The sequence below is a fragment of the Microbacterium sp. ZW T6_19 genome (assembly GCF_044987465.1).
Taxonomy (GTDB): Bacteria; Actinomycetota; Actinomycetes; order Actinomycetales; family Microbacteriaceae; genus Microbacterium; species Microbacterium natoriense_A.
In genome coordinates, this window is sequence record NZ_JBJDRH010000002.1 from 166,586 (window position 1) to 222,578 (window position 55,993).

At 68.0% G+C, this 55,993-nt stretch carries 54 protein-coding genes and 1 tRNA gene (2 of these 55 cut by a window edge); 45 read left to right on the top strand and 10 right to left on the bottom strand.

Features of this window, described 5'->3' with window-relative positions; genetic code table 11:
* The 3 genes in view from efp to ACI3KT_RS03250 are tightly spaced (at most 57 nt apart) and all read left to right on the top strand, a layout consistent with a single transcriptional unit that may run on beyond the window.
* Window positions 1-475, top strand: partial view of an elongation factor P gene (gene efp / locus ACI3KT_RS03240; protein ID WP_292911173.1) — the 3' portion only. The gene continues 86 nt to the left of window position 1, outside the view; the window shows 475 of its 561 coding nt (coding positions 87-561); its start codon lies beyond the left edge, outside the window; the stop codon is at window positions 473-475.
* Between the two features lie 3 nt (window positions 476-478).
* Window positions 479-889 (top strand): transcription antitermination factor NusB, encoded by a 411-nt coding sequence (gene nusB / locus ACI3KT_RS03245; RefSeq protein WP_292911171.1) that lies wholly within the window; start codon window positions 479-481, stop codon window positions 887-889.
* A gap of 57 nt (window positions 890-946) precedes the next feature.
* A complete protein-coding gene (locus tag ACI3KT_RS03250; RefSeq protein ID WP_404902549.1) occupies window positions 947-4,240 on the top strand; it encodes an SNF2-related protein in 3,294 nt (1,097 codons plus the stop codon).
* Here ACI3KT_RS03250 and ACI3KT_RS03255 read toward each other — a convergent pair.
* Window positions 4,237-5,154: a DUF4349 domain-containing protein gene (locus ACI3KT_RS03255; RefSeq protein WP_404902551.1), complete on the bottom strand. Its 918-nt coding sequence runs from the start codon at window positions 5,152-5,154 to the stop codon at window positions 4,237-4,239. The genes ACI3KT_RS03250 and ACI3KT_RS03255 overlap by 4 nt on opposite strands.
* 162 nt (window positions 5,155-5,316) lie before the next feature.
* Between ACI3KT_RS03255 and ACI3KT_RS03260 the strand changes: the two genes are divergently transcribed.
* From ACI3KT_RS03260 to ACI3KT_RS03405, 30 genes are all read left to right on the top strand, one after another.
* Complete coding sequence (locus ACI3KT_RS03260) at window positions 5,317-6,903, top strand: Rieske 2Fe-2S domain-containing protein (RefSeq protein ID WP_292911165.1); 1,587 nt, start codon at window positions 5,317-5,319, stop codon at window positions 6,901-6,903.
* An 82-nt stretch (window positions 6,904-6,985) separates the two neighbouring features.
* Window positions 6,986-7,516, top strand: a complete 531-nt coding sequence (pyrR, locus tag ACI3KT_RS03265; RefSeq protein ID WP_292911163.1) for a bifunctional pyr operon transcriptional regulator/uracil phosphoribosyltransferase PyrR — start codon at window positions 6,986-6,988, stop codon at window positions 7,514-7,516.
* Window positions 7,513-8,478, top strand: coding sequence for an aspartate carbamoyltransferase catalytic subunit (locus ACI3KT_RS03270; RefSeq protein ID WP_404902553.1), 966 nt, complete (start codon window positions 7,513-7,515; stop codon window positions 8,476-8,478). The genes pyrR and ACI3KT_RS03270 overlap by 4 nt, the downstream gene beginning before the upstream one ends.
* Window positions 8,475-9,803, top strand: coding sequence for a dihydroorotase (locus ACI3KT_RS03275; protein ID WP_404902555.1), 1,329 nt, complete (start codon window positions 8,475-8,477; stop codon window positions 9,801-9,803). Before ACI3KT_RS03270 ends, ACI3KT_RS03275 begins: the two co-directional genes overlap by 4 nt.
* Window positions 9,800-10,309 (top strand): hypothetical protein, encoded by a 510-nt coding sequence (locus ACI3KT_RS03280; RefSeq protein ID WP_404902557.1) that lies wholly within the window; start codon window positions 9,800-9,802, stop codon window positions 10,307-10,309. The genes ACI3KT_RS03275 and ACI3KT_RS03280 overlap by 4 nt, the downstream gene beginning before the upstream one ends.
* The gene (gene carA, locus ACI3KT_RS03285) at window positions 10,306-11,445 is read left to right on the top strand and encodes a glutamine-hydrolyzing carbamoyl-phosphate synthase small subunit (protein WP_307296942.1); all 1,140 of its coding nucleotides are present in this window, start codon (window positions 10,306-10,308) and stop codon (window positions 11,443-11,445) included. Before ACI3KT_RS03280 ends, carA begins: the two co-directional genes overlap by 4 nt.
* Window positions 11,445-14,738, top strand: coding sequence for a carbamoyl-phosphate synthase large subunit (gene carB, locus ACI3KT_RS03290; protein WP_404902559.1), 3,294 nt, complete (start codon window positions 11,445-11,447; stop codon window positions 14,736-14,738). Before carA ends, carB begins: the two co-directional genes overlap by 1 nt.
* Window positions 14,735-15,577 carry an orotidine-5'-phosphate decarboxylase gene (gene pyrF, locus ACI3KT_RS03295; RefSeq protein WP_404902561.1) on the top strand — a complete coding sequence of 281 codons (843 nt, stop codon included), beginning with the start codon at window positions 14,735-14,737 and terminating at the stop codon, window positions 15,575-15,577. Before carB ends, pyrF begins: the two co-directional genes overlap by 4 nt.
* Window positions 15,570-16,478 carry a guanylate kinase gene (gmk, locus tag ACI3KT_RS03300; protein ID WP_404902563.1) on the top strand — a complete coding sequence of 303 codons (909 nt, stop codon included), beginning with the start codon at window positions 15,570-15,572 and terminating at the stop codon, window positions 16,476-16,478. The genes pyrF and gmk overlap by 8 nt, the downstream gene beginning before the upstream one ends.
* Before the next feature lie 110 nt (window positions 16,479-16,588).
* Window positions 16,589-16,846, top strand: a complete 258-nt coding sequence (gene rpoZ / locus ACI3KT_RS03305) for a DNA-directed RNA polymerase subunit omega (RefSeq protein WP_045258544.1) — start codon at window positions 16,589-16,591, stop codon at window positions 16,844-16,846.
* 85 nt (window positions 16,847-16,931) lie between these two features.
* Window positions 16,932-18,125 (top strand): methionine adenosyltransferase, encoded by a 1,194-nt coding sequence (metK, locus tag ACI3KT_RS03310; RefSeq protein WP_292909798.1) that lies wholly within the window; start codon window positions 16,932-16,934, stop codon window positions 18,123-18,125.
* On the top strand, window positions 18,125-20,083 hold the full coding sequence (locus ACI3KT_RS03315) for a primosomal protein N' (RefSeq protein WP_404902564.1): 1,959 nt from the start codon (window positions 18,125-18,127) through the stop codon (window positions 20,081-20,083). Before metK ends, ACI3KT_RS03315 begins: the two co-directional genes overlap by 1 nt.
* 20 nt (window positions 20,084-20,103) lie before the next feature.
* Window positions 20,104-21,021: a methionyl-tRNA formyltransferase gene (fmt, locus tag ACI3KT_RS03320; protein WP_404902566.1), complete on the top strand. Its 918-nt coding sequence runs from the start codon at window positions 20,104-20,106 to the stop codon at window positions 21,019-21,021.
* Window positions 21,018-22,457: an RsmB/NOP family class I SAM-dependent RNA methyltransferase gene (locus ACI3KT_RS03325; RefSeq protein ID WP_404902568.1), complete on the top strand. Its 1,440-nt coding sequence runs from the start codon at window positions 21,018-21,020 to the stop codon at window positions 22,455-22,457. The genes fmt and ACI3KT_RS03325 overlap by 4 nt, the downstream gene beginning before the upstream one ends.
* 4 nt (window positions 22,458-22,461) lie before the next feature.
* Window positions 22,462-23,154, top strand: a complete 693-nt coding sequence (gene rpe / locus ACI3KT_RS03330) for a ribulose-phosphate 3-epimerase (RefSeq protein ID WP_404902570.1) — start codon at window positions 22,462-22,464, stop codon at window positions 23,152-23,154.
* Complete coding sequence (locus tag ACI3KT_RS03335; RefSeq protein WP_307296920.1) at window positions 23,151-23,414, top strand: phosphoribosyl-ATP diphosphatase; 264 nt, start codon at window positions 23,151-23,153, stop codon at window positions 23,412-23,414. Before rpe ends, ACI3KT_RS03335 begins: the two co-directional genes overlap by 4 nt.
* Before the next feature lie 38 nt (window positions 23,415-23,452).
* Complete coding sequence (gene hisG / locus ACI3KT_RS03340; RefSeq protein WP_292909810.1) at window positions 23,453-24,292, top strand: ATP phosphoribosyltransferase; 840 nt, start codon at window positions 23,453-23,455, stop codon at window positions 24,290-24,292.
* Entirely contained in the window at window positions 24,292-25,053 is a 762-nt protein-coding gene (gene hisF / locus ACI3KT_RS03345; RefSeq protein ID WP_404902572.1) for an imidazole glycerol phosphate synthase subunit HisF, read from the top strand. The genes hisG and hisF overlap by 1 nt, the downstream gene beginning before the upstream one ends.
* Window positions 25,050-25,403: a phosphoribosyl-AMP cyclohydrolase gene (gene hisI, locus ACI3KT_RS03350; RefSeq protein ID WP_292909814.1), complete on the top strand. Its 354-nt coding sequence runs from the start codon at window positions 25,050-25,052 to the stop codon at window positions 25,401-25,403. Before hisF ends, hisI begins: the two co-directional genes overlap by 4 nt.
* Entirely contained in the window at window positions 25,403-25,993 is a 591-nt protein-coding gene (locus ACI3KT_RS03355; RefSeq protein WP_404902573.1) for a Trp biosynthesis-associated membrane protein, read from the top strand. Before hisI ends, ACI3KT_RS03355 begins: the two co-directional genes overlap by 1 nt.
* Window positions 25,994-26,042: 49 nt before the next feature.
* Window positions 26,043-26,273, top strand: a complete 231-nt coding sequence (locus ACI3KT_RS03360; RefSeq protein WP_292909818.1) for a DUF6704 family protein — start codon at window positions 26,043-26,045, stop codon at window positions 26,271-26,273.
* Window positions 26,273-27,049 carry an indole-3-glycerol phosphate synthase TrpC gene (trpC, locus tag ACI3KT_RS03365; RefSeq protein WP_292909820.1) on the top strand — a complete coding sequence of 259 codons (777 nt, stop codon included), beginning with the start codon at window positions 26,273-26,275 and terminating at the stop codon, window positions 27,047-27,049. The genes ACI3KT_RS03360 and trpC overlap by 1 nt, the downstream gene beginning before the upstream one ends.
* Window positions 27,046-28,254, top strand: coding sequence for a tryptophan synthase subunit beta (gene trpB, locus ACI3KT_RS03370; RefSeq protein ID WP_292909822.1), 1,209 nt, complete (start codon window positions 27,046-27,048; stop codon window positions 28,252-28,254). Before trpC ends, trpB begins: the two co-directional genes overlap by 4 nt.
* Window positions 28,251-29,078 (top strand): tryptophan synthase subunit alpha, encoded by an 828-nt coding sequence (trpA, locus tag ACI3KT_RS03375; protein WP_292909824.1) that lies wholly within the window; start codon window positions 28,251-28,253, stop codon window positions 29,076-29,078. Before trpB ends, trpA begins: the two co-directional genes overlap by 4 nt.
* A gap of 10 nt (window positions 29,079-29,088) precedes the next feature.
* A complete protein-coding gene (gene lgt / locus ACI3KT_RS03380) occupies window positions 29,089-30,117 on the top strand; it encodes a prolipoprotein diacylglyceryl transferase (protein ID WP_307296901.1) in 1,029 nt (342 codons plus the stop codon).
* A 137-nt stretch (window positions 30,118-30,254) separates the two neighbouring features.
* Window positions 30,255-34,778, top strand: coding sequence for a glutamate synthase large subunit (gltB, locus tag ACI3KT_RS03385; protein ID WP_292909876.1), 4,524 nt, complete (start codon window positions 30,255-30,257; stop codon window positions 34,776-34,778).
* Window positions 34,771-36,237 (top strand): glutamate synthase subunit beta, encoded by a 1,467-nt coding sequence (locus ACI3KT_RS03390; protein ID WP_292909828.1) that lies wholly within the window; start codon window positions 34,771-34,773, stop codon window positions 36,235-36,237. Before gltB ends, ACI3KT_RS03390 begins: the two co-directional genes overlap by 8 nt.
* Before the next feature lie 54 nt (window positions 36,238-36,291).
* On the top strand, window positions 36,292-37,740 hold the full coding sequence (pyk, locus tag ACI3KT_RS03395) for a pyruvate kinase (RefSeq protein WP_292909830.1): 1,449 nt from the start codon (window positions 36,292-36,294) through the stop codon (window positions 37,738-37,740).
* Between the two features lie 68 nt (window positions 37,741-37,808).
* Window positions 37,809-38,573, top strand: coding sequence for an alpha/beta fold hydrolase (locus ACI3KT_RS03400; RefSeq protein WP_404902575.1), 765 nt, complete (start codon window positions 37,809-37,811; stop codon window positions 38,571-38,573).
* Complete coding sequence (locus ACI3KT_RS03405; protein WP_404902576.1) at window positions 38,570-39,232, top strand: esterase/lipase family protein; 663 nt, start codon at window positions 38,570-38,572, stop codon at window positions 39,230-39,232. The genes ACI3KT_RS03400 and ACI3KT_RS03405 overlap by 4 nt, the downstream gene beginning before the upstream one ends.
* 31 nt (window positions 39,233-39,263) lie before the next feature.
* On the opposite strand, the gene ACI3KT_RS03410 is transcribed toward ACI3KT_RS03405, so the two are convergent.
* Window positions 39,264-39,349, bottom strand: a tRNA-Leu gene (locus ACI3KT_RS03410).
* Between the two features lie 100 nt (window positions 39,350-39,449).
* Here ACI3KT_RS03410 and ACI3KT_RS03415 point away from each other — a divergent pair.
* From ACI3KT_RS03415 to ACI3KT_RS03425, 3 genes are all read left to right on the top strand, one after another.
* Window positions 39,450-40,064, top strand: coding sequence for an ANTAR domain-containing response regulator (locus ACI3KT_RS03415; protein ID WP_045258564.1), 615 nt, complete (start codon window positions 39,450-39,452; stop codon window positions 40,062-40,064).
* Window positions 40,065-40,067: 3 nt separating this feature from the next.
* Entirely contained in the window at window positions 40,068-40,634 is a 567-nt protein-coding gene (locus tag ACI3KT_RS03420) for a GNAT family N-acetyltransferase (RefSeq protein WP_404902578.1), read from the top strand.
* 180 nt (window positions 40,635-40,814) lie between these two features.
* On the top strand, window positions 40,815-41,090 hold the full coding sequence (locus tag ACI3KT_RS03425) for a hypothetical protein (protein WP_404902580.1): 276 nt from the start codon (window positions 40,815-40,817) through the stop codon (window positions 41,088-41,090).
* Between the two features lie 50 nt (window positions 41,091-41,140).
* Here ACI3KT_RS03425 and ACI3KT_RS03430 read toward each other — a convergent pair whose 3' ends face one another.
* A complete protein-coding gene (locus ACI3KT_RS03430; protein ID WP_404902582.1) occupies window positions 41,141-41,560 on the bottom strand; it encodes a hotdog fold thioesterase in 420 nt (139 codons plus the stop codon).
* 45 nt (window positions 41,561-41,605) lie between these two features.
* On the opposite strand from ACI3KT_RS03430, the gene polA reads away from it, so the two are divergent.
* The 6 genes from polA to ACI3KT_RS03460 are packed head-to-tail and all read left to right on the top strand — an operon-like array spanning window position 41,606 to window position 49,971.
* Window positions 41,606-44,239 (top strand): DNA polymerase I, encoded by a 2,634-nt coding sequence (polA, locus tag ACI3KT_RS03435; RefSeq protein ID WP_404902584.1) that lies wholly within the window; start codon window positions 41,606-41,608, stop codon window positions 44,237-44,239.
* Between the two features lie 58 nt (window positions 44,240-44,297).
* Window positions 44,298-45,974, top strand: coding sequence for a DUF885 domain-containing protein (locus ACI3KT_RS03440; RefSeq protein WP_404902586.1), 1,677 nt, complete (start codon window positions 44,298-44,300; stop codon window positions 45,972-45,974).
* Between the two features lie 53 nt (window positions 45,975-46,027).
* Window positions 46,028-47,056, top strand: a complete 1,029-nt coding sequence (locus ACI3KT_RS03445) for an LLM class flavin-dependent oxidoreductase (protein WP_404902587.1) — start codon at window positions 46,028-46,030, stop codon at window positions 47,054-47,056.
* 35 nt (window positions 47,057-47,091) lie between these two features.
* Window positions 47,092-48,444, top strand: a complete 1,353-nt coding sequence (locus ACI3KT_RS03450; RefSeq protein WP_404902589.1) for an MFS transporter — start codon at window positions 47,092-47,094, stop codon at window positions 48,442-48,444.
* Between the two features lie 28 nt (window positions 48,445-48,472).
* Window positions 48,473-49,225: an SGNH/GDSL hydrolase family protein gene (locus tag ACI3KT_RS03455; RefSeq protein WP_292909878.1), complete on the top strand. Its 753-nt coding sequence runs from the start codon at window positions 48,473-48,475 to the stop codon at window positions 49,223-49,225.
* Window positions 49,222-49,971: a formylglycine-generating enzyme family protein gene (locus ACI3KT_RS03460; protein ID WP_404902590.1), complete on the top strand. Its 750-nt coding sequence runs from the start codon at window positions 49,222-49,224 to the stop codon at window positions 49,969-49,971. The genes ACI3KT_RS03455 and ACI3KT_RS03460 overlap by 4 nt, the downstream gene beginning before the upstream one ends.
* Window positions 49,972-49,975: 4 nt before the next feature.
* On the opposite strand, the gene ACI3KT_RS03465 is transcribed toward ACI3KT_RS03460, so the two are convergent.
* A complete protein-coding gene (locus ACI3KT_RS03465; protein WP_404902592.1) occupies window positions 49,976-50,395 on the bottom strand; it encodes a GNAT family N-acetyltransferase in 420 nt (139 codons plus the stop codon).
* A 35-nt stretch (window positions 50,396-50,430) separates the two neighbouring features.
* Window positions 50,431-51,756 carry a nitrate/nitrite transporter gene (locus ACI3KT_RS03470; RefSeq protein ID WP_404902593.1) on the bottom strand — a complete coding sequence of 442 codons (1,326 nt, stop codon included), beginning with the start codon at window positions 51,754-51,756 and terminating at the stop codon, window positions 50,431-50,433.
* An 81-nt stretch (window positions 51,757-51,837) separates the two neighbouring features.
* Here ACI3KT_RS03470 and ACI3KT_RS03475 point away from each other — a divergent pair, with 81 nt between their 5' ends.
* Window positions 51,838-52,311: a GNAT family N-acetyltransferase gene (locus ACI3KT_RS03475; protein WP_404902595.1), complete on the top strand. Its 474-nt coding sequence runs from the start codon at window positions 51,838-51,840 to the stop codon at window positions 52,309-52,311.
* Here the strand turns inward: ACI3KT_RS03475 and ACI3KT_RS03480 are convergent.
* From ACI3KT_RS03480 to ACI3KT_RS03490, 3 genes are read right to left on the bottom strand one after another with little or no spacing between them, the layout of a single operon-like run.
* Window positions 52,295-52,834: a GNAT family N-acetyltransferase gene (locus ACI3KT_RS03480; RefSeq protein ID WP_404902597.1), complete on the bottom strand. Its 540-nt coding sequence runs from the start codon at window positions 52,832-52,834 to the stop codon at window positions 52,295-52,297. The two genes, ACI3KT_RS03475 and ACI3KT_RS03480, sit on opposite strands and share 17 nt — an antisense overlap.
* Window positions 52,835-52,868: 34 nt before the next feature.
* Window positions 52,869-53,150 carry a DUF1905 domain-containing protein gene (locus ACI3KT_RS03485; protein ID WP_404902599.1) on the bottom strand — a complete coding sequence of 94 codons (282 nt, stop codon included), beginning with the start codon at window positions 53,148-53,150 and terminating at the stop codon, window positions 52,869-52,871.
* A 21-nt stretch (window positions 53,151-53,171) separates the two neighbouring features.
* The gene (locus tag ACI3KT_RS03490) at window positions 53,172-53,552 is read right to left on the bottom strand and encodes a DUF1761 family protein (protein ID WP_404902601.1); all 381 of its coding nucleotides are present in this window, start codon (window positions 53,550-53,552) and stop codon (window positions 53,172-53,174) included.
* A 77-nt stretch (window positions 53,553-53,629) separates the two neighbouring features.
* Here ACI3KT_RS03490 and ACI3KT_RS03495 point away from each other — a divergent pair, with 77 nt between their 5' ends.
* Both ACI3KT_RS03495 and ACI3KT_RS03500 read left to right on the top strand, forming a co-directional pair.
* Window positions 53,630-54,247: a TetR/AcrR family transcriptional regulator gene (locus tag ACI3KT_RS03495; protein WP_404902603.1), complete on the top strand. Its 618-nt coding sequence runs from the start codon at window positions 53,630-53,632 to the stop codon at window positions 54,245-54,247.
* A 115-nt stretch (window positions 54,248-54,362) separates the two neighbouring features.
* Complete coding sequence (locus tag ACI3KT_RS03500; protein ID WP_404902605.1) at window positions 54,363-54,902, top strand: GNAT family N-acetyltransferase; 540 nt, start codon at window positions 54,363-54,365, stop codon at window positions 54,900-54,902.
* Window positions 54,903-54,964: 62 nt separating this feature from the next.
* On the opposite strand, the gene ACI3KT_RS03505 is transcribed toward ACI3KT_RS03500, so the two are convergent.
* Together ACI3KT_RS03505 and ACI3KT_RS03510 are read right to left on the bottom strand one after the other, a co-directional pair.
* Entirely contained in the window at window positions 54,965-55,351 is a 387-nt protein-coding gene (locus ACI3KT_RS03505) for a GNAT family N-acetyltransferase (RefSeq protein ID WP_404902607.1), read from the bottom strand.
* A gap of 133 nt (window positions 55,352-55,484) precedes the next feature.
* A protein-coding gene (locus tag ACI3KT_RS03510; RefSeq protein WP_404902608.1) for a nitroreductase family protein crosses the window boundary here: on the bottom strand, window positions 55,485-55,993 show its 3' portion. 64 nt of this gene lie beyond the right edge of the window; 509 of the gene's 573 nt are visible here — the last part of the coding sequence; its start codon lies off the right edge, out of view; its stop codon occupies window positions 55,485-55,487.

Sequence of the window (55,993 nt, forward strand, 5' to 3'; positions counted from 1 at the left end):
GCCCGGCAAGGGCGGCGCATTCGTGCGGACCAAGCTGAAGAACGTCGTGTCTGGCAAGGTCGTCGACCGCACCTACAACGCGGGCGCGAAGATCGAGATCGAGAGTGTCGACCGCCGCGACTTCACCTACCTGTACGCAGACGGCGACGGCTTCGTGTTCATGGACAGCTCGGACTACGACCAGCTCACGGTGGGAGCCGCCACCGTCGGCGACGCGAAGAACTTCCTGCTCGAGAACCAGCAGGTCACGATCGCGCTGAACAACGGCAACCCGCTGTACATCGACCTGCCGGCATCCGTCATCCTCGAGGTGACCTACACCGAGCCCGGCCTGCAGGGCGACCGCTCTTCAGCCGGAACCAAGCCTGCGACCGTCGAGACCGGATACGAGATGCAGGTTCCCCTGTTCGTGGAGACCGGGACGAAGATCAAGGTCGACACTCGCACCGGCGAGTACCTCGGTCGCGAGAAGTAAGGCGTGGGCGCTCGGACGAAGGCGCGCAAGCGCGCACTCGACATCCTCTTCTCCGCCGATGTTCGCGGCGACGATGTGTCGGTGACCCTGGCGGCCGAGGCGAAGCGGGCGGCCAGCGAGCCCGCCCGCGAGGCCTCCTGGCTGTACGCGCGCGAGGTCGTCGACGGGATCATCGACCACCGCGACGAAGTGGATGAGCAGATCACGACGCACAGCCGCGATTGGAAGCTCGAGCGGATGCCTGCCGTCGATCGCGCCCTGCTGCGCATCGGAGTGTGGGAGATCCTCTACAACGACGAGGTCCCGACCGCTGTCGCGATCGATGAGGCGGTCGAGCTCGCCAAGGAGTTCTCGACCGACGATTCCGGAGCCTTCGTGCACGGCGTGCTGGCCCGCGTGGCACGCGCCGTCTGATCATCCCTCGTTCGGCACCGCTCCGATGATGTCGGATGCAGCGGGAAGGATATCGTCATGCCCGCGCCACATGTAGATCTTCGTGATCTGATGCAGATCACCGACGCGGGCGGGTATACGCGCGGACTCGCGTACTTCCGCGAAGGCAATGTGCTCGATCTCATCTGGCATGAGGATCGGCAGGAGCTCGAGGCGTACGTCAAGGGCAGCGCGGGAGCGCAGTACCTGAGCGAGGTCACGTTCATCTCGTCGAGCGGCAAGAGACGAGTGCGTTCGACTCGGTGCACGTGCCCGGTGGGATCGGCGTGCAAGCACGTGGTCGCCGCTCTGCTCGCCTCGAACGTGCACGAGTACAACCAGCAGGCCGGGGTGGCCTCCACGGCGCACACGTCCGAGCCCGCGCTTCCGGCCCCCGCACCCGCGGCACCCTCATGGCGTGCTCTCACCGGGCCGACATCCGCCGAGCATTTCCAGCCGCTCGGCCTCGGAGTCGAGCTCCGCCATCGAGAGCCGAGGGGCGACAATCACTGGGCCCCTCGCGCGGTGCGGCCCGCCACCCCGCGCGACCTCGCGAAGCCGACCGGCGATCTGCAGCTCGCGATCCGTCCGCTGATGCGCAGCCAGCAGACCGGAGCCTGGATCCAGGGGCACGCCGGGTGGGACACGGTGCGGCGGGATGCGGCGAGGTTCGGCCGTGCGCAGAGCCGATGGTTCGGCGACCTGCTGAGCATCTCGCGCGATTCGCTGCTCTCGGGCAATGCCGGCGAGTGGCTCGTGCTCGACCAGATCGAATCGACCCTGCTGTGGGCGCATCTCCGAGCGGGCGCGGCTCTCGGCATCCCTCTGATCAGCGCGCACAAGAGCGCCTCGGTGCGGCTGGCAGACGCGGCGGAGATCACGGCGTCCATCATCCGCGACGACGACGGCGCTCTGTCGATCTCGGCGGAGATCACGATCGACGGTCAGGACGTGTCAGCGGCGGAGGTTCATCCGGTCGGGCACAGCGGCGTCTACGCGGCGACCCTGCGCGGGAGCACGATGGAGATCGCCCTCGTCGAGCATGCCCTGTCGGCGCCCGTGCACACCCTGCTCTCGGCGCGACAGGCGATCGCTGTGCCCGCTGCCGATGAGAAGGCCTTCGTGGCCGATGCCTATCCGCTGCTCGCGAGGAGCGTGCTGGTGCGCACTCGCGGCCCGGTCGAGCTTCCCGACGTCCCCGCACCCCGGCCGCAGCTCACGGTCGCCTTCGAACGCGGAGACGTGGTCAGCTACGCCTTCCGGTGGAGCTACCGGGGCTTCGGGACCGTCCCCTTCGAATGGACGGGAGCCGCAGTACGCGACGCGGATGCGGAAGCGGCGAAGCGTGCGGAGCTCGAGGCGGTCTGGCAGGATCACAGCACCACACGGTTCCGAGCATCCGGATCGTTCCACGACATCGACGCCGCTGCGTTCGTCGCGCACGTCGTCCCCGCCTTCGAGGCGGTGGGCGTGGTCGTCGAGACCACCGGGACGCGCAAGGAGTATCGCGAGCTCACCGGCGACCCGGAGGTCAAGGTCTCCACCCTCGAGTCCACCGACGCCGACTGGTTCGACCTCGGCATCATCGTCACGATCGACGGTCGCAACATCCCCTTCGGCCCCCTGTTCACGGCGCTGAGCAAGGGCAAGAAGAAGCTGCTGCTCGTCGACGGCAGCTACTTCTCGCTCGCGCATCCGGCTCTCGACCGTCTCCGTGAGCTGATCGACGAGGCAGGCGAGCTCGACGAGTGGGAGACCGGCCCGCGCATCAGCCGCTACCAGACAGATCTCTGGGAGGAGTTCGAAGACCTCGCCGACGAGTCGGAATCGGCGGTGAGCTGGCGCTCGATGGCAGACGGGCTGCGCCAGGCGACGGGTGTTCCGCCGACCACGCTGCCACGAGGACTGCACGCGGACCTGCGGCCGTATCAGAAGACCGGCTTCGACTGGCTCGCGTTCCTGTGGCGGCATCGGCTCGGCGGCATCCTCGCTGACGACATGGGTCTCGGCAAGACGCTGCAGCTGCTCAGCTTCGTGCAGCACACGCGTGAGGCGGGGGAGAAGCGGCCGTTCCTCGTGCTGGCGCCGACCTCGGTGCTCAGCACTTGGCGCTCGGAATCGGCCCGGTTCACGCCCGGCCTGCGGGTCGTGCTCGTCGAGAGCACCAGCGGCAAGAGGTCCGGGCGACTCGCGGATGCCGCGGCATCCGCCGACATCGTGGTGAGCTCGTACACCGTGGCGCGTCTCGACGAGAAGGAGTTCGGAACGGTCGAGTGGGCGGGGCTCATCCTCGACGAGGCGCAGTTCGTCAAGAACCCGAAGACGAAGCTGCATCGGGCGATCTCCACGTTCCGCGCCGACGTGACCTATGCCGTCACCGGCACGCCGATGGAGAACAGCCTCTCCGAGCTGTGGTCGCTCCTGAAGCTCGCCGCCCCCGGACTGTTCCCCTCGGCCAGGAAGTTCCGCGATCGCTACATCCAGCCCATCGAGAAGGGCAAGGTCCCCGAGAACGAGGAGGGCGGCGAGTACCGCCAGCGTCGGCTGTCGCAGCTGCGTCGCCGCATCCGCCCCCTCATGCTCAGGCGCACCAAAGAACTCGTGGCCGCCGACCTGCCGCCCAAGCAGGAGCAGCTGCTCGAGGTGGAGCTGAGCCCCGCGCACCGCGCCCTCTACGACGTCGTCCTGCAGCGGGAGCGGCAGAAGGTTCTCGGTCTCATCGACGATCTCGACAAGAACCGGTTCATCGTGTTCCGCTCGCTCACGCTGCTGCGCATGCTGAGCCTGGCGCCCGGCCTCATCGACGAGAACGATGCGGAGATCGGCTCGAGCAAGCTCGACACGCTGCTCGAACGCGTGATGGAGCTGCAGGCGGAGGGGCACAGGGCGCTGGTGTTCAGCCAATTCACGTCGTTCCTCGATCTCGCTGCAGCGCGACTCGACGAGGCCGGCATCCCGTACGCGCATCTCGACGGCTCGACCCGTCGCCGCCAGGACGTCATCGACGGCTTCAAGGCGGGCGAGCAGCCGGTGTTCCTCATCAGTCTCAAGGCCGGAGGGTTCGGTCTGACCCTCACCGAGGCCGACTACGTCTTCCTGCTTGACCCGTGGTGGAATCCTGCCGCAGAAGCTCAGGCGATCGACCGGACGCATCGCATCGGCCAGACCAGCCAGGTGTTCGTCTACCGCATGATCTCGGCCGGCACGATCGAGGAGAAGGTGCTCGAGCTGCAGCAGCGCAAGGCGCGCTTGTTCACGGCGGTGATGGATGACGACGAACTGTTCGCCCAGTCCCTGACTGCTGAAGACATCCGCGGCTTGTTCGAGGACTAGCGCGGCCCCGTGACCTGCTCCGGCGCCGGCATCTGCTCCGGCGCCGGGAAGAGGGCGGCGTCGAGCACCGGCTGCGGCGGCTGCGGCCGCATGGACTGACGCCTGCGGGCGCGGATCGTCAGCAGCGTGGCGCCGACCGCGATCGCCGCGAACAGCACGAGCCAAGGAAGAGCCACGCCGAGGGCGATCAGCACCGCGCTCCAGAAGGCGACGAAGCCGTTCCAGCCGACGAGCAGCGCCTCGCCGAAGTCGTCCGGCGCCGTCTTGACCGGCACGTACTCCGACATGAGGCTCAGCGTGATCGTGGACATGGCGACCTGGTCATCGAGCGCGCGGGCCTGTGCCTCCAGACCCTCCAGCTCGGTCTGCCGTTCGGCGATCGCCGATTCCAGCTCGATGAGGTCGGAGGTCGCCGAGGCCGTTCCCAGCCATTCGTTGTAGCGCGCGATCGATGCCCGGAGCGTCGTGATCCGGGCATCGAGGTCCCGCTGCGTGCCGCCCACCTCTGCGGAGTCCAACGTGGTCTCCTTCACGGTGCCGAGACTTGCGAGCTCGCTGCGCACGTCTTCGAGGGCGTCGGCGGGGATGCGCAGGGTGATGTCGGCGGATGCCTGGCTGCCGTCTTCGGCTGCATGCTCCGTGCGCGCGCTCACGCGGCCGCCGGCATCCGTCACGATCACCGTCGCCGCACCCGCGGCGTCGATCGGATCCTCTGCGACGATCGAGATGCGCCCGGTGATCACGACCGCGGTATCCGGCTCGCCGGGATCGGCCTCGGCGGGGACGTCCTGCGCCGGGGCCTGCCCGGCGTTCTGGACCGAACCGCCGCCGGACGATGCCGCGCAGCCGGCGAGGCCGAAGGCGCCGAGCGAGACGAGGACGAGTACTGCGAGGACCCTCCGTGTCATGTTCATGCGGGCAGGCTATGGGGCGAAGTCCGCATGGACGCCGTGAGATCGGTCACGAACCGGTCAGGGTTGCGTAACGACTGCGCAACGAGGTTAGTCACGGCCCGTCTCCGGTGGTGCCCAGGAGGCCGCCGGTAGACTCGATGGGTCCACTTCGAGAGGAATGCAATGCGGATCACGGGACTCGGCCACGCGGGAATGTTCATCGAGACGGTCGGTGGCAACATCATCTGCGACCCCGTGCTCGGCCCCTCCTTCTTCGGCTCCTGGTTCCCGTTCCCCGACAATCGGGGTCTCGACTGGGAGAGGTTCGGACGCGAGGCCGACTTCCTCTACATCTCGCACCGGCACCGCGATCACTTCGACCCGCGACTGCTCGAGCAGTACATCCGCAAGGACATCGAGGTTCTGCTTCCGGAGTACCCGACCGACGATCTCGAGAAGGACATCCGTGCTCTCGGGTACACGAACATCACCTACGCCCCGGCTGGTGAGATCATCCAGCGCGGCGAGCTGAAGCTCATGATCACGCCGCTGCGCGCGCCCAGCGACGGGCCGATCGGCGACTCGTCGCTGAGCGTCGACGACGGCACCGGTTCCGTGCTGAACCAGAACGACTCGCACCCGCTCGATCTCGACCGGCTCATGCACTTCGGCAAGCCCGACGCGTACTTCACTCAGGTGTCCGGAGCCATCTGGTGGCCGATGGTCTACGACCTGCCGCTCGACGCCAAGCAGAACTTCGCACAGCTCAAGCGCGACGCGCAGAACAAACGCGCGATGTACTACATCGAGAAGGTCGATGCCGCGCACGTCTTCCCGATGGCGGGGCCGCCCATGTTCCTCCGAGACGACCTGTTCGATTTCAACGGCGTGGGCCGCAACGGCGAGTCGATCTTCACCGATCAGAAGCAGTTCCTCGCGCACATGAAGGAGCTCGCGCCGCAGTACGACGGGCGGCTCTTCATCCCCGGCACTGTGGTGACTGTGGCCGGCGGCGAGGTCACCACGCAGCAGTCGCTGTACTCGGATGCCGAGATCGCGCACATCTTCGACGAGAAGTGGGACTATCTCGAGGAGCAGCGGGCGAGCCGTCAGCAGGAGCTCCGCGACGAGGAGGCCACGCGCGCCGAGATCATCCCGCCCGCGGAGATGCTCGAGTCCATCAAGACCTGGTGGGAGCCGCTGCTGAAGAAGTCGCGCACGATCCGTCTCGGTGTCGGCGGCAACGTCCGCTTCAGAATCGGCGATCTCGACATGGTCGTCGATTTCCCCCGCGCCAAAGTCCGCGAGTACGCCGGCGAGGAGTGCATCTACTGGTACACGATCCCCGCCGACCTCGTGTCGACCAACATCCGCGACCACGAGATCGACTGGTCGAACTCGATCTTCCTGTCCATGCAGTTCCAGGTGGGCCGCAGCGGCAAGTTCAACGAGTTCCTCACGACCTTCCTCAAGTGCCTCTCGGTCGACCGCATCGAGTACGTCGAGAACTGGTACCAGGAGCAGACGGACCAGACCGAAGACGCGGAGATCGGCGACTGGATCGTTCAGCGTCGCTGTCCGCACCTGCGCGCCGACCTCACCAAGACCGGCAAGGTCGACGAGGACGGCGTCCTGACGTGCAGCATGCACGACTGGAAGTGGGATCTCAAGACCGGTCGGTGCCTCTCGACGTCCGGTCACCCGATCCGCTCTTCGCGGATCATCGAGACCGGCAGGATCGCCGACGAGGACCTTCAGCCGACGTCGTGAACCCGCCTCGAGCGACCCGATAGACTGGGAACACCGAAGCAACCTTTAACACCGTCCAGAGAGGCGGAGAAGGGAGCGGCTGATGAGCGCACGTACCGTGCTGCACGAAGCCGATGTGGCGCGGGCGCTGACCCGCATCGCGCACGAGATCCTCGAGTCGAATCGAGGCGCCGAGAACCTCGTCCTGCTGGGCATTCCGACCCGCGGAGTCACTCTCGCCCGCCGTCTGGCCGTTCTGATCAGCGAGATCGCGCAGACGTCTGTTCCCTCCGGGGCGCTGGACGTCACGCTGTTCCGCGACGATCTGGCCAAGCACCCGACCCGCTCGCCGCATCCCACTGACATCCCCGCCGGGGGCGTCGACGGCAAGACCGTCGTCCTGGTCGACGACGTGCTCTTCTCCGGGCGCAGCATCCGCGCCGCTCTCGACGCGCTGCAGTCGATCGGGCGCCCCGCCATCGTCCGCCTCGCGATCCTCATCGACCGCGGGCACCGCGAACTGCCGATCCGCCCCGACTTCATCGGCAAGAACATCCCGTCGGCCCGCAGCGAGCGCGTCAACGTCCGTCTCTTCGAAGACGACGGCGCGGAGGGGGTGACGATCGAAGCATGAGACATCTTCTCGACACCCGGACGCTCGACCGGAGCACCGCTCTGCGGATCCTCGACATCGCCGAGGACATGTCCGACACGCAGTCGCGCGAGGTCAAGAAGCTCCCCACGCTGCGCGGCAAGACCGTCGTCAACCTCTTCTTCGAGGACTCGACGCGCACGCGCATCTCCTTCGAAGCCGCCGCGAAGCGGCTCTCCGCAGACGTCATCAACTTCGCGGCCAAGGGCTCAAGCGTCTCCAAGGGCGAGAGCCTGAAAGACACGGCGCAGACCCTGGAAGCCATCGGAGCGGACGCGGTCGTCGTGCGGCATCCCTCGTCCGGCGCTCCCCAGACGCTCGCCACAAGTGGCTGGATCTCGGCCGGCGTGGTGAACGCCGGCGACGGAACACACGAGCATCCGACACAGGCTCTGCTGGACGCCTACACGATCCGCAAGCGGCGCTTCGGAGCCGACAGCCGAGGCCGCGACCTCAGCGGCGTCCGCGTCGTGATCGTCGGGGACGTCCTGCATTCCCGGGTCGCGCGCTCCAACGTCTGGCTTCTCACGACACTCGGCGCTCAGGTGACCCTGGTGTCGCCGCCCACACTCGTTCCTCAGAACGTGTCGTTGTGGCCGGTGCGGGTGCTCTACGACCTCGACCAGGCACTGGCCGAGGGGCCGGACGCCGTCATGATGCTCCGCATTCAGCTCGAACGCATGAACGCCGCGTATTTCCCCACTGAGCGGGAGTATTCACGTCGATGGGGGCTGGACGCATTGCGCGTCGACGGGCTGCCGGACGGTAGCATTGTGATGCACCCCGGGCCGATGAACCGGGGCCTGGAGATCTCCTCCGAAGCCGCCGACTCCGCACGCTCGACCGTGCTCGAACAGGTGACGAACGGGGTGTCCATCCGCATGGCGGTGCTGTACCTGCTCCTTGCAGGAGAACGAGACGAAGAACGAGGGGGAGACCAGTGAGCGAGACCCTCGTCATCACCGGCGCACAGCTTCTCGGTGCCGAGAGCGCCGACATCATCGTGCACGACGGCGTGATCGCCGAGATCGGCTCCGGTCTCAGCAGAGCGGGAGCCCGCGTCATCGACGCGAACGGCCTGGTCGCCCTTCCGGGGCTCGTCGATCTGCACACCCACCTGCGTGAGCCGGGGTACGAGGCGTCCGAGACGATCCTCACCGGCACGAAGGCCGCGGCGTCCGGCGGGTTCACGGCAGTGTTCGCGATGCCCAACACGTCGCCGGTGGCCGACACCGCCGGGGTCGTGGAGCAGGAGCTCGCACTCGGCGAGGCGGCCGGCTACGCCACCGTCCAGCCCATCGGCGCCGTCACGGTCGGACAGAAGGGCGAGCGTCTCGCAGAGCTCGGAGCCATGGCGACATCCCGCGCCCAGGTGCGGGTGTTCAGCGACGACGGCTTCTGCGTCTTCGATCCGCTGATCATGCGCCGCGCGCTGGAGTACGTGAAGTCCTTCGGCGGCGTCATCGCCCAGCACGCGCAGGACCCCAGGCTCACCGAGGGCGCGCAGATGAACGAGGGAACGGTCTCCGCCGAGCTCGGGCTCGCAGGCTGGCCGGCCGTGGCCGAGGAGTCGATCATCGCCCGCGACGTCCTGCTCGCCGAGCATGTCGGCTCGCGCCTGCACGTGTGCCACCTGTCTACTGCAGGTTCGGTCGACATCATCCGCTGGGCCAAGAAGCGCGGCATCGACGTGACTGCCGAGGTCACCCCGCATCATCTGCTGCTCACCGAGGAGCTGGTTCGCGGCTACGACGCGCGGTACAAGGTCAACCCGCCGCTGCGCCGTGAGGAAGACGTGATCGCGGTGCGCGAAGGCCTCGCCGACGGCACCATCGACATCGTCGCGACCGACCACGCACCGCACCCGAGCGAGCACAAGGCCTGCGAGTGGCAGGCGGCAGCGAACGGCATGGTCGGGCTCGAGAGCGCGCTGCGCGTCGTGCACCAGTCGATGGTGCAGACGGGCCTGATCGGCTGGGCGGACGTCGCCAGGGTGATGAGCGCCGCACCGGCGCGCATCGGACGCCTGTCGGGCCACGGCACGCCGCTCGAGATCGGGCAGCCGGCGCACATCGCGCTGTACGACGCCTCGGTCGCCGGTGTGTTCACCGAGGCCGACCTGCATGGCCGCAGCGCGAACTCGCCGTACCTCGGTCGCGACCTGCCTGGCCGCGTGCAGTACACGCTGCACGGCGGCGTGCTGACCGTCGACGACGGAGCGGTCGTGGCCGAGCTCGGCGTGACGAGCGAACGGGGCGGGTCGAAGTGACGCGCGAATTCGCGATCGGAGCCATGATCGCGCTGGCAGCCCTCGTGCTGCTCGCGATGCTTCTCGCCTGGCGCGCCAGGGTGCGACGGGACTCTGCGCTCACGGCGCCGCTCGGCGTCCCGGAGCACGCCGAGGTCGTCCATCGGCACGAGGTGCTGTACGTGTCGACCACGAAGCACGACCAGCCGCTCGAACGACTGGCGATCTCGCCGCTCGCATACCGGGCCAGGGGAGAGGCTGCCGTGACCGACCGGGGCCTCGCGCTCTGCCTCGACGGCGCGCCCACTGTGTTCCTCGCCTCCTCGCGCCTCGTGGGAGTCGACCGCGCCACGGTCACGATCGACAAGGTCGTCGAACCGGGCGGACTCGTGCGCATCGTCTGGAGCGCCTCCGACGACACGGTCGTCGACTCGTACATCCGGATCGCCGACGGCGATCCGCAGAACTTCATCGCAGAACTGCGGCGGCTCGTACCCGCCGCCGACGACACAGGAGCCACGTCATGACCTTCGATAAGGCAGTCCTCGTCCTGGAAGACGGAACCCGCCATGTCGGCCGCGCCTACGGCGCCCTCGGCACGACTCTTGGAGAGGTCGTCTTCGCAACCGGCATGTCCGGCTATCAGGAGACGCTGACCGACCCGTCCTACGCCGGACAGATCGTCCTGCAGACGGCGCCGCACATCGGCAACACCGGCATGAACGACGAAGACCCCGAATCCCGACGCATCTGGGTCGCCGGCTACATCGTGCGCGACCCCTCGCGCGTCGTGTCCAACTGGCGCGCCAACGCCTCGCTCGACGAGATCCTCGTGCAGGACGGCGTGGTGGGCATCAGCGGCATCGACACACGCTCGATCACCCGTCACATCCGCTCGGCCGGATCCATGCGCGGCGGCATCTTCTCGGGGGAGGCGGCGGCGACGGATGCCGATGAGCAGCTGCGCATCGTCCGGGACGCGCCGGAGATGGCGGGTCAGAACCTGTCGGCGCAGGTCTCCGTCGAGGTCGCGACCGTCACGACCGCGATCGGTGAGAAGATCGGCAACCTCGCCGTCCTCGACCTCGGCGTGAAGCAGGCCACGATCGACAACCTCGCCGCGCGCGGTTTCGAGGTGCACGTGCTCCCGCAGTCCTCGACCTTCGCCGATATCACGGCGATCGACCCGGTGGCCGTGTTCTACTCGAACGGTCCCGGCGACCCCTCGGCATCCGATGCCCAGGTCGCGGTGCTCCGCGAGGTCCTCGATGCTGAACTGCCCTACTTCGGCATCTGCTTCGGCAATCAGCTCTTCGGCCGCGCTCTCGGGCTCGGCACGTACAAGCTCACGTTCGGTCACCGCGGCATCAACCAGCCCGTGCTCGACAAGTCCACCGGACGCGTCGAGATCACGTCGCACAACCACGGCTTCGCCGTCGAGGCGCCGCTCGACGGCCCGTTCGAGAGTCCGAACGGCTACGGCCAGGTCGAAGTGAGCCACATCGGTCTCAACGACCAGGTGGTCGAGGGCCTTCGCGCGCTCGACATCCCCGCCTTCTCGGTGCAGTACCACCCCGAGGCCGCCGCGGGTCCCCACGATGCCAACTACCTCTTCGACCGGTTCCGCGACCTGGTCATCGCAAGCCAGAAGGACGCCAAGTAATGCCCAAGCGCGACGACATCTCCTCCGTCCTCGTCATCGGCTCCGGCCCGATCGTCATCGGTCAGGCCTGCGAGTTCGACTACTCCGGCACCCAGGCGTGCCGGGTCCTCCGCGAAGAGGGCGTCCGGGTGATCCTGGTCAACTCCAACCCCGCCACGATCATGACCGACCCCGACTTCGCCGATGCCACCTACATCGAGCCGATCACCTGGCAGGTCATCGAGACCATCATCGCGAAGGAGCGTCCTGACGCCATCCTTCCGACCCTGGGCGGGCAGACCGCCCTGAACGCCGCGATCGAGCTGCACAACCACGGCATCCTCGAGAAGTACGACGTCGAGCTGATCGGCGCGAGCTTCGAGGCTATCAACAAGGGCGAGGACCGCCAGATCTTCAAGCAGCTCGTGCTCGATGCCGGTGCTGACGTCGCCCGCAGCATCATCGCGCACACGATGGACGACCTGCTCGAGGGTGCAGCCGAACTGGGCTACCCGCTCGTCGTGCGTCCCTCGTTCACGATGGGCGGTCTCGGTTCGGGCTTCGCGTACGACGAAGAAGACCTCCGCCGTATCGGCGGCGCCGGTCTGCGCGATTCTCCGACCACCGAGGTGCTCCTGGAGGAGTCGATCCTCGGATGGAAGGAATACGAGCTCGAGCTCATGCGCGACACGGCCGACAACACGGTCGTCGTCTGCTCGATCGAGAACGTCGACCCCGTCGGCGTGCACACGGGCGATTCGATCACCGTCGCCCCGGCGCTGACGCTCACCGACCGTGAGTACCAGAAGCTCCGCGACATCGGCATCGACATCATCCGCGCCGTCGGCGTCGACACCGGTGGCTGCAACATCCAGTTCGCGGTCGACCCCTCGAACGGCCGCATCATCGTGATCGAGATGAATCCGCGGGTCTCGCGCTCGAGCGCCCTCGCCTCGAAGGCGACCGGCTTCCCGATCGCGAAGCTCGCGGCCAAGCTCGCGCTCGGCTACCGCCTCGACGAGATCCCCAATGACATCACGGGGGTCACTCCGGCGAGCTTCGAGCCCACGCTCGACTATGTCGTGGTGAAGGTCCCGCGATTCGCCTTCGAGAAGTTCCCGGCTGCCGACGCCACCCTGACGACCACCATGAAGTCGGTCGGCGAGGCCATGGCGATCGGCCGCAACTACGCCACGGCGCTGCAGAAGGCCCTGCGCTCTCTGGAGAAGCGCGGCTCGAGCTTCCACTGGGGTCGTGAGGACCGCTCGATGGAGCAGCTTCTGGAGATCTCGAAGATCCCGACCGACGGCCGCATCGTCACGCTGCAGCAGGCGCTGCGCAAGGGCGCGACCATCGAGCAGGCATTCGAGGCGACCGCGATCGACCCGTGGTTCATCGACCAGATCGTGCTGATCAACGAGGTCGCCGAGACGGTCCGCACGGCGGCCGAGTTCGATGCCGAGACGATCCGCTACGCCAAGGAGCACGGATTCTCCGATGCGCAGCTCGCCGAGCTGCGCGGGATCTCGGAGCCGGAGGTCCGCGGCATCCGGCATGGCCTCGGCATCCGCCCCGTCTACAAGACGGTCGACACGTGCGCGGGCGAGTTCCCGGCCCTCACGCCGTACCACTACTCGAGCTACGACTTCGAGACCGAGGTCGCGCCGTCTGACCGTACGAAGGTCGTCATCATCGGGTCCGGCCCGAACCGCATCGGCCAGGGCGTCGAGTTCGACTACTCCTGCGTGCACGCCTCGTTCGCGCTGTCGGATGCCGGCTTCGAGACCGTCATGGTCAACTGCAACCCAGAGACCGTGTCGACCGACTACGACACCTCCGACCGTCTGTACTTCGAGCCGCTGACGCTCGAAGACGTTCTCGAGGTGCTCGACGCCGAGGCCGCGAGCGGCACGATCCTCGGCGTCGTCTGCCAGCTGGGCGGCCAGACCCCCCTGGGCCTGGCGAAGGGCATCGAGGCTGCGGGCTACGCCGTGCTCGGAACGAGTCCCGCGGCGATCGACCTGGCCGAGGAGCGCGAGCTCTTCTCGCGTCTGCTCGACGAGGCCGGACTCGTCGCACCGCGCAGCGGCACGGCGATCGACGTCGACGGCGCCGTCCGCATCGCCGAGGAGATCGGCTACCCGGTGCTCGTGCGCCCGAGCTTCGTGCTCGGCGGACGCGGCATGGAGATCGTGTACGGCACCGACGCTCTGCGCGACTACTTCGTGCGCACGGCGGGCGAGGTCATCATCGAAGAGGGCAAGCCGCTTCTGGTCGACCGCTTCCTCGACGACGCGATCGAACTCGACGTCGACGCGCTGTACGACGGCACCGATCTCTTCATCGGCGGAGTCATGGAGCACCTCGAGGAGGCCGGCATCCACTCCGGTGACTCCAGCTGCACCCTGCCGCCGGTGTCCCTCGGGCGCACCGACGTCGACCGCGTGCGCGAGGCCACCCTCGCGATCGCGAAGGGGGTCGGCGTTCGGGGTCTGCTGAACGTGCAGTTCGCGATCAGCGCCGGCGTGCTCTACGTGATCGAGGCCAACCCGCGCGCGAGCCGCACGGTGCCTTTCGTCTCGAAGGCCCTCGGCATCCCGATGGCCAAGGCCGCGAGCCGCATCATGGTCGGCGCCACGATCGCCGAGCTGCGTGCCGAGGGCATGCTGCCCGAGCAGGACGGTTCGCGCGTGCCGCTCGGTGCACCGGTCTCGGTCAAGGAGGCCGTGCTGCCGTTCAAGCGGTTCCGCACCGCCGACGGCAAGACCGTCGACTCGATCCTCGGCCCGGAGATGCGCTCGACCGGCGAGGTCATGGGCATCGACCGCGACTTCCCGACCGCGTTCGCGAAGAGCCAGGCCGCCGCCTACGGGGGCATGCCGACCTCGGGCACGGTGTTCATCTCGGTAGCCGACTCCGACAAGCGCGCCGTCATCCTCCCGGCGCACCGTCTGCAGCAGCTCGGCTTCACGATCGTCGCCACCGAGGGCACCGCCGAGATACTCTCTCGCAACGGCATCGCGGTGACGGTCGTCGAGAAGTACAGCGAGACGCAGGAATCGGGTGCGAAGAACGTCGTCGACCTCATCAACGAGGGCGCGATCGACATCGTCGTGAACACTCCGTCGGGCGGCGCCACGCGCGCCGACGGCTACGAGATCCGCGCGGCGGCGGTCGCCGCCGACAAGGCGCTGTTCACCACGATGGCCGTGCTCGGCGCCGCGGTGAGCGGTATGGACGCCGCCCACGAGGGCTTCGAGGTCCGCAGCCTGCAGGAGTACGCGGAGGACCGGAAGGCGATGGTGGGAGCGTGAGCTTCGGAGAACGGGCCAGGGCGGCTCTTGCCGCGCACGGTCCGCTGTGCGTCGGCATCGATCCCCACGCTGCGCTGCTCGACGCATGGAGTCTGCCGCAGAGCGGCGAGGGCGTTCGCGAATTCGGCCTCAGGACGGTGGACGCGGCCGCTGGGCGCGTCGCAGCGGTGAAGCCGCAGGTGTCGTTCTTCGAGCGCTTCGGCTCCGCCGGATACGTCGCCCTCGAGGAGGTGCTCGCGGCCGCCCGCGATGCCGATCTCCTCGTGATCGCCGACGCCAAACGGGGCGACATCGACACGACAATGGACGCCTACGCGGCAGCATGGTTCACTCCGGGCTCGCCGCTGGAGGCAGACGCGCTCACGGTCAATCCGTTCCTCGGCGTCGGCGTGCTCGACGGCGCCTTCGCTCTGGCATCGCGTCACGGCAAGGGCACCTTCGTCCTCGCCGCCACGAGCAATCCCGAAGCGGCGGCGATCCAGCGCGCCCGCACGGCGCAGGGGCCGACCGTGTCGGCATCCGTCGTCGCTGACGTGTCTGCGCGCAATACGGCGGACACGGCCGATGGCGAGTGGGGGAGCCACGGCTTCGTCGTGGGTGCGACCGTCGACTGGGCGGATGCCGGAATCGCGGAGTTCACTCCGCCGGCGCCCATCCTCGGCCCCGGCTTCGGCACCCAGGGCGCGGGACCCGCTGATCTGCGCACGCGGTACGGTCAGGCCGCACCCCAGGTGTTCGCCAGCGAGAGCCGGAGCATTCTGAAGGCCGGGGCGACGGGGATCGCGGATGCGATCGCCGGCGCCGCGGAGGCGTATCGGGAGGCGCTGCGGCATGGCTGAGAACCGTTCTGTTCCCGAGGTCGACCGCGCGGCGGCGGCACGGCGTGCTGTGGAACGCCGACGCGCCAGAGCCTCGCTCAAGCGCGACCTCACCATGCGCGTGGTCACCCCGCAGAAGGTGCTGGACCACGCGACCGCCGATGCCGAGTCGGTCGAAGGCTCGATGCGCATCACCGACTTCCTGCTGGCGCTACCCGCTATCGGAGCAGGCAAACGCGATCGGATCCTGTCCGAGCTGCAGATCTCGCCGGTCAAGCGCCTGGGCGGACTCGGCGTCCGCCAGCGCGCCGTGCTCCGGGGCTGGCTCGACAGCCGCTTCCCCGTGCTGGAGCCTCGTGGCGGCCGCAGCCGTCTGCTCGTGCTGGCCGGCCCCACGGCTGTCGGCAAGGGCACGGTCGCCGCGCACATCCGCGAGCACAACCCCGAGATCCATCTCTCCGTGTCGGCCACCACGCGCGCGCCGCGCCCGGGGGAGATCGACGGGGTGCACTACTACTTCGTCGACGACGCCGAGTTCGACCGGCTGATCGCCGACGGCGAGCTGCTCGAGTACGCGGTGGTGCACAACAAGTCCCGGTACGGCACTCCGCGCGCGCCGATCGACGCCGCGCTGTCCGAAGGCAAGACGGTTCTGCTCGAGATCGACCTCCAGGGCGCCAGGCAGGTGCGACGCGCGGAGCCCGCAGCCACGCTGATCTTCCTGCTGCCGCCGACGTGGGACGAACTCGTGCAGCGGCTGGTCGGCCGAGGCACCGAGAACGCGGAGGAACGGGCCCGCCGGCTCAAGACCGCGAAGGTCGAACTTGCGGCGCAGAACGAGTTCGATCACCTCATCGTGAACGAGGACGTCGCCACGGCCGCCGCGGAGGTCGTAGAATTGTCCCTAGGCTCTGCGCGCTGACACGTCGAACCGGGTCCCCGAACCATCTGGGTCCCTGAGCTTGTCGAAGGGTCGCGCGCCCATTGCACCGTCTTCGCGACGCACCCGTCGCCTGATCAGGAGGTCCCATCATGGCCGGACACCACAACAAGGGCATCATCGATCCCCCCATCGACAACCTGCTCGACCGCGTCGACTCGAAGTACGAACTCGTCATCTACGCCGCCAAGCGCGCCCGTCAGATCAACGACTACTACTCGGATCTGCACGAGGGCAACCTGTTCGACAACGTCGGTCCGCTCGTCGACTCGTCCGTCGAGGACAAGCCGCTCACGATCGCGCTGCACGAGATCAACGAGGACAAGCTCCGCCTTCGTCACGCAGAGTGATATTCGTGAACCGCACCTCTGACTCTGTCGGAGGTGCGGTTCACTATGTATGCGACCCCTTTTCCGATCCTGTTCTGGAGCCCTGATGAGCGCGCTGCGTCTGTTCACATCCGAGTCCGTCACCGAGGGCCACCCCGACAAGATCTGCGACCAGATCTCCGACAGCATCCTCGACGGGCTCATCGCGAAAGACCCCGGATCCCGTGTGGCGGTCGAGACGCTGGTCACGACGGGCCTCGTGCACGTCGCGGGAGAGATCCGCACGGAGGCCTACGTCGACATCCCGACGATCGTGCGCGACGTCGTGAACGGCATCGGCTACACATCCAGCGACACCGGCTTCGACGGGTCCTCGTGCGGAGTGAGCATCTCGGTCGGCGAGCAGTCCGGTGACATCGCGAGCGGCGTCGACAACGCGCAGGAGCATCGCGACGGCACGTCCACCGATCCGCTCGACGGCCTCGGCGCCGGCGACCAGGGCATCATGTTCGGCTTCGCCACCGATGAGACGCCACAGCTCATGCCGATGGCCGCATGGACGGCGCATCGCCTCGCCGAGCGCCTCACCGAGGTGCGCCGCTCCGGGGAGCTGCCGTTCCTGCGCCCCGACGGCAAGACTCAGGTCACGCTGGGCTACGACGGGTTCACGCCGAAGACGGTCGACGCCGTCGTTCTGTCCACGCAGCACCACCCAGACATCTCTCAGGACGAGCTCAAGGCACTGGTCCGCGCGCACGTGATCGAACCCGTGCTCGCGACGACCGGTCTCGATCTCGACGACGTCACCTTCTACATCAACCCCGCTGGTCCCTTCGTGACGGGCGGCCCGAAGGGCGACGCCGGGCTCACCGGACGCAAGATCATCATCGACACCTACGGCGGGGCGTCGCGTCATGGCGGCGGCGCGTTCAGCGGCAAGGATCCGTCGAAGGTCGACCGGTCAGGCGCCTACGCCATGCGCTGGGTCGCGAAGAACGCCGTCGCCGCGGGGCTCGCAGAGCGCCTCGAAGTGCAGGTCGCTTACGCGATCGGCGTCGCTCGACCGGTCGGCCTCTACGTCGAGACGTTCGGCACCGGAAAGGTGTCGGACGAGAAGATCACACGTGCGATCACGGACGTCTTCGACCTGCGTCCTCAGGCCATCATCGAGCAGCTCGACCTGTTGCGGCCTATCTACGCGCAGACCGCGGCGTACGGCCACTTCGGCCGCGATCTGCCGGACTTCACGTGGGAGCGCACCGACCGCGCTGAAGAGCTGCGGCGCGCCGCCGGACTCTGATGGAGAGCGAGAGCCGGCGCATCGCGCGCGTGCTCCTCGATTCGCCGCTGCCGCAACTCGACCGGCTCTTCGACTACGCACTGCCGTCTGAGCTCGGCGACGTGCCCCTGGGCGTGCGCGTGAAGGTGCCTCTGCGCACCGCGGGGCGTGTGATAGACGGCTACGTGGTCGATATCGGCAGCGAGGACGACGCAGACAGGCCGCTGTCGGAGGTCGACAGCGTGGTGTCGACGGTCGCCGTGCTGCCCGAGCGTCTGCACCGGCTGGCCCGGCGTGTGGCAGACCGCTCTGCCGGCTCAGCCTCCGACGTCCTGCGTCTGGTCATCCCGAAGAGGCAGGTGCGCGTCGAGAAGGCCTGGACGGCGGATGCCGACGCGGTGGTGCCCGATTCCTCTGCCCTCGAGACGGCGGAAGCGGTCGTCGGCGCCTATGAGGGACTCGGCGCCGTGCTCGATGAGCACGGCAGAGCCGCCGTCGAGGCGATCCCGCTTCCGCACGGCGAGGTGCAGGGGTGGGCTGCGCTGCTCGCTGCCGCTGCGACGCGCACGCTGGCCGCAGGCGAGTCGAGCATCCTCGTCGTGCCCGACCATCGCGACCTCGACCGCCTCCTGGCAGCTCTGGAAGAGGTGCTGCCTGCCGAGGCGATCGCGCGATACGACTCGCGTCAGTCGAATCCCGACCGGTACCGTTCCTTCCTGCGCAGCCTCGAGGATGCGCCGTGCGTCGTCGTCGGCAACCGCTCGGCGGTGTACGCGCCCGTGCGCGCGGGGCTGGTCGCGCTCTGGGACGATGGCGACCCACTGTTCGGCGAGCCGCTCGCGCCCTACGCGAACGCACGCGACGTCGCCCTCATCCGGCAGGAGCAGGAGGGATCTGCGCTCCTGTGCGTCGGTCACACTCGCACCACCGACGTCGAGCGTCTCGTCGCGCACGGCTGGCTGCAGGACGTCAGAGCCGCTCGGCGCGTGCTTCCGAGGGTCGTGCTCAGCACCCCGCAGGAGATGGACCAGCCGACGGCCCAGCGGATGCCGTCATCGGCTTTCCTGTCCGCTCGGAACGCGGCGGCCGAGGGGCCTGTTCTCGTACAGGTCTCGCGGCCCGGCTTCGCGCCGTCGCTCGTGTGCGCCGAGTGCCGTGCGCCTGCGCGATGCGCCCATTGCGGCGGTCCGCTCGGCGCGAAGCACCGCGGAGCTGTGCCGGTGTGCGGCTGGTGCGGCAGGGGAGCGCGGGCCTGGTCCTGTCCCTCATGCTCGTCGACGAAACTGCGACTGGCCTCTTCGGGCAGTGAACGCACGGCCGACGAACTGGGAAGGGCGTTCCCCGGTGTGCGCGTGATCGTCGCTGACAGCGCGCACCCCGTCGAGCACGTATCCGACAAGCCGGCACTGGTCGTGGCCACTCGCGGCGCAGAGCCTCTGGCGGAGGGCGGCTATCGCGCAGTGGTGCTGCTCGACGGGCCGCGGATGCTGCAGGCTCCCGATCTGCGCATCGGCGAGTCGTGCCTGCGATGGTGGTCCAACGCCGCGGCTCTCGCGGCACCGGGAGCACCCGTTCATCTCGTCGGGGTCGACGGGGGAGTCGCTCGCGCTCTCGCGACCTGGAACCAGTCCGGCTACGCCCGTGCCGAGCTCGCAGAGCGCGCTCCTCTCCACATGCCGCCGGCCGCGCGGGTCGCGCTTCTCGAGGGCACCCAGGTGGCCGTCGCTCGCGCGCTCGACGGGCTCGCCGACATCGGGCTGCCCAAGGAGGCGGTGCTCGGACCCGTGCCTGTCGAGTCCGACGACGTGCCACCGAGGGTCAGGGCCCTCGTGCGGTTCGACTACGGTGCCGGAACCCGCGTCGCCGCGGCCCTCCGAGCAGCAGTCGTCGCCGAGGCGGTCGCGGCGCGCCGCGGCAAGGGGCGCACAGCGCGCATCGCGCTCTCAGTGCGTCTCGATATCCTCGATCCAGAACTCTGATCCCTTTCCGGAGAACCTTCATGCGCCTCGTCTTCGCCGGCACGCCCACGGCTGCCGTTCCCACCCTTCGTCGGCTCGCAGCCGAGCAGGACATCGCGGCGGTCGTCACGCGCCCCGACGCGCCGCTCGGGCGAAAGCGCGTGCTGACCCCCTCGCCCGTGGCCCAGGCGGCCGAAGAGCTCGGGCTTCCGATCATCAAGGCCGCGCGCCTCGACGACGAGGCTACGGCCGCGATCACCGTGCTGGGTGCGGATCTCGGTGTCATCGTCGCGTACGGCGGGCTGGTACGCGAACCCCTGCTCTCGGCGCCGGCGCACGGCTGGATCAACCTCCACTTCTCGCTCCTGCCGCAGTGGCGGGGAGCCGCTCCGGTGCAGCGCGCCCTGATCGCCGGCGACACCGAACTGGGGGCGAGCGTGTTCCAGCTCGTGCCCGCTCTCGACGCCGGAGACGTGTTCGCCACGCGAGTCATCGAGGTGACGGCTGAGGCCACCGCGGATGCGGCGCTCGATGCCCTCGCGGTCGGCGGCGCCGAACTCACCGCAGAGGTGGTCTCGTCGATCGCGGACGGCTCTGCCTCGGCGCTTCCTCAGGAGGGCGCACCGACCCTCGCCCCCAAGCTCGCACTCGAGGACGGGCTGCTCGATTGGAGCGAGCCGCTCGAACGGGTGTTCGCGCGGTTCCGCGGCGTGACGCCAGAGCCGGGCGCGCACACGACGGTCGACGGCATCCGCGTGAAGGTGCTCGCCGCGTCGCCGAGCACGCAAGAGCAGCTCGAGCCGGGTGAGATCGTCGCGACGAAGACCGCTCTGCTGATCGGCACGGCGACACGGCCACTCGCCGTCAGTCGTGTGCAACCGGCGGGTAAGGGCGCGATGAGCGCCGTGGACTGGTGGCGCGGCCAGCGCGCGGTCGAAGGTCTGCGAGCGGGCGCATGAGCGGGGAGCAGCGCGGAGGCCACCGCCCCGGTCCGGCGCGAGCCGGACGGAGTCGCCCCGAGCGCGCGGTCCAACCCGCCAGGCGAGTCGCCTACGACGTGCTGCGGGCCGTGTCCGCCTCCGACGCGTACGCGAACCTCATGCTCCCGTCCGTGATCGCCGAGGCGGGACTCGACCCGCAGGACGCCGCGCTCGCGACCGAACTCACCTACGGCACTCTTCGCCGCCGAGGCACGTACGACGCCATCATCTCCGCCGCCGCGGATCGCCCGGCCTCCGAGATCGATCCCGCCGTGCTCGACGCCCTGCGTCTGGGGGTCCATCAGCTGCTCGCGACCCGCGTCGCACCGCACGCGGCGGTGAACGAGTCTGTGAACATCGTGGCGGCGTCCCAGGGTCGGGGAGCGTCGAGCTTCGCCAACGCGGTTCTGCGCCGGATCTCCCGGGAGAGCGCCGAGCACTGGCAGGAGCGCATCGAGTCGGAGGCCCGTTCCGACGATGAGCGTCTGGCTCTGCGCACCGCTCACCCCGTCTGGGTGATCAGGGCGCTGCGGCGTGCCCTCGCCGCGGAAGGCCGCGCGCCGGAGCTCGATGCGCTCCTCGACGCCGACAACGCCTCGCCCGAGGTGACCCTCGTGGCTCTGCCCGGACTCGCCGAGACGGGGGAGCCGCGGCGGCCCTATGCGTCTACGGCGTTCGCATCGCCCGGCGGCGATCCTCATCGCATCGTCGCGGGATCGGGTGGGCGTGTTCGCGTGCAGGACGAGGGCTCGCAGCTGGTCGCGCTCGCGCTGGCCGCCGTCGAACCGATCCGTGCGGGAGAGCGCTGGCTCGACCTGTGCGCGGGCCCTGGGGGAAAGACCGCACTGCTCGCCGCGATCGCTCATGAGAACGGCGTCGTGCTGGAGGCCAATGAGGTCGTCCACGCCCGCGCCGGCCTGGTACGCAGCGCGTTGCGGCCTGTGCCCGGCGAAGTCGTCGTGCACGAGCAGGATGGCCGTGCGCTCGCGAGCAGCCGCCCCGGCGCCTTCGACCGCATCCTCGTGGACGCCCCCTGCACGGGTCTGGGCGCGCTGCGCCGCCGCCCCGAGGCGCGCTGGCGGAAGTCGCCGGCCGATGTGGCCGAGCTCGTGCCGCTGCAGACCGGACTGCTCAACGCCGCTCTCGACGCGCTCGCGCCTGGCGGGATCGTCGCCTACGTGACCTGCTCGCCGCACCTGGCCGAGACCACGGGCGTGGTGCAGGAGGTGCTGCGCGAGCGACCGGGTTTCATCGAGCTCGACGCACGCGCGGTGGTCGCGGACCTCGCCCAGACTCCGATCGACCTCGCCGAAGACGGCTCAGGGCGCGTGCAGCTATGGCCGCACCGTCACGGCACCGACGCGATGTTCCTTGCACTCATCCAGCGGCCCGCATCCGATACCCAGGGAGACTGACACCATGCACCTGCACCACCCGCTTCCTCGTGCGCCCCGGATCAACCCGAGCATTCTCGCGGCCGACTTCGTGAACATGCAGCGCGACCTCGCGAAGATCGCCTCGGCGGACTTCGCGCACGTCGATGTGATGGACAACCACTTCGTCCCCAATCTGACGTTCGGCCCGCAGATGGTCGAGCGCATTCAGGCAACGAGCCCGGTTCCCCTCGATGTGCACCTGATGATCACGGATCCTGATCGCTGGGCACCCGGCTATGCGGAGCTGGGAGCAGCGAGCGTCACCTTCCACCTCGAAGCCGCCGCGGATCCCGTCGCACTGGCGAGGACGCTGCGCGGAATCGGCGCACGCGCCGGCGTCGCGATCAAACCGGGCACCGCGGGGGAGAGCCTGTACGACATCATCGACGAGTTCGACCAGATCCTCGTCATGACGGTCGAGCCGGGCTTCGGCGGCCAGGGTTTCATGACCGAGACGATGCCCAAGCTCCGCGGGCTGGCCGATGAGGCGAAGCGTCGCGGATCCGACGTGTGGCTGCAGGTCGACGGGGGCATCTCCGACAGCAGCATCGAGATCGCCGCGGCGGCCGGCGCCGACACGTTCGTCGCCGGATCCGCCGTCTACGGAGCAGATGACGTGGAAGCGGCCGTCATCCGGCTGAGGGACCTCGCCAGAGCGGCTAGCCTGGAATCGTGAAGACTTTCGACGAACTGTTCGCCGAGCTCAGCCACAAGGCGCAGACTCGCCCCGAAGGCTCGGGCACGGTCGCCGAACTCGACGGTGGAGTCCACACGATCGGCAAGAAGATCGTGGAGGAGGCCGCTGAGGTGTGGATGGCGGCCGAGTACGAATCCGACGAGGCCGCGGCCGAGGAGATCTCGCAGCTGCTCTATCACCTGCAGGTGATGATGATCGCGAAGGGTCTGTCCCTCGCCGACGTCTACCGACATCTGTGATGCGCTCCGCCCCACTCGTCTCGACCTGAAGGCTGTTCATGCTGCGCATCGCTGTTCCCAACAAGGGGTCTCTCTCCGAGACCGCCGCCGACATGCTCGCGGAGGCCGGCTATGCCGGACGCCGCGATCCCAAGACCCTGCACGTCGTCGACGCCGAGAACGACGTCGAGTTCTTCTTCCTCCGTCCCCGTGACATCGCCACATATGTGGCCTCCGGCGCCCTCGACGTCGGCATCACCGGCCGCGACCTGCTCCTCGACGTGCAGCAGACGGCGACCGAGATCGAGCAGCTGGGGTTCGGCGGTTCGACCTTCCGCTTCGCGGGACCTCCCGGGCGCTTCTCGTCGATCGACGACCTGAACGGCGTGCGCGTGGCGTCGGCCTACCCTGGGCTCGTCGGCGCCTTCCTGCGCGAGCACGGCGTGACCGCCGAGCTCGTGCAGCTCGACGGCGCGGTCGAGTCGGCGGTGCGACTCGGAGTCGCGGATGCCGTCGCCGACGTCGTGTCGACGGGCACCACTCTGCGTCAGGCGGGACTGGAGATCTTCGGTCCGGTGATCCTCGAGTCCGAGGCCGTCCTGATCAGCCGTCCCGGCGAGGCCGAAGGCACCGACACCCTCCTGCGCCGTCTGCGCGGCGTGATGGTCGCCCGGCGCTTCGTGCTGCTCGACTTCGACCTGCCGGCGGAACTCGTCGACCAGGCCACGGCGATCGCGCCCGGTCGCGAATCGCCGACCATCTCCCCGCTGCGCGACCCGAAGTGGGTCGCCGTGCGCGTCATGATCCCGCGCCGAGGCGTCAACCAGGTGATGGACGACCTCTACGCGCTCGGCGCCAGGGCGATCCTTGTCACCGCCATCCACGCCGCGAGACTCTGATGACGCTCGCCAAGCGTGTGATCCCGTGTCTGGACGTCGCCGACGGACGCGTCGTGAAGGGAGTGAACTTCGAGAACCTCCGCGACATGGGCGACCCCGTCGAGCTCGCACGGCACTACGCCGCGCAGGGCGCCGATGAGATCACGTTCCTCGATGTCACGGCGACCGTCGACGCCCGTGCGACGACCTACGACGTGGTGCAGCGCACGGCCGAGCAGGTCTTCGTGCCGCTGACGGTCGGCGGGGGAGTACGCACGGTCGACGACGTCGCCCGGCTGCTCTCGGTAGGCGCCGACAAAGTGGGGGTGAACTCGGCTGCGATCGCCCGTCCGGCTCTGATCGGCGAGATCGCCGACCGCTTCGGTGCGCAGGTGCTCGTGCTGTCGCTCGACGTCAAGCGCGCCGACACGACGCCGTCCGGCTTCGTCGTCACGACGCACGGCGGCCGCCGGCAGACCGATCTCGACGCGATCGAGTGGGCCCGCGAAGCGGCCGAACGCGGAGCCGGAGAGCTGCTCGTCAACTCGATCGACGCCGACGGCACTCGCGACGGCTTCGATCTCGAGCTCGTGGGGCTCATGCGCGAAGCCGCATCCGTTCCCGTGATCGCCTCGGGCGGGGCGGGAGCTGTGGAGCACTTCGCTCCGGCGATCAAGGCCGGTGCGGATGCGGTCCTCGCCGCGAGCGTCTTCCACACGGGTGCACTCACCGTGGGCGATGTGAAGGACGCGCTGCGCGCGGAAGGAGTGCTGGTCCGATGAGCATCGAAGACAGAATCGCTCAGGTCGTCTTCAACGCCGACGGTCTCGCCCCTGTGATCGTCCAGCAGTTCGACACGCGCGAAGTGCTCATGATGGCGTGGGTGAACGACGAGGCGCTCCGCCGGACGCTCACGTCCGGACGCGCCGTGTACTGGTCGCGCTCCCGGCAGGAGTACTGGCGCAAAGGAGACACGTCCGGCCACATCCAGGTCGTGCACGAGGCCAGACTCGACTGCGACGGCGACGCGATCCTGCTGATCGTCGATCAGACCGGGCCCGCCTGCCACACCGGCACCCGCACCTGCTTCGACACGACCGACCTCGAGGCCGTCGCCGGAACAGGCGCCTGATGGAACTCGCTCGACGGGGTCGCTCGATCGCAGTCTCCGGATTCCTGCTCGGCGGCGCGATCGGCATAATCTCCTCCACGCAGACCTGGCTCACGGTCCAGCGCGCAGACGCCGGCTCCGACATCCTCGTCCCCGGTGCATCCGCGCTGCCGTTGCTCGCCCCGCTCAGCCTCGCCGTGCTCGCTCTGGGCGCTGCGCTTTCGCTCACCGGGCGGGTGCTGCGCCTGATCTTCGGCGTCCTGGCCGGCGCGGTCGCCATCCTGCTGGGCTGGAACACGCTGCAGCTGCTGCTGTCGACGCCCGTCGGTGCGGTGTCTTCGACGATCACGGAGACGACCGGCCTCGCCGGCCCCGAGGCGCTCGAAGGCGTGATCGGCGCGATCATCCCGTCGGCCTGGCCGCCCATCGCACTCGCGGGCTGGGTGATCCTCCTGCTCGTCGCCGTCGTCGTGCTTCTCACCGGACGCAGCTGGAAGAGCGGCGGTCGCCGCTACCGGACAGATGCCGAGACGCAAGGAGCAGCGGCCGGTCCTGTCGACGCGATCGATTCCTGGGATGAGCTTTCGCGTGGCACCGACCCGACACGATGACCCCGATAGACTGAATCAGATCCCGCAACGCCGTCCCCCGGAGGAGAACATGACCAACTCGATCGCTGACCCCGGCCACGGACACTCGCCTGCTGCCTGGGCCGCCGTGATCATCATGCTCCTCGGATTCTCGCTCGGCACGCTGTTCTTCTGCCTCGAGCAGCCCACCCTGGTGTGGGCATCCGTCGTGCTCATCCCGGTCGGCGCCCTCGTGGGCTGGATCCTGTCCAAGGCCGGTTACGGCGCGAAGGGCCCCAAGTACCAGCCGAAGGCGCACTAGTGGTCCTCGCCGACCTGACGGCCGGCGCTGTCGCAGACGCCGAGCGTCGCAAGCTCACCCGGCCGCTGGCCGAGGTCGAGCGCGCCGCCCTCGCGCGACCGGACGCCAAAGACGCCCTCGGCTTCCTCGCGCCCGCCGATCGTGTGAAGATCATCGCCGAGGTCAAGCGTGCGAGCCCCTCACGCGGCGACCTCGCCGAGATCCCCGATCCTGCCCTGCAGGCGTCGCTGTACGAGACGGGTGGAGCCTCCGCCATCAGCGTCCTCACCGAGGAGCGTCGTTTCGGCGGCAGCCTCGCCGATCTCGAGGCCGTCACCGCTCGTGTGTCGCTGCCCGTGCTCCGCAAGGATTTCATCGCGACGCGCTATCAGGTGCTCGAGGCCAGGGCCGCCGGCGCCGACCTCGTCCTGCTGATCGTCGCGGGTCTCGAGCCCGCCGTGCTGAAAGAGCTCTTCGGCTTCATCACCGAACTCGGAATGACGCCCCTGGTGGAGACGCACTCGGCTGACGAGCTCGAGGCGGCGATCGATCTCGGCTCGCCGCTGATCGGCGTGAACGCCCGGGATCTGAAGACCCTCGAACTCGACCGCGACCTGTTCGGTCGTCTGGCCGATCGCATCCCCGACTCCGCTGTCAAGATCGCCGAGTCGGCGGTGCTCACGCCCGCCGATGTCATGCACTACCGCTCAGCGGGGGCGGACGTCGTCCTGATCGGAGAGGCGCTCGTCACGGGCGACCCGGTCGCCACCCTCAAGAGCTTCCTGGAGGTCCAGTGAGTCTGCGTGACCAGCACGGTCCGCTGTTCGGCGAGTACGGCGGGCGGTACATGCCCGAGTCGCTGATCGCGGCCATAGACGAGCTGACCGAGGCGTACGCCGAGGCGATCGTCGACCCCGGGTTCCGTGCGGAGCTCGCGCATCTCCTGAGCTCCTACGCGGGCCGGCCGTCTCCTCTCACGGAGGTCGCGCGCTTCGCCGAGCACGCGGGCGGCGCTCGCGTCTTCCTCAAGCGCGAAGACCTCAACCACACGGGTTCGCACAAGATCAACAACGTGCTCGGACAGGCTCTGCTCACCAAGCGCCTGGGCAAGACACGTGTGATCGCCGAGACCGGCGCCGGTCAGCACGGAGTCGCGACGGCGACGGCGGCTGCGCTGTTCGGCCTCGACTGCACGATCTACATGGGTGAAGTCGACACCGAGCGTCAGGCGCTCAACGTCGCCCGCATGCGTCTGCTCGGGGCAGAGGTCGTCGCGGTGACCTCGGGTTCGCGCACCCTCAAGGACGCGATCAACGACGCCTATCGCGACTGGGTCGCCTCGGTCGAGACGACCAACTACATCTTCGGCACGGCAGCCGGACCTCATCCGTTCCCGGCCATGGTTCGCGACTTCCAGAAGATCATCGGCGAAGAGGCTCGTCAGCAGCTTCTCGACGAAGTGGGTCGGCTGCCGGATGCCGTGATCGCCTGCGTGGGCGGCGGCTCCAACGCGATCGGCATGTTCGACGCCTTCCTCGACGACGAGGACGTCAAGCTCTACGGCGTCGAAGCGGCGGGCGACGGCGTCGACACCGCCAAGCACGCTGCCTCGATCGAGCGTGGCCGCCCGGGCATCCTGCACGGCGCGAAGACCTACGTGCTGCAGGACGAGGACGGGCAGACGATCGAGTCCCACTCGATCTCTGCGGGGCTGGACTATCCGGGCGTGGGTCCTGAGCATTCCTGGCTGGCCGACATCGGCCGCGCCGAGTACATCCCGGCCACAGATGACGAGGCCATGCAGGCACTGCGGCTGCTGAGCCGCACCGAGGGGATCATCCCTGCAGTGGAGTCCGCGCACGCCCTGGCCGGCGCGCTGCGCCTCGGCAAGGAGATGGGACCAGATGCCGTGCTGGCCGTGTGCCTGTCGGGTCGCGGTGATAAAGACATGGACACGGCGGCGAAGTACTTCAAGCTCTATGACGAAGGAGCCTCCGCATGAGCGCCGACGTCAGCGTCGGAACCGGCCGCGTGGAAGCGGCGATCCAGAAGGCCGAGGCCGCGGGTCGCAGCGCGTTCGTGGGCTACCTGCCGGTCGGGTTCCCCGACCTCGAGACGAGCATCCAGGCTGCGATCGCCCTCGCCGAGAACGGTGTCGACATCATCGAGCTCGGTCCGCCGTACAGCGATCCGGTGATGGACGGCTCCGTGATCCAGGAGGCCACGACTGCGGCGCTGGCGAACGGTTTCAAGATGAAGGACCTGTTCACGGCCGTGCGCGCGATCTCCGCCGCGACCGACGTACCCGTCCTCGTGATGACGTACTGGAACCCCGTGTTCCAGTACGGCGTGGACCGTTACGCCGACGACCTGCTCGCGGCCGGCGGCGCCGGCCTGATCACTCCGGACATCACGCCCGAGGTGGCAGGGGAGTGGATCGCCGCAAGTGAGCGCACGGGCCTCGACCGTGTGTTCCTCGCCGCTCCGACATCGACGGATGCCCGCCTCGACCTGGTCGTCGCGGCGTCCACCGGATTCGTCTACACGGTCTCGACCATGGGCATCACGGGCGAGCGAGCCGAGCTCGACCGAGCCGCGCGCACCCTCGTCGGGCGTCTGCGCGAGCACGGCGCGAAGCGCGCCTGCGTGGGCATCGGCATCTCCACCGCCGAGCAGATCGCGGGCGTCAGCGAGTACGCTGACGGCGCGATCGTCGGCACTGCACTCGTCCGCGCCCTCCGCGACGGCGGCATCCCCGCCCTCGCCGAAGTCACCCGCACACTGGCCACCGGCACGTCGTCGGCGCGCCCCGTACACGAGAACTAGAATCGCACTCATGTCCCTCGCGCTCCACAGCACCTTCACCGGCGTGCTCGCCAGCATCCCGAGCCCTCCCGTCGCTTATTTCGACCTGGGCCCGATCCGCATCCACTTCTACGCGCTCTGCATCATCGCGGGCATCATCGCCGCTGTGCTGCTGACGAACCGCCGCCTGACGCGGCGCGGGGCTGAGCCGTGGGTCGTGATCGACATCTCGATCCTCGCCGTGCCGCTTGCGATCATCACCGCGCGGTTCTACCACGTGTTCACGCACCCGAACGACTACTTCGGGGCGGGCCACAACACGTGGAACCCCTTCCAGCCCGGCTCGATCTGGGCCATCTGGGAGGGCGGCATCGCGATCTACGGCGCGCTGATCGGCGGAGCGATCGGCGCCTGGCTCGGCTGCAAGTGGACCGGCATCCGCTTCTGGACCTTCGCCGACGCCCTCGCGCCCGGCCTGCTGCTCGCGCAGGCGATGGGGCGCTTCGGCAACTGGTTCAACCACGAGCTCTTCGGCCTCCCCACCGACCTGCCGTGGGGTCTGGAGATCGAGTCGACGAACTCCGCGTTCCCCCCTGGCCTGCCCGAGGGCACGCTGTTCCACCCCACCTTCCTGTACGAGGTGATCTGGAACGGTCTGGGCGTCATCGTCCTGCTCTGGTTGAGCCGCAAGGCGACCGCACTGCAGTGGGGACGCCTGTTCGCGATCTACCTGATCTGGTACAGCGCCGGTCGCATCGTGTGGGAGTCGATCCGCATCGATCCCAGCGAGATCTACTTCGGGCTGCGCAGCAACGTGTGGGCCGCGATCCTCGGCGTCGTCGTGGGCCTCGTGATCCTCGTCGTGCAGAGCCGCAGGCACCCCGGCCTCGAGCCGTCGCCGTACCAGCCGGGTCGCGGCCGGAACGATGTCGACGCTGTTGTAGACTCGCAGAACAATCCCTCTGACTTCGTGGACCTCAGCGAGCCTGATGCCGAAGAAGTCCCCGCAGGAGCCGCAGCCACAAGCACCGCTCCCACGGAAGCGGAAGGCTCCCGCTAAGCCGCCGTTCCGTGCGGAACCCCATGCATTCGCCCGGCCAATGACGTCCCCGGGTCTCCCCGACTGATCTGAGGACGGTTCAGGTGTATTTCCAGCCTCCCTACGGCGCATCCGGCGCCTACCCCCCGAAGCAGGGCATGTACAACCCCGCGTTCGAGAAGGATGCGTGCGGCCTCGCCATGGTCGCGACCCTGCGGGGCGAAGCGGGCCACGACATCATCGCCCTGGCTCTGGAAGCACTGCGCAACCTCGAGCACCGCGGTGCGATCGGCTCGGATGCCGGTACCGGAGACGGTGCGGGCATCCTCACGCAGATGCCGGATGCCTTCCTGCGGGCCGTCACGGGCTTCGAGCTGCCGCCGGTCGGCGAATACGCCGCGGGTCTGGCATTCCTCCCACGCGACTCGAGCCAGCGCCGCCAGCAGAAGGCCGGCATCGAGAAGATCGCGAAGGCCGAGGGACTGCGCGTGCTCGGCTGGCGCGAGGTCCCGACGGTGAACGAGCACCTCGGCAAACTCGCCGATGAGGCGCGGCCCGCCTTCGAGCAGCTCTTCGTGAGCGCCGGGGGAGCGACCCACGCCGATGCTCCGCTCACGGGCATCGCCCTCGACCGCGTCGCCTATCGCCTGCGCAAGCGCGCCGGTCACGAGCTCGGCGCCTACTTCGTCACGCTGTCCGCGCGCACGCTCGGCTACAAGGGCATGGTCACGACGCTGCAGCTCGAGCCGTTCTACCCCGACCTGCAGGACGAGCGCTTCGCGAGCGAGCTCGCCGTGGTGCACTCACGCTACTCCACGAACACCTTCCCGTCGTGGCCGCTCGCTCAGCCTCTTCGCATGCTCGCGCACAACGGCGAGATCAACACGGTCGGCGGAAACCGCAACTGGATGCGCGCGCGTCAGTCGCAGCTCGAGTCCGAACTTCTCGGCGACATCGAACCGCTGCTGCCGATCTGCACCGACGGCGCGAGCGACTCCGCCTCCTTCGACGAGGTGCTCGAACTGCTGACGCTGACGGGCCGCAGCCTGCCGCACGCCATCATGATGATGGTTCCCGAGGCCTACGAGAAGCAGTCCGACATCTCGCCCGAGCTGCGCTCGTTCTACGAGTACCACTCGAACCAGATGGAGCCGTGGGACGGCCCTGCGGCTCTCATCTTCACCGACGGCACGGTTGTGGGCGCGACCCTGGACCGCAACGGTCTGCGTCCCGGGCGCTGGACCGAGACCACCGACGGGCTCATCGTCATCGGCTCCGAGACCGGTGTGCTCACGTTCGAGCCCGAACGCATCAAGCGCCGCGGCCGCCTGCAGCCGGGCAAGATGTTCCTCGTCGACACGGCGCAGCGCCGGATCATCGATGACGAGGAGATCAAGCACGATCTCGCCACGATGCACCCGTGGCAGGAGTGGCTCGACGCCGGGGCGGTCCGCCTCGCCGAGCTGCCCGAGCGCGAGCACATCGTGCACCCGCCCGCCTCGATCACGCGTCGTCAGCGCACCTTCGGCTACACCGAGGAGGAGGTGCGGATCCTCCTGACCCCGATGGGCCAGAACGGCGTCGAGCCTCTTGGCGCGATGGGATCCGACACCCCGATCGCCGTGCTCAGCAAGCGTCCGCGTCTGCTGTTCGACTACTTCACGCAGCAGTTCGCGCAGGTGACCAACCCGCCGCTGGACTCGATCCGTGAAGAGGTCGTGACGAGCCTCAAGCTCGGTCTCGGCCCCGAGGGCAACCTGCTCACGTGGGGCCCCGAGCACACCCGCACGGTGTCGCTCGACTTCCCGGTGATCGACAACGACGAGCTGTCGAAGATCCGTCACATCGACAAGGCCCTACCCGGCCGCTCGAGCGCGACCGTCAAGGGCCTGTATCACTTCGACGTCGGGCCCCAGGCTCTCGCCGAGCGCCTCGACGAGATGTGCGCCGAGGTCGACGAGGCCATCGAACGCGGCGCCGAGTTCATCATCCTTTCGGATCGCGACTCCAACAAGGACCTCACGCCGATCCCCTCGCTGCTCATGGTCGCCGCGGTGCATCATCACCTGATCCGCCGCGAGAACCGCATGAAGGTCGGTCTGATCGTCGAAGCCGGTGACGTGCGCGAGGTGCACCACGTGGCCACGCTGATCGGCTACGGTGCGTCGGCGGTGAACCCGTATCTCGCGATGGAGACCGTGGAGCACCTCGTGCGCACCGGCTACATCACGGGCATCACGCCGGAGAAGGCCGTCCGCAATCTCATCTACGCGCTCGGCAAGGGCGTGCTGAAGATCATGTCGAAGATGGGCATCTCGACCGTGTCGTCGTACGCCGGCGCTCAGGTGTTCGAGGCGATCGGACTCAGCCAGGAGGTCATCGACGCCTACTTCACTCGCACCGAGTCGAAGCTCGGCGGCATCACGATCGAGGACATCTTCGCCGAGAACCAGGCGCGCCACGACTACGCCTACCCCGAGGATGCCGCTGCGCGTGCGCATGAGCGTCTCTGGACCGGCGGCGAGTACCAGTGGCGCCGTGACGGCTCTCCGCACCTGTTCAACCCCGAGACCGTCTTCAAGCTGCAGCACTCGACGCGCGAACGCCGTTACGACATCTTCCGCGAGTACACGAAGATGGTCGACGACCAGGCGTCTGAGCTGAAGACTCTCCGCGGTCTTTTCACGTTGCGCACGGGGCACCGCAAGCCGGTGCCGCTCAGCGAGGTCGAGCCGGTCTCCGAGATCGTCAAGCGGTTCTCCACCGGGGCGATGAGCTACGGCTCGATCTCCAAGGAGGCGCACGAGACCCTCGCGATCGCGATGAACCGGATCGGCGGGAAGTCGAACACCGGTGAGGGCGGAGAAGACGCCGACCGACTGGTCGACCCCGAGCGTCGCAGCGCGATCAAGCAGGTCGCCTCGGGCCGCTTCGGCGTCACCAGCCAGTATCTGACCGAGTCGGATGACATCCAGATCAAGCTCGCGCAGGGCGCCAAGCCCGGTGAGGGCGGACAGCTGCCTCCTCAGAAGGTGTATCCGTGGGTCGCGCGCACACGCGGCGGCACTCCTGGTGTCGGGCTCATCTCGCCGCCTCCTCACCATGACATCTATTCGATCGAAGACCTCAAGCAGCTGATCTTCGATCTGAAGCGAGCCAACCCCGAGGCGCGGATCCACACCAAGCTGGTCAGCCAGTCGGGTATCGGCGCGGTCTCGGCGGGAGTCGCCAAGGCCCTCAGCGACGTCATCCTGGTCTCCGGCCACGACGGCGGAACGGGCGCGAGCCCGCTGAACTCGTTGAAGCATGCCGGCACCCCGTGGGAGCTCGGCCTCGCCGAGACGCAGCAGACGCTCATGCTCAACGGCATGCGCGACCGCGTCGTGGTGCAGGTCGACGGCCAGCTCAAGACCGGCCGTGACGTCGTGATCGGTGCCCTGTTGGGGGCGGAGGAGTTCGGCTTCGCCACCGCGCCGCTCGTCGTCAGCGGCTGCATCATGATGCGCGTCTGCCATCTCGACACCTGCCCTGTCGGCGTCGCCACGCAGAACCCGGTTCTGCGCGAGCGCTTCACGGGCAAGCCCGAGTTCGTCGTGAACTTCATGGAGTTCATCGCCGAGGAAGTCCGCGAGATCCTCGCCGAGCTCGGCTTCCGCTCGATCGACGAGATCGTCGGACGCGCCGAGCTGCTCGGCGTCGACGCGGCCGTCGAGCACTGGAAGTCCGAGGGACTCGACCTCACGCCGATCCTCGAGGGCCCCGCCTTCCCGGCGGGAGAGCCTCGCCGCAGCGGCCGCGCGCAGGACCACGAACTCGAGAAGCACTTCGACGTGCAGCTCATCGACATCGCGAAGGATGCTCTGCTGAACGGCGAGCACGTCGTGATCGAGCTGCCGATCGCGAACACCGAGCGCGCCGTCGGGACCATGCTCGGTCACCAGGTGACCGCACGCCACGGTGCCGCCGGTCTTCCACGCGAGACGATCGACGTGACCCTGCACGGCACCGCCGGGCAGTCCCTCGGCGCCTTCATGCCGTCAGGCATCGTGCTGCGCCTGGAGGGCGACGCGAACGACTACGTCGGCAAGGGACTCTCCGGCGGCGACATCACGATCCGCCCGCCACGCGGCTCGTCGATCGCACCGCACGAGAACGTCATCGCCGGCAACGTCATCGGCTATGGAGCGACATCGGGCTCGATGTTCCTCTCCGGCGTCGTCGGCGAACGGTTCCTCGTGCGCAACTCGGGCGCCACGGCGGTCGTCGAGGGCGTGGGCGACCATGCGCTCGAGTACATGACCGGCGGCGTCGCGGTGATCCTCGGTCCGACGGGACGCAACTTCGGCGCCGGCATGTCCGGGGGAGTGGCCTACGTCCGTTCGCTCGACACGGCTAAGATCAACGCCCAGTCGCTCGGCAGCGGTGAGCTTCTGCTCATGCCGCTGGACCGTGCAGACCTGGAGGTCCTGCGCGGACTCGTCTCCGAGCACGTGGAGCGCACGGCGTCTCCGCTCGGCTCTGAGATCCTCGCGGACTTCGAGAAGATCGCATCCGAGTTCGTGAAGGTCCTCCCGCGTGACTACGCCGCCGTGCGCAGCATGCGCGAGGAAGCAGTGGCCGAGGGGATCGACCCCGACGGCGATATCGTCTGGAACCGCATCCTGGAGGTGACCGGTGGCTGATCCCAAAGGTTTTCTGAAGGTCACCGAGCGCGAGCTTCCCGCCCGCCGCCCGGTCCCCGTGCGCATCCTCGACTGGAAGGAGGTGTACGAGCCCGGTGACCAGGCCGTGCTCCGCCGCCAGGCGAGTCGCTGCATGGACTGCGGTGTGCCGTTCTGTCACCAGGGATGCCCGCTCGGCAACCTGATCCCGGAGTGGAACGACCTCACCTGGCGCGGCGAAGGCCGGGCCGCGATCGATCGACTCCACGCGACCAACAACTTCCCGGAGTTCACGGGTCGGCTGTGCCCTGCGCCCTGCGAGAGCGCCTGCGTTCTGGGCATCAACCAGCCCGCGGTGACGATCAAGCAGATCGAGGTCTCGATCATCGACGAGGCGTTCAGCAAGGGCTGGGTCGAGGCGCAGCCGCCTGCTCGTCTGACGGGCAAGACCGTCGCGGTGGTCGGTTCGGGACCTGCAGGTCTCGCAGCCGCGCAGCAGCTGACGCGCGCCGGCCACACGGTCGCGGTCTTCGAGCGCGACGATCGCATCGGCGGCCTGATCCGCTACGGCATCCCTGACTTCAAGATGGAGAAGTCGCAGCTCGAGGCACGCCTGCGTCAGATGCAGGAGGAGGGCACCCGCTTCCGTGCGGGAGTCGAGATCGGCAAGGACATCAGCTGGGCCGACCTCCGCGCCCGGTACGACGCCGTCGTGGTCGCCACCGGTTCGACCGTGCCCCGTGACCTGGCGATCCCGGGCCGCGATCTCGACGGTGTGCACTTCGCGATGGAGTACCTCGTCGAGTCGAACCATGCGGTCGCCGGCGACAAGGTCCCCGAGCAGATCACCGCCGAGGGCAAGCACGTCATCGTGATCGGCGGCGGCGACACCGGCGCCGACTGCATCGGCACCGCGCACCGTCAGGGCGCCCTGAGCGTCACGAACCTGGCGATCGGCAAGCAGCCGGGCGCTGAGCGCCCCGGTCACCAGCCGTGGCCCATGATGCCGACCGTCTTCGAGGTGTCGTCCGCGCACGAGGAGGGCGGTGAGCGCATGTACCTCGCGTCGACCGTCGAGTTCCTCTCGAACGAGGTCGGCGAGGTCCGCGCCCTTCGCGTGGCCGAGACCGAGTACATCGACGGACGTCGCGTGCCCAAGAGCGGCACCGAGCGCGAGATCCCCGCTGATCTCGTTCTGATCGCGATGGGGTTCACCGGTCCCGAGCAGGACGGCTTCTCCGACGACGTGCGCCCTCAGTTCACCGACCGCGGCAACTTCCAGCGCGACTCGTCGTACCAGTCGACCATTCCCGGCGTCTTCGTGGCTGGCGATGCCGGCCGCGGTCAGTCGCTGATCGTGTGGGCGATCGCGGAAGGTCGGGCCGCTGCAGCGAATGTCGATCGGTTCCTGATGGGCGAGACCGTCCTCCCCGAGCCGGTGCGCCCGACCGATGTCGCGATCGGGCTTCAGCCCGCGTAGGCTGAGCCCGGCATCGTCGCCTGATTTCTATCCCCCTCTACCCTGGAGAATCTGTTGAGACGCGCGAAAATCGTCGCCACCCTGGGCCCCGCAACGTCCACGTATGAAACCGTGCGAGCCATCATCGAAGCGGGGGTCGACGTCGCCCGGCTGAACCTCAGCCACGGTGACTACTCCGTGCACGAGAACAACTACGCGAACGTCCGCCGCGCGGCCGACGACGCCGGCAGGGCCGTTGCGGTCCTCGTCGACCTGCAGGGCCCGAAGATCCGCCTCGGCCGGTTCGAGAACGGCCCCTACGAGCTCCAGGCCGGTGACATCTTCAAGATCACCACAGAAGACATCATCGGCAACAAGGACATCTGCGGCACGACCTTCAAGGGTCTGCCTCAGGACGTCAAGCCCGGCGACTTCCTGCTCATCGACGACGGCAAGGTGCGGGTGGAGGTCGTCGAGACCGACGGCGTCACCGTCACCACCAAGGTCATCGTCGCCGGTGCCGTGTCGAACAATAAGGGCATCAACCTGCCCGGCGTCGCCGTCAACGTCCCCGCCCTGAGCGAAAAGGACGAGGACGACCTGCGCTGGGGCCTTCGCACCGGTGCCGACCTCATCGCGCTCTCGTTCGTTCGCAACGCCTCGGACGTCGACCGCGTGCACGAGATCATGGCCGAAGAGGGCGTCAAGGTGCCCGTCATCGCGAAGATCGAGAAGCCGCAGGCAGTGGACGCGCTCGAGGGCATCGTCGACGCCTTCGACGGCATCATGGTCGCCCGTGGCGACCTCGGCGTCGAGCTTCCTCTCGAGGCCGTCCCGATCGTGCAGAAGCGTGCCGTCGAGCTGGCCCGTCGTATGGCCAAGCCTGTCATCGTCGCGACCCAGATGCTCGAGTCGATGATCAGCAGCCCGGTGCCGACCCGCGCAGAGACCTCCGACGTCGCGAACGCGGTGCTCGACGGCGCCGACGCGGTCATGCTCTCGGGCGAGACCAGCGTGGGCGACTACCCGGTCATCGTGGTCGAGACGATGGCTCGCATCATCGAGTCGACCGAGGAGCACGGCCTCGAGCGCATCCCCCCGCTCAACACGAAGCCGCGCACGCAGGGTGGAGCGATCACCCTCGCAGCCCTCGAGGTCGCCGAGTTCGTCGACGCGAAGTTCCTCTGCGTCTTCACGCAGTCGGGCGACTCCGCCCGCCGCCTGTCGCGTCTGCGCTCGCGCATCCCGATGCTCGCCTTCACTCCGGAGCCCGACATCCGCCGTCGCATGGCGCTGACGTGGGGCATCACGTCCACGCTGGTCGACGTCGTGCAGCACACCGACGCGATGTACCACCAGGTCGACGAGCACCTCCTCGGCAACGGCCTCGCCGAAGAAGGGGACAAGGTCGTCGTGATCTCCGGTTCCCCTCCCGGCATCATCGGCTCGACGAACGACCTCCGCGTCCACAAGGTCGGCGACACCATCCGCGGTGCCGCGCCGATCTACAAGGCCGGAATCTGACGTCACGAATTCGAGGGGGCGGGGCTTCGGTCCCGCCCCCTTCGTCGTCCCCGCGATAGGTTGCAGTCATGGCTGCACACGGACGCCGCCTCGACATCGGCGGTCTCGCATTCCGGGCGATCGAGAGCCAGCGCCCTGCGGGTTCGACGGCGCCCGCGGCTGTGCTGATTCACGGCATCGGGGCGTCGCATCGCTACCTGGCGCGTCTGCACGAGGCGCTCAACGCCGACACGGCCGTCGTGTCGATCGATCTGCCCGGATTCGGCGGCCTGCCCAAACCGGCAGGCGACATCGGCATTCCGAAGATGTCGGCCGCACTGGGCGAGGTCATCGCTGCGCTTGGTCATGAACAGGTCGTGCTCGTCGGGCACTCGATGGGCGCGCAGTGGGCCATCGAGACGGCAGTGCAGCGCCCCGAGCGGGTGAGCATGGTGGTCGCGATCGGCCCGGTCGCCGATGACAGACACCGCACGCCGTTATCCCAAGCGAGGGCTCTCGCACTCGACACGCTGGGGGAGACGCCGTCGATCAACGCGATCGTGTTCACGGACTACCTCCGTTGCGGCGCGCCCTGGTATCAGACTCAGTTGCGGCACATGCTGGCGTATCCGACGGAAGACAAGGCTGCCGCGCTCATGACGCCGCTGCTCGTGATGCGAGGAGGACGCGATCCCGTGGCCGGGCGCGACTGGTGCCGGCGCATCGCAGCCCGCACTCCGGTCGCGCGCTTCGTGGAGATTCCTGGAGGACACCATGTCGTGCAGCAGTCCTCTCCGAGAGCCGTGGCATCCGCGATCCTCATCCACGCGACGCGCCTCTGGTCGCGCCGATGAACGCCCTGCGGAACCTCGGCTGGTGGGCGGCCGACTACGCGTACGCGGCCGTGTGGCAGGTGCGGGCCTTCTTCGGGCGCACGGATGCCGGCTCCTTCGCCAACGGAGACGCCGCGCCGATCGTCGTGCTGCCGGGGGTCTACGAGACCTGGCGTTTTCTGCAGCCGCTCGTCGCGGCCCTGCACGATCGCGGGCACCCGGTCCACGTGCTCGAGGTACTCGCTCACAGCCGTCGGCCGGTGACGGAGATGGCGACACAGGTGACCGACTACCTGCAGCAGCACGACCTGCGCGACGTGATCCTCGTCGCGCACAGCAAGGGCGGATTGGCCGGGAAGCAGGTCATGCTCGGGCCTGCGGCCGACAGAGTGCGCTCGATGCTCGCGATCGCGACTCCGTTCGGCGGGTCGCGCTACGCGCGGCGGATGCCGGTGCGCACGCTCCGGGCGTTCTCGCCCGACGACCCGTCGATCCGCGCCCTGTCGACGCAGGCCGACGTGAACGCCAGGATCGTGTCGGTGTACGCGCGCTTCGATCCGCACATCCCCGAGGGCAGCGAGCTGCCGGGCGCGAAGAACGTCCTGCTCGACACCGGAGGTCACTTCCGGGTTCTCGCGCATCCGCGCGTGATGGCAGAGCTGGCTGCTCTCGCCTCATGAGCGGAGAGCCTGTGCAAAGGCTCGACCTCTCTGGTGCCGGCGGTGGGACTCGAACCCACACGCCCTTTCGGACAAAGCATTTTGAGTGCTCCGCGTCTGCCATTCCGCCACGCCGGCTCGTGTGTCGCACCTTCGACTTTAGCGCAGGGGGAGAGGTGGAACCGCCCGGCGTGCGGCCTGCGGCTTGCACTCGGTACGGCTCTACTAAGATGGACCCGTGACCGAAGAACAGGTTGAGCAGCCCACGGCATCCGCCCCCCGACGCGTCGTCGTCGCCGAGGACGAATCGCTGATCCGTCTCGACATCGTCGAGATCCTCCGCGACAACGGTTTCGACGTCGTCGGAGAAGCCGGAGACGGCGAGACGGCGGTGGCACTCGCGACCGAGCTGCGTCCCGATCTCGTCATCATGGACGTGAAGATGCCCCAGCTCGACGGCATCAGCGCAGCCGAGAAGCTGCACAAGGGCAACATCGCTCCCGTCGTGCTGCTGACCGCGTTCAGCCAGAAGGAACTCGTCGAGCGCGCGAGCGAGGCGGGCGCTCTGGCGTACGTCGTCAAGCCGTTCACGCCGAACGACCTGCTGCCCGCGATCGAGATCGCTCTCGCCCGTCACGAGCAGATCATCACGCTCGAGGCCGAGGTCGCCGACATGGTCGAACGCTTCGAGACCCGCAAGCTCGTCGATCGCGCCAAGGGACTGCTCAACGAGAAGATGGGCCTGAGCGAGCCTGAGGCCTTCCGCTGGATCCAGAAGGCGTCGATGGATCGTCGCCTCACCATGCAGGACGTCGCCAAGGCGATCATCGAGCAGCTCGCGCCGAAGAAGTAGGTGGTGCGTCCGCTCGACGCGGAGCACTCGCTTCGCGCGGTACGCACAGGGGACGGCGCCGCACTGGCGCGCGCCTACACGGCGAACCGCACGCATCTCGCGCCGTGGGAGCCCACGCGATCCGCGGACTTCTTCACCGAGGAATGGCAGGAGAACCACGCGAGGCAGTGCGTGGAGGACGCCGCCGCAGGGCGCAGCATCCGATTCCTGATCGAATCCCACGACGGTGAGATCCGTGGCCGCATGAACATCAACAACATCGTGCGTGGCGCGTTCTGGAGCGCGGATCTCGGCTACTGGATCGACTCCTCGAGCACCGGAAGAGGACTCGCCACCCGGGCGGTCGCTCAGGTGCTGGACTATGCGCGCTCCGAACTGCGACTGCACCGCATGCAGGCTGCCACTCTGCTGCACAACCTCGGTTCGCAACGCGTGCTCGCGGCCAACGGCTTCCAACAGATCGGAACGGCTCCGGAGTATCTGAAGATCGCGGGGGAGTGGCAGGACCATCTGCTGTTCCAGCGGATCCTCCACCCCACCGGTGACCGGCGAACGCACGACGCGTCCTGAATCGATCGCTGATCCTCGACCTTTTCGCAGGCGACGTCAAGGGGGCGGCGCGCACGGCGACGTGCGCCTATCATCGACCCCACGTCGCCTGGCGAGGTGACGCATCGAGCAACGCGAACCGACCTGCTGACCGCGTCGGCTATGTCATCTCCGGTGAGGAAGTCACCGAAGCTCATCACGATGCGCTTCATCAGAACCCTCGCCCTGGCGAAGGCGCACCAGACGGAGATCGTCGAGATCCCTTATCGATCGACCCCCAGTCGGGTGGATCGAATCGAGTTGCGGATCGGCTGGCTGGTCGACATCGGCGTCGTCCGTCACGAGAACGCGGGCCGGGAGCTGCTCGAGCCCGAGACGGTTCAGCATCTCCATGCCACGACGGACTCACTCGAACACGTCGGTTCCCTGGGCGAGGGCTCGTCCCGATCCTGGACGAAGTGGGAATACGACCTCTGAGCGGACTCAGCCCGCAGGCGCGTGTTCTCGACAGCGACGAGTCCGGCTGTTCACTCCACGGTCTTGATCATGTTCGTGATGCGGATGGTGGAGCATCGACGGCCCTGGTCGTCGTTCACCACGATCTCGTGCACGGTGATGCTGCGCCCGAGGTGGATGGGCGTGCAGACACCGGTCACGAGGCCCGACGTCGCCGACCGCGTGTGGGTCGCGTTGATGTCGACGCCGACCGCGAGGCGGCCGGGTCCCGCATGCAGGTTCGCGGCCATCGAGCCGAGCGACTCGCCCAGCACCACGTAGGCGCCGCCGTGCACGAGGCCGACGGGCTGCGTGTTGCCTTCTACCGGCATCGTGGCGACGGAGCGCTCGATGGAGAACTCGGTGAACTCGATGCCCATCTTCTCGGCGAGTGCGCCCATGCCCCGGGCCGTGGCCCACTCGAGCCCTTCGCTCATCGCGACATCGCTCATGAATCCTCCTCAGCGGGTGTCTGCCGTCCTCGTTAGGCTGACAGGGTGACGGACTCCGCAAAGCCTACCCTCATGGTCGTCGACGGCCATTCGCTCGCCTATCGCGCCTTCTTCGCCCTTCCGGTCGAGAACTTCACGACGAAGGACAACCAGCACACGAACGCCATCTACGGCTTCCTGTCCATGTTCGTGAACCTCATCAAGGCCGAGAAGCCGACGCACATGGCGGTGGCGTTCGACACCTCACGTCATTCCTTCCGCACCGACGAGTACCCCGAGTACAAGGCGACGCGCTCTGAGACCCCGCAGGAGTTCCGCGGCCAGATCCCGCTGCTGCAGGACTGCCTCGCGGCGATGTCCATACCGGTGCTCACCAAAGAGGGCATCGAGGCCGACGACATCCTCGCGACGCTCTCCACGCAGGGCGCCGAGCAGGGATACGACGTCCTCGTCGTCTCCGGCGATCGCGACACGATCCAGCTCGTGACCGACGATGTCACCCTGCTGTACCCGTCGGTCCAAGGCGTGTCGCAGCTCAAGCGCTACGACCCCGTCACGGTGCAGGAGCGCTACGGAGTGCGACCAGAGCAGTACCCCGACATCGCTGCGCTGGTCGGCGAGACCAGCGACAACCTGCCAGGAGTGCCGAAGGTCGGCGAGAAGACCGCCGTCAAGTGGCTGACCCAGTTCGGCTCACTCGACGAACTGCTCGAGCGCTCCGCCGAGATCAAGGGCGTCGTGGGCGGCAACCTGCGCGACCACATCGACGACGTGCGCCGCAACCGCAAGCTCAACCGGCTGCTCACCGACGTCGAGCTTCCCGTCGCACCCGGCGACCTGGCGGTGACTCCGATCGACGCCCAGGCCGTCCGCGACATCTTCGCCCGACTCGAGTTCCGCACGCTGCTGCCTCGCGTCTTCGAAGCCGTCGGTGCGGGGGAAGTCGCCGACGACCCCGCATCCGCGGTGGTCCTGCCTCAGCCGGTCGAGCTTGCAGCGGCGGACTTCGCCGCCTGGGCCGAGTCGCAGACGAGCGACGTCGCACTGCGCATCACGACTCACGGCGGGGCACCCGTCCGCGTGGGAGCGGCGACAGAGACCGAGGTGCGTGAACTCGACTGGAACGACGAGGCGGTCCACGCACTGCGCGGATGGCTCGAGTCCGAGAGCCCCAAGGTTCTTCACGATGCGAAGCCGCAGGTGAAGGCGCTGCTGCGGCTCGGCATCCGTCTCGGCGGCCTCGCCTACGACACCAGCCTCGCCGGCTGGCTGCTGCGACCGAGCTTTCCCGACAAGACGCTCGCCGATCTCGTCGAGCGGTATCTCGGCGAGAAGCTCCCCGAAGCAGACCCCACGCAGCTGGTTCCAGAGACCGAGGGGGCGACACCGTCGCAGGAGGCGTGGTTCGCGCTGCGGGTGGCTGCAGCGCTCCGCGAGGACATCCCCGAGTCCGTCGCGCAGGTGCTCACCGACATCGAGCTTCCGACACTGCTCACCCTGGCCGACATGGAGGTCGCGGGCGTCGCGGTCTCGCACGATGTGCTCTCCGGCTTCTCGGGTGAGCTCGGCGCCCGTGCCGAGCTTCTCGCACAAGAGGCGTTCGCCCTGGTCGGGCGCGAGTTCAACCTCGGCTCGCCCAAGCAGTTGCAGGAGGTGCTGTTCGACGACCTGCAGCTGCCGAAGACCCGCAAGACGAAGACCGGCTACTCCACCGACGCGGCTGTGCTCGCCGACCTGCAGGAGAGCAACCCCCATCCGTTCCTCGGGCTGCTGCTGCAGCATCGCGAAGCCACCAAGCTCCGTCAGATCATCGAGTCGCTCGACACCGCCATCGGCGACGATCACCGGGTCCGCACGACATACGTGCAGACCGGCAGCCAGACCGGCCGTCTGTCGAGCACCGACCCGAACCTGCAGAACATCCCCGTGCGCACCGAGGAGTCCCGGCGCATCCGCAGCGCGTTCCAGGTCGGCGAGGGCTACGAGGCGCTGCTCACGGCCGACTACTCGCAGATCGAGATGCGCATCATGGCGCACCTGTCGGGCGACGAAGGCCTGATCGAGGCGTTCAACAGCGGCGAGGATCTGCACCGATTCGTCGGCGCGCGCGTCTTCGGCGTCGAACCGTCCGATGTCACCGCCGCGATGCGTACCAAGGTCAAGGCCATGTCGTACGGACTCGTCTACGGGCTCAGCGCCTTCGGCCTGTCCAAGCAGCTGCGCATCGAGCAGTCCGAGGCCAAGCAGCTCATGATCGAGTACTTCGCGCGCTTCGGCGCGGTGCGCGACTACCTGCGAGCATCCGTGCTGAAGGCGAAAGAGGTCGGTTACACCGAGACTCTCTTCGGCCGTCGCCGACCGTTCCCCGACCTGTCCAGCCCGAACCGCGTGCTGCGCGAGAACGCCGAACGTGCGGCGCTCAACGCCCCGATCCAAGGCAGTGCCGCAGACATCATGAAGATCGCGCTGTTCCACATCCACGACGACCTCCGCACCGAGGGTCTCGCGTCACGTGCGCTGCTGCAGATCCACGACGAACTCGTGGTCGAGGTGGCACCGGGGGAGTGGGATGCCGCCGAACGGATCGTCCGCTCGCGGATGGGCGATGCCGCCGATCTCAGGGTCCCGCTCGACGTCCAGGTCGGCCGCGGCCATGACTGGAACGAAGCCGCACACTGATCGCGGGCACCGAGTTTCCGAGATACTGCGACGGGGTGCCGCGGGCTAGTCTGGAGGGATGACTTCCGCACCGCGCACCCCGTCAGCCATCGACAAGGTCGCCGACGAGTGGGTCGACACGATCGTCGCTCTCTCTCCGATCCTCGGAACGTACATCGGCCGCACCGAGGTGAACGATCGCTTCGGCGACTTCAGCCCTCAGGGCCATGAGGAGGTCGTGGCGGCGACCCGTGCGACGCTCGCGAAGCTGCAGGCTCTCGAACCCGTCGACGCGATCGACGAGGTGACCAAGACCGATCTGTCGTCGGAGCTGAGCCTCGATCTCGAATTGCACGAGGCGAAGTGGCATCTGCGCGATCTCAACGTCATCGCCTCGGCCGCACAGGACGTCCGCAGTGCTTTCGACCTCATGCCGACCGAGACAACGGACGACTGGGCGGTCATCGCCACGCGTCTCGCCGCTGTTCCAGACGCTCTGCGCGGGTACACCGAGACGCTGCGGGCCGGCATCGCCGCCGGCGTCACGCCTGCGCGACGCCAGGTGGCGGAGGTCGCGACCCAGATTCCTCGCTACACGGCTGACGACGGCTTCTTCGCCGCGTTCGTCGCCAACGGCGGCCCCGCCGAGGGGAGCCTGCCCGCATCTCTCGCACGCACGCTCGCCGACAATGCGGCGGCTGCGCGTGTCGCCTACGACGAGCTGCGCAGCTTTCTTGCCGAAGAACTCGCACCCGTGGCGAGCGAGACGGATGCCGTGGGCCGCGAGCTCTACGCGCTGAACTCGCGGCGCTTCCTCGGCGCCACGATCGACCTCGACGAGACCTACGAGTGGGGGCGCGAAGAGCTCGCCCGGATGGTCGCCGAGCAGACGGCGATCGCGAACGAGATCCTCCCCGGTGCTTCCGTGGAAGAGGCCGTCGCCCACCTCGAATCCGACCCCGCCCGCAAGCTGATCGGCACCGACGCGCTGCAGCGCTGGATGCAGGAGACGAGCGATCGCGCCGTCGCCGAGCTCGGCGCGTCGCACTTCGACATCCCGGAACCCGTCCGCACGCTCGAGTGCATGATCGCGCCGACGCAGGAGGGCGGGATCTACTACACCGGCCCGACCGACGACTTCTCCCGCCCTGGCCGCATGTGGTGGTCCGTGCCCGAGGGCGTCACCGAGTTCGACACCTGGCGCGAGCTGACGACCGTCTATCACGAGGGCATCCCCGGGCACCACCTGCAGATCGGACAGGCCGTGTACAACCGCGCCGAGCTGAACTCGTGGCGCCGACTGCTCGCCGGCACCTCCGGTCACGCGGAAGGCTGGGCGCTGTATGCCGAGCGCCTCATGCAGCAGCTCGGTTACCTCGACGATCCGGCCGATCGTCTGGGCATGCTCGACGGGCAGCGCATGCGCGCGGCCCGCGTCGTGCTCGACATCGGCGTGCATCTGGGCAAGCCGCGCCTCGACGGCACCGGGGTGTGGGATGCCGAGTACGCGCTCGACTTCATGCGCAAGAACGTCAACATGTCCGACCAGTTCGTCCAGTTCGAGGTGAACCGATACCTGGGCTGGCCGGGGCAGGCTCCGTCGTACAAGGTCGGGCAGCGCATCTGGGAGCAGGTGCGCGATGCGTACCAGGCCGAGCGAGGGGCGGACTTCGACATCAAGGAGTTCCACAAGCGGGCGCTCGACATGGGCGGTGTCGGCCTCGATACCCTGCGCACGGCCCTCCTGAACAAGTAGGGGAATGGCCGGAGCCGACTCGGTGTTCATTCACCTGAATGGAAAGGGATGACATGGACATCGAGTTCGGGCTGGACACCTTCGGAGACATCACCCGCGACGCTGACGGCGTGCTGCTCAGCGGCGCGCAGACGATCCGCAACATCGTCGCGCAGGCGGAGCGCGCCGACGCCGTCGGCGTCGACTTCTTCGGGGTGGGGGAGCACCACCGTCCCGAGTTCGCGGTCTCCGCTCCCGAGATGGTGCTGGCGGCGATCGCCGGTCGCACCGAGCACATCCGTCTCGGCACCGCGGTGACCGTGCTGTCTTCTGACGACCCCGTGCGCGTCTACGAGCGCTTCGCGACGCTGGACGCGGTCTCGAACGGGCGCGCAGAGGTGGTGCTCGGACGCGGTTCGTTCATCGAGTCGTTCCCGCTCTTCGGTTACGACCTGCGCGACTACGATGCGCTCTTCGAGCAGAAGCTCGACCTGTTCGTGCAGCTGCTGAAGGAAGAGCCCGTGACCTGGTCGGGCACGATGCGCGCCTCTCTCGAGAACGCGAATGTGTTCCCCAAGACCGAGAAGGGGCTGCGCACGTGGGTCGGCGTCGGCGGCAGCCCCGAGTCCGTCGTCCGCGTCGCCCGCCACGGCCTCGGTCTCATGCTCGCGATCATCGGGGGCCCTGCCGGGCGCTTCAAGCCCTTCGTCGATCTCTACCACCGCTCGGTGGCGTCGTTCGGCACGGCCTCGCACCCCGTCTCCGTGCACTCTCCAGGACACATCGCCGACACCGACGCCGAGGCGTGGGATGCGGCGTACTCCGGCTTCGAGGCGATGAACAACACCATCGGACGTGAGCGAGGCTGGCCGGCCTACAGTCGCGCCCGGTTCCAGAACGACGTCGGCCCCGAGGGCGCGCTCTACGTCGGCTCGCCCGACCGGGTGGCTGCGAAGATCGCCGACACCGTGAAGCTGCTGGGTCTCGGGCGCTTCGATCTCAAGTACGCGACGGGCACACTGTCGCACGAGGCGATGATGCGCAGCATCGAGCTGTACGGGACCGAGGTCATCCCGCGAGTGCGCAGACTCCTCGCCGACTGACGTCGCGGCACGTCGTCGGCTCTACGATGAGGGGCATGGCCAACACAGCGCTGCCGAGCCGTGCGTCTCTCGCTCAGAGACTCGATGACGTGCCGTTCACCAGGCGACACCTGCGCCTGCTCACGGGCTCGGGGCTCGGCTGGGCGCTCGATGCGATGGACGTCGGGCTCATATCGTTCATCCTCGCGGCGCTCACGCAGCAGTGGGGGCTCACGAAGCCCGAAGCGGGGTGGATCGCCTCCGTCGGCTTCATCGGCATGGCGCTCGGTGCCACGCTGGGTGGCCTCCTGGCGGATCGGCTAGGCCGTCGGCAGGTGTTCGCGTTGACCCTCCTCGTCTACGGTGTCGCGACGGGGGCGAGCGCGCTCGTCGGCGGACTCGCGATGCTTCTCGTCCTCCGGTTCTTCGTCGGCCTGGGGCTGGGCGCTGAGCTCCCTGTCGCGTCGACGTATGTCAGCGAGTTCGCGCCCGCACGCATCCGGGGTCGACTGATCGTGATCCTCGAGGCGTTCTGGGCGGTCGGCTGGACGGCCGCCGCGCTGATCGGCTACCTCGTTATCCCGGCATCCGCCGACGGCTGGCGCTGGGCGTTCGCCCTGGGGGCGATCCCCGCCGTGTACGCGCTGATCATCCGCTGGGGGATGCCGGAATCGCCGCGCTGGCTGGCGCTGCGCGGCCGGATCGCCGAAGCCGAGAAGGTCGTCGTCTCCTTCGAGCTCGACGCGGGCATCGTCGCCGGTCCTGCCATCCGGAAGGAACCGCCGTCCCGGGCGATCACGGCCACGATGCGCTCGCGGGTGACGACGCTCTGGCACCCGGAGTTCCGGCTCCGCACCCTGTGCCTGTGGCTGGTCTGGCTGTGCGTCAACTTCGCGTACTACGGGGCGTTCATCTGGATCCCCAGCATCCTCGTCGATGCCGGCTTCGATCTGGTGCGGTCGTTCGGATTCACGCTGATCATCACCCTCGCGCAGCTACCCGGTTATGCCATGGCCGCCTGGTTGATCGAAGTGTGGGGTCGGCGCAGCACGCTCTCGGTGTTCCTGCTGGGATCTGCCGTCTCCGCGGTGTTCTTCGGCACGGCGACCTCAGCCGGGGCGATCATCGCCGCGGGCATGGCGCTGTCGTTCTTCAATCTCGGAGCGTGGGGCGCGTTGTACGCGGTGACGCCTGAGATCTATCCCACTTCGCTCCGCGCGACCGGCGCGGGCTGGGCGGCAGGCGTGGGGCGGATCGCGTCGATCATCGCGCCGCTCGCAGTGCCGGCGATGCTGGTCATCGGCGGCGCGCCGCTCGTGTTCGTCGTCTTCGGCGTCTGCTTCGTCGTAGCGGCCGCCGCGGCCTGGGGACTCAGCGACCGCAAGGGGCAGGCGCTCGACGACCGCTGAGCGGGCATAGGCTGATCGTGTGAGTGATGTGCGTTATGTGGCGATCGGCGACTCTTTCACCGAAGGTGTCGGCGACGAGCTGCCCGACGGGCACGTCCGCGGATGGGCCGACCTCACCGCGCAGGGGTGGGCGGATGCTGCAGGGCACCCGATCAGGTACGCGAACCTCGCGATCCGGGGCAGGCTCGCCTGGCCGATCGTCGAGCAGCAGCTCGAGGCCGCTCTGGCGCTGCATCCCACGCATCTCTCGTTCAACGGCGGCGGCAACGATGTCCTGCGCCCCCGAGCCGATGTCGAGCACATCGCCGACGCCTTCAGCCGGGTGCTTCGTCGCTGCGATGACGAGGGCGTCACGCTGATCCTGCTCTCGGGGGCGAATCCGAGCGGGCAGCTGCCGATGGGCAAGGTGTTCCAGAAGCGCGGAGATCTCCTGTCGGAGGCGGTGCTCCGACGCGTCGAGAATCGGCCCGACGTCATCACCGCGCTGAACTGGCCCGACCGCGAGCTCTCCGAACCGCAGTACTGGTCCGAGGATCGGCTGCACATGAACGCCGCGGGCCACCATCGAGTGGCCGCCCGGGTGCTGCACGCGCTCGGATTCGAGCCGCACGAGACCTGGTGGGCGCCGAGCGACACCGGCCAGGCCGGCCCCAGCGGCTATGCGTACTATCGGGAGTTCGTCGGCCCTTGGGTGAAGCGCCGCGTGACCGGTACGTCGTCAGGCGACGGCCGTACCGCGAAGTACCCGGCGTGGGTCGAACTCTCTCCGCGCCCGGTATGACCGACATCGAGATGCGGCGCATCCCCGCCGGTTCCGTGACTATTCACGACGAACGCAGGAAGATCCAACGCGTCGTCGAACTCGCGGATTTCGAGATCGGAGTCTTCCCGGTAACCGAGGAGCAGTTCGCAGAGATCCTGCCGGTGCCCTCCCGGCACCCTCGGCGTCCGGCGGCTGACGTGAGCTGGTTGCGCGCCGTGCACTTCTGCAACGCCGCATCCGAGTGGGAGGGGCTCGACCCGGTGTACCGTTTCGACGGCGAGGACGTCACGTGGGATGCCACCGGCGACGGCTATCGCCTTCCGACCGAGGCGGAGTGGGAGTTCGCGTGCCGCGCCGGATCTGCCGGTCCGCACTACGCGCCACTCGCGGATGCCGCATGGACGAGCGCGGATGGCGTGCCGGCACCGCAGGATGTGGGCGGGAAGCTGCCGAACCTGAACGGTCTGTTCGACATGCTCGGGAACGTGTGGGAGTGGTGCTGGGACTTCCTGGATCCGGCGCGATACGACGACTACCGGGTGTTCCGCGGCGGGGGATACGCCGATGACGCCTGGAGCGTTCGGGCCGGCGTACGCCGCGGAGGAGCGCCGCGTATGCATCACGAAGACGTCGGCCTGCGCGTCGCCCGTGGCGCCTTCGACACGCGCGACGCGGCCCAGGGGTGGTCTGCGCGAGCGGACCGGGAGCGCGCCGCCTTCGACGGCCCTGTGCCGTTCGGCTGGACGCCGCTCACCCGCAGGTAGGCGGCTACGCGGTCATCTGCTTGATCATGAAGAGATTCGGATCCTCCGAGGGGGCGAACCCGTATCGGGCGTAGAGTCCGTGAGCGTCAGCGGTGGCGAGCATGATGCGCTTGAGACCCAGTGGCTCGAGATCTGCGATGACCCCTGCGATGAGCATCTTGCCGACGCCGTCTCCTCGGACACCGCGGTCGACGAACACGTCACAGAGCCAGGCGAAGGTGACGGCATCCGTCACGACGCGGGCGTAAGCGACTTGCTCGCCGTCGGCGTTCCACACGCCGTAGTTGCGCGAGGCATCGATCGCCGCTTCCTGTGTCTCTCGGGCACGTCCTTCGGCCCAGTACGCCTGCTTGCTGAGCCAGGCGTGCACGCGGGGGCGATCGATGAGCGAAGGATCATTCGAGAACGTGAAGGAAGAGCGCATCGCCTCATCCTATGAGCAGTCAGGGTGGTGAGAAGTCAGCGGCGACGTTCGGGATCGAGGCCCATGCGGATGCGCGTGCGCTTGCGCTCGCGCAAGATGAAGGCCGTGCCGACGAGCCAGATGGGAACGGGCATCAGGAAGGCGATGCGGAAGGCCTCGAACGTGTAGGTGGCCGGCGTTCCGGCTCCCTGGAGGTCGAGAGCGAGACCGATCAGGAAGATCGCGATGAGCGCGGCGATGAATCCGCCGGCGTTGGTCACACCGGTGGCTGTGCTCAGCCGGTGCGAGGGATTGTGCGTGCGGGCGTGATCGAAGGCGATCATGCTTGCAGGCCCTCCCGTGCCGAGCGCGATCGCGAGCAGATAGAGCATCCACAACGGCGCGGGGCCCGGAAGCGCGATGACAGCGACCCAGGCGACGAGCTGCACGCCCACAGACGGCAGGACGAGCGCGTAGGAGCGGTGATAGGGAAGACGGCGGGAGAGGTCGCCGATCACGGGGCCGAGCACCATGCCGGCGACCACGTACACCGAGATGATGCCGGCGGCGTGCGCGGTGTCGAGGCCCTGGGCGGCGGTGAGGAATGGCATGCCCCAGAGGAGGACGAAGGCGGTGCCGGCGAAGGGCGACGTGAAGTGCGACCAGAAGGCGAGGCGGGTTCCGGGGTGAGCCCAGGCAGCCCGGATGCCGACGCCCGTGTCGATCGCCGAGGTCACCACCCGGACCAGCCCGGTGTCGGTGTTGACAGTGACGTCGGCGCCGCGCTCGGGCGGGTGGTTGCGGATGACGAGGAACACCAAGATGCTGAACAGCACGCCCAGACCGGCGATGCTCCCGAAGGTCACGCTCCAGCTGGTCGCGTGCAGGAACGCAGCCAGCGGGACCAGGGCGACGAGCTGGCCCGCCTGCCCGAGGATTCCGGTGAACTGCACCATGAGCGGTCCCCGCTGAGCGGGGAACCACGTGGCGACGAGTCGCAGCACGGCCGGGAAGATCGCCGCGTCGCCCGCACCGAGCAGAATGCGGGCGATGATCGCGATGCCGATGCTGGGGGAGAGGGCCATGGTCAGCTGCCCCGCGGCCATCAGCACCATGCCGATCGACATGATCGGGCGCGAGCCGTGACGGTCGAGCAGTATTCCGATCGGGATCTGCATACCGCCGTACACCGCGAGTTGGACGACCGCGAACAGTGCGAGGGTCGATGCATCGGCCTGGAAGCGATCGGCCGCCTCGACACCGACGGCGCCAAGGGAGGTGCGATTCGTGATCGCGAGGACGTAGGCGGCGACGCCGACCGACCAGATGAGCCAGGCGCGCCACCCGGGAGTCGTTGCGGGGGAGACGGAGACCTGCTTCACCCCTCCACGCTACTCCTGAGCGGTGACGAGCTCGGCGGGATCTCCGCCTACCCTGGAAGTACCAAGACAAGAGGAGTGCGGATGCCGCTGGTCACCGTTCGAGAAGCCGACCTGGGCGGTCCCGACGCGCGAGTGGCGGGCGACCTGATCCGCGCCTACCTGGTGCAGACCGAGAGTGAGAAGCTTTCGCATCTGGGCACAGGGGCGACGGTGCTCTCTGAAGCCCACGAGCGCGAGGTCGCGGATTTGGATGGTGTCCACGCCGGGGCCGCCGTGCTGCTCGCCGAGGTCGATGGCGTGCCATCAGGAGTCGTCGTCATCCGCACCTCTGAGTCCGAGTTGAAGCGCTTCTGGACGGCGCCCGGAGCCCGAGGACTCGGAGTTGGCTCCGCGCTGCTCGATGCCGCGATCGCGTCATGCCGAGGGGATGTCCGGCTGTCGGTGTGGGAGTGGCGTGCGCCGGCACTCCGTCTGTACGAGTCCCGGGGGTTCGTACGCGTCGATTCGTGGGAGGACCGCGCAGGACTGGTGTGCATGGTCAGGCGCGCAGCTTGACGCCCATGATCTGAGTCGGGTGCGTCTCCGAGACGCGAGCGTGAGGATCGATGACGGTCCAGCCGAGAGATGCGTAGAGCCGCTGCGGTGCCACGGCATTCGGATAGCAGGCCAGCAGTGCGCTGTCATAGGGGAGATCGGCGAGCACTTCTTTCATCAGTGCCCGTCCCACTCCTGAGCGGCGGGCCGATGCCTTCACGACGAGCTCTGCAATCGCGAACTGCTGCTGATCCAGCCAGAGAGTGCGGTGCGGCTCGGCGAGAGTCTCGTTCAGACGGTTCCACCACCAGTCGCCGGGGCCGATCCCTGTTCCGAGGACGAAGCCGAGGACTTCTCCGTGCTCGGATGCGTGGAAGAGCCGGAACTCCGGCTTCTCCACGGCGTAGCGACGTACTCGTTCCGGGAACTCGACGAGACTGCGGACTGGGTCCTCTTCGTAGGGAGGTTCGGCGAATGCATCCGCATAGAGCCCTGCGATGGCGAGCAGTTGCTTTTCGTCACCGTCCCACTGCTCGATCTTCATCGATCGATCTTCGCACGGTTGGGCGGGCGGATACTCAGTTCAGGCGCTCGCTGAGGTGGACGGTGACGTCGTCGCCGTCGGTCTTGCCGAGTCGCTTGCGAATCGCGGCGGTGATGGGCAGCTTGTGCGTGCCGTCGCCGAGCGCCATGAACGCGCCTCGGAAGGGTTCCCCACCGACCGTGCCGGCGACTTTCACCAGTCCGCGAGTGCCGAAGATCTCCGCGGAGTCGGGAAGCTGTACACACGTCCACGAGTCGCCGTCGCGAACTTTGCCGAGGGTCGCTGTGAAGGTCAGGTCGAGAGGTCGAACAGCCATGTCATTCCTTCTTCCGGGCGGTCAGACGAAGAGTCCGACGAGGATTCCGATCAGGGTGAGTTTGATGATCCAGTCGAGCAGGTGGATGCCTGCTGTGGGAACGGCGGTGCTCTCGTGCACGACGCCCCCGAACAGCAGGATGAGAGGCAGAACCGACAGCGCCAGTCCGAGGAGGGCGCCGGCTGCGGGTCCGTGCCAGCCGGCAGCCGTCATGAGTCCGGCGATCAGGAACGACGCCAGCAGGCTGCGCGCGACCACGGAGAGCATCTGGAGGGCGACGGGGATACCGGGGCGGGGCGTACTGGTGCGCGTGACGAGACGGGAGACCGGCGGAATCGCGTAGAGGACCGCGCTGGCGATGAATGACGCGATCGTGGCGATGAGTATGCCCAGGGCGATCATGGCTCCTCCTTGAGTACTTATTGGTACTTAAACTGTACGACTCGCTCAAAGTACCGTCAAGTACTAATATGAGGTGCATGAATACTGCGCTTCGGACTCGGGGACGCCCGGCCGGCCTCAGCGGCGACGCGCTGCTCGACGTTGCCCGCGGGGTGTTTCTCGAGTTCGGGTACGGCGGCGCGTCGATGGACGAGGTCGCAAAGCGGGCGAAGATCTCGAAGTCGTCGCTGTATCGAGAGCACTCGTCGAAGAAGGCGCTCTACACGGCCGTCGTGCACTCGTGGGCGCATGCGGGACGAGACGCGATGCGTCCGTCCCTGGAGAGGCTGCGGGGGAGTGGAGACCTTCGGCGCGGGCTGATCGAACTCGCAGAGACCATGCGGGCCGGCATTCTGAGCCCGCCCGTGCTCGCGATGCGTCGACTCGTGACCGCGGAGGCTCAGTCGCAGCCCGAGGTGGCGCGGGTGTATCTCGAGGAGAGCTGGAACACGAACATCCGCAATCTCGGGGAGGCCCTGAAGGAGATCGCCGAGAGGGGAGGGCTGCGCATCGGCGACCCGGATGCCGCCGCCGCGCAGTTCACGTGGCTGGTCATCGGCGCATCGCTGAACGCCAGGCTCCTGGGTGCGGTGCTCGATGAGCCGCCTGTGGAACAGGCCGTGGATCTCTTTCTCGCGGGGTATGCGGCACCCTGAGCGCTCGGGACGCGTCCGGAGAATCCCTCGTCGGGAGCGCCGGATGTCGGTCGGGGACCGGAGGCAAGGGGAGGCACGACAATGACGGACCTCGTTCCGTGCCACCCTTGGACGCATGAGGGAGCTAGCGACGCCGACATTGCTGGGGGAGCAGGTCACGCTCCGGGAGTACCGCGACGATGATAGGCAGCTCGTTCTGTCTGTGGTTCATGATCCGCTTATTCCGCTCATGACCACTGTGCCCCAGACAGCCTGCACGACAGAGGTGCAGGCCTACATTGAAAGGCAACGTCGTCGTGCCTCGAATGGAGATGGCTTTCAGTTCGTCGTCGTCGAGAACGCGTTGGGTCGCGCGGTTGGCCAGGTGGGCATCACCTTCCGTGAGCAGAATCACGAGCGCGCAAGCGTCGGCTATTGGATCGCCCCGCAGTTCCGAGGCCATCGATACGCGGCGGGGGCATTGCGGACACTTGCCGACTGGGCGCTTCACAGCCTTACCGTGGAACGATTGGAACTCTACGTCGAGCCCTGGAACGAGGCATCGTGCCGCACGGCCGAGTCGGCCGGATTCGAGCGCGAAGGATTGCTCAGGCGGTGGGAACGCGTCGGGTCAGAGCGCCGCGACATGTACATGTACTCGCTCGTGCGGCAATGACTTGCTGTCCCCGCTGTTCCCGCAGCCCGTGCTCGTTGTGCGATCCCGGACACCGATGTTCGTCAGCTGTTCGACGCTGGCACGTACCTCAGGACGTTCGTCTCCCGGCGCTCGAAGCCGACGGATTCGTAGAGCCTCAATGCTGACTCGCGTGATGGCCGAGAAGTGAGATCGAGTGTGCGGAGGCCCCGACGAGTCGACTCCTCAGTGATCGCTTCAAGGAGCAGACGGGCGATGCCGCGCCCGCGTGCGTGGTGGCTGACGACGACGTCCTCGACTATGCCCCGCAGGCCGGTCACCAGAGGGAAGGTCACGAGTGTCGCCATTCCGAGCACCTGTCCAGCGTCGCGCGCAACGAAGAGATCTACGCCTGGTGCGTCGATCATCGCCTGCACGCGATCGGGATCGAAGATGGCGGTCGATGACAGCTGGGAGAGGAGAGCATCCACCTGTCAAAGGTCGTCGATCGTCAGAGTCTCAACGATCGCAACGTCGATGTCGTCCGTCATGTCCGCGAGCTTACAGAGCATGGATGATCGCCTCGCGGGTATGCGATGACTCGACAATCTGTATACCCGGAGATCAGCCTCGCGCCCACGTGATATCCGCGCGGCTGGCTCGCTCGCGACTGGTTCCGGCCGACCTGATCTCGCCGGCACTGTGGGTCGAGACTCCGAACGCGGTCATGCTCGTGACTTCCCAGTGCGCCGGAACGCTGAACTCACCGGCGATGCCGCTGCGATCGAAGGCGCGGAACTGGTGGGCGTCGAGCCCGAGATGAAGACCTTGGATCGTCATGTGGGCGACAGCCTGGCCGAGATCGTAGCGAGCGAACTCCGAATACTCCCAGTCGTCCGTGCCTTCGACCGTCGTGTGCGCGAGGTTCACGAAGAGCACAGAAGCAGACGGCGCCCACTGCGATGAACTCCGCGCCAGATGGCGGACGATCCGCCGATGAGTGTCGCCTCCGCGCCTGCCGACGATGAACTGCCAGGGCTGCGAGTTCCCGGCTGAGGGGGCGTGCCGCGCCGCGTCCAGCAGCGAGTCGATCTGACCGTCAGAGACCTCGATCGTGGGGTCGAAACCCACCG

What these genes read in the sequence shown, in the direction of transcription:
- ACI3KT_RS03250 (WP_404902549.1), top strand. Translation starts at nt 947, where the DNA reads ATGCCCGCGCCACATGTAGATCTTCGTGATCTGATGCAGATCACCGAC.
- ACI3KT_RS03255 (WP_404902551.1), bottom strand. Translation starts at nt 5,154, where the DNA reads ATGAACATGACACGGAGGGTCCTCGCAGTACTCGTCCTCGTCTCGCTC.
- ACI3KT_RS03260 (WP_292911165.1), top strand. Translation starts at nt 5,317, where the DNA reads ATGCGGATCACGGGACTCGGCCACGCGGGAATGTTCATCGAGACGGTC.
- pyrR (WP_292911163.1), top strand. Translation starts at nt 6,986, where the DNA reads ATGAGCGCACGTACCGTGCTGCACGAAGCCGATGTGGCGCGGGCGCTG.
- ACI3KT_RS03270 (WP_404902553.1), top strand. Translation starts at nt 7,513, where the DNA reads ATGAGACATCTTCTCGACACCCGGACGCTCGACCGGAGCACCGCTCTG.
- carA (WP_307296942.1), top strand. Translation starts at nt 10,306, where the DNA reads ATGACCTTCGATAAGGCAGTCCTCGTCCTGGAAGACGGAACCCGCCAT.
- carB (WP_404902559.1), top strand. Translation starts at nt 11,445, where the DNA reads ATGCCCAAGCGCGACGACATCTCCTCCGTCCTCGTCATCGGCTCCGGC.
- gmk (WP_404902563.1), top strand. Translation starts at nt 15,570, where the DNA reads ATGGCTGAGAACCGTTCTGTTCCCGAGGTCGACCGCGCGGCGGCGGCA.
- rpoZ (WP_045258544.1), top strand. Translation starts at nt 16,589, where the DNA reads ATGGCCGGACACCACAACAAGGGCATCATCGATCCCCCCATCGACAAC.
- metK (WP_292909798.1), top strand. Translation starts at nt 16,932, where the DNA reads ATGAGCGCGCTGCGTCTGTTCACATCCGAGTCCGTCACCGAGGGCCAC.
- ACI3KT_RS03315 (WP_404902564.1), top strand. Translation starts at nt 18,125, where the DNA reads ATGGAGAGCGAGAGCCGGCGCATCGCGCGCGTGCTCCTCGATTCGCCG.
- fmt (WP_404902566.1), top strand. Translation starts at nt 20,104, where the DNA reads ATGCGCCTCGTCTTCGCCGGCACGCCCACGGCTGCCGTTCCCACCCTT.
- ACI3KT_RS03325 (WP_404902568.1), top strand. Translation starts at nt 21,018, where the DNA reads ATGAGCGGGGAGCAGCGCGGAGGCCACCGCCCCGGTCCGGCGCGAGCC.
- rpe (WP_404902570.1), top strand. Translation starts at nt 22,462, where the DNA reads ATGCACCTGCACCACCCGCTTCCTCGTGCGCCCCGGATCAACCCGAGC.
- hisG (WP_292909810.1), top strand. Translation starts at nt 23,453, where the DNA reads ATGCTGCGCATCGCTGTTCCCAACAAGGGGTCTCTCTCCGAGACCGCC.
- hisF (WP_404902572.1), top strand. Translation starts at nt 24,292, where the DNA reads ATGACGCTCGCCAAGCGTGTGATCCCGTGTCTGGACGTCGCCGACGGA.
- hisI (WP_292909814.1), top strand. Translation starts at nt 25,050, where the DNA reads ATGAGCATCGAAGACAGAATCGCTCAGGTCGTCTTCAACGCCGACGGT.
- ACI3KT_RS03355 (WP_404902573.1), top strand. Translation starts at nt 25,403, where the DNA reads ATGGAACTCGCTCGACGGGGTCGCTCGATCGCAGTCTCCGGATTCCTG.
- ACI3KT_RS03360 (WP_292909818.1), top strand. Translation starts at nt 26,043, where the DNA reads ATGACCAACTCGATCGCTGACCCCGGCCACGGACACTCGCCTGCTGCC.
- trpA (WP_292909824.1), top strand. Translation starts at nt 28,251, where the DNA reads ATGAGCGCCGACGTCAGCGTCGGAACCGGCCGCGTGGAAGCGGCGATC.
- lgt (WP_307296901.1), top strand. Translation starts at nt 29,089, where the DNA reads ATGTCCCTCGCGCTCCACAGCACCTTCACCGGCGTGCTCGCCAGCATC.
- gltB (WP_292909876.1), top strand. Translation starts at nt 30,255, where the DNA reads ATGTACAACCCCGCGTTCGAGAAGGATGCGTGCGGCCTCGCCATGGTC.
- ACI3KT_RS03400 (WP_404902575.1), top strand. Translation starts at nt 37,809, where the DNA reads ATGGCTGCACACGGACGCCGCCTCGACATCGGCGGTCTCGCATTCCGG.
- ACI3KT_RS03405 (WP_404902576.1), top strand. Translation starts at nt 38,570, where the DNA reads ATGAACGCCCTGCGGAACCTCGGCTGGTGGGCGGCCGACTACGCGTAC.
- ACI3KT_RS03425 (WP_404902580.1), top strand. Translation starts at nt 40,815, where the DNA reads ATGCGCTTCATCAGAACCCTCGCCCTGGCGAAGGCGCACCAGACGGAG.
- ACI3KT_RS03430 (WP_404902582.1), bottom strand. Translation starts at nt 41,560, where the DNA reads ATGAGCGATGTCGCGATGAGCGAAGGGCTCGAGTGGGCCACGGCCCGG.
- ACI3KT_RS03440 (WP_404902586.1), top strand. Translation starts at nt 44,298, where the DNA reads ATGACTTCCGCACCGCGCACCCCGTCAGCCATCGACAAGGTCGCCGAC.
- ACI3KT_RS03445 (WP_404902587.1), top strand. Translation starts at nt 46,028, where the DNA reads ATGGACATCGAGTTCGGGCTGGACACCTTCGGAGACATCACCCGCGAC.
- ACI3KT_RS03450 (WP_404902589.1), top strand. Translation starts at nt 47,092, where the DNA reads ATGGCCAACACAGCGCTGCCGAGCCGTGCGTCTCTCGCTCAGAGACTC.
- ACI3KT_RS03460 (WP_404902590.1), top strand. Translation starts at nt 49,222, where the DNA reads ATGACCGACATCGAGATGCGGCGCATCCCCGCCGGTTCCGTGACTATT.
- ACI3KT_RS03465 (WP_404902592.1), bottom strand. Translation starts at nt 50,395, where the DNA reads ATGCGCTCTTCCTTCACGTTCTCGAATGATCCTTCGCTCATCGATCGC.
- ACI3KT_RS03475 (WP_404902595.1), top strand. Translation starts at nt 51,838, where the DNA reads ATGCCGCTGGTCACCGTTCGAGAAGCCGACCTGGGCGGTCCCGACGCG.
- ACI3KT_RS03480 (WP_404902597.1), bottom strand. Translation starts at nt 52,834, where the DNA reads ATGAAGATCGAGCAGTGGGACGGTGACGAAAAGCAACTGCTCGCCATC.
- ACI3KT_RS03485 (WP_404902599.1), bottom strand. Translation starts at nt 53,150, where the DNA reads ATGGCTGTTCGACCTCTCGACCTGACCTTCACAGCGACCCTCGGCAAA.
- ACI3KT_RS03490 (WP_404902601.1), bottom strand. Translation starts at nt 53,552, where the DNA reads ATGATCGCCCTGGGCATACTCATCGCCACGATCGCGTCATTCATCGCC.
- ACI3KT_RS03495 (WP_404902603.1), top strand. Translation starts at nt 53,630, where the DNA reads ATGAATACTGCGCTTCGGACTCGGGGACGCCCGGCCGGCCTCAGCGGC.
- ACI3KT_RS03500 (WP_404902605.1), top strand. Translation starts at nt 54,363, where the DNA reads ATGAGGGAGCTAGCGACGCCGACATTGCTGGGGGAGCAGGTCACGCTC.